This is a genomic window from Bradyrhizobium sp. 187 (assembly GCF_023101005.1).
GTDB classification, from domain to species: domain Bacteria; phylum Pseudomonadota; class Alphaproteobacteria; order Rhizobiales; family Xanthobacteraceae; genus Bradyrhizobium; species Bradyrhizobium canariense_D.
The window spans coordinates 230686-288356 of record NZ_CP064694.1; the positions used below are offsets into that span (position 1 = coordinate 230686).

The window sequence follows — 57671 nt, forward strand, 5'->3', positions numbered from 1 at the left end:
CTGAAGGCTGAACGAACGAAGCAGTCTTCGAGTGCAGAGGCTTCCGATCGCGAGCGGATTGTCCGCGCCGTGCTCGATGAGATTCGGCCAAGCCTCAGGCGTGATCGTGGGGATTGTGAGCTCGTCGAAATCGAAGGCAACAAGATCATGGTCAGGCTCACCGGCGCCGGCATGTTATGCAAGCTTGCGGGAAGGACGCTCGCGGCCATTCAGGCGCGCCTGATCGAGCGGCTCGGCGAGTTCGTCCGCCTGATCCCGCTCCCCGGAGCTGCCAAAGTGGGGCCTTAAGTGCAGAGCGGACAGTCCGTGCGGCCGATCTACCTGGATAACAACGCGACGACCCGTGCACATCCTTTGGTGGTCGCGGCAATGCTGCCGTTCTTCTCTGGGCAATTCGGCAATGCGTCGTCCGGGCATGCATTCGGCATTGAGGTTGCGCCCGCATTGAACCAAGCGCGCCGGAAGCTGCAGGCCCTCGTTGGCGCGGCATTCGATCACGAGATCGTCTTCACCTCGGGGGCGACTGAATCCGACAACACCGCGATCCTGTCCGCGCTCGCCGTGCAGGAGGGACGAGACGAGATCGTCACTACGGCCGTTGAGCATCCAGCCGTGCTGTCCCTTGCCGAGGAGCTGGGCGGACGAGGAATCAAGACCCATGTCATTCCGGTCGATGCAAGCGGCCGATTGAACATCGAGGCTTATCGCAACGCATTGTCGAGGCGCACGTCAATCGCCTCGGTCATGTGGGCCAATAATGAGACCGGGACGATCTTTCCGGTGAAATCCCTCGCCAAGATGGCGCGCTCAGTCGGCGCGCTCTTTCACACCGATGCAGTCCAGGCGGTCGGGCGGATTCCGATTGACCTGAAGACTACGGACATCGACATGCTGTCGCTCTCCGGCCATAAGCTTTATGGCCCGAAGGGGATCGGCGCGTTGTATGTGCGCAAGGGCATCAAATTCCGACCGCTGATCTTCGGCGGCGCACAGGAGCGGCATCGCCGCGCTGGCACCCAAAACGTTCCGGGCATTATTGGGCTCGGCAAGGCGGCGGAACTCGCTGCGGCAAGCCTCATAGAAGAGCAGATGCAGATTGGCGTGCTTCGCGACCGGCTGGAGCAGGGCATTCTCGCTCTCGGCTGTTGCATCGTGCTTGGTGATATCAAGAACCGCTTGCCAAATACGTCCAACATCGCATTCGAACATCTCGAAGCAGAGGCCATCGTCGACCACCTGAACCGCAACGGAATTGCCGTCTCGGTCGGTTCAGCCTGCGCGTCCGGCTCGATGGAGCCGTCCCATGTCCTGCGCGCGATGAGAGTACCACCGGCCTTTTTGCGCGGTGCGGTTCGCTTCTCGCTGTCGCGCGAGACGGCGCCGGATGAGATCGATCGTGTCCTGCAAGTCCTGGCGGACATCAATGCCAAACAGAGAGCCTTGTGGCGTGCGTGTCAGGAGCGCGCGGGCGAGAGCTCACAACTTGCGGAGCTCCTATGAAGGTCATGATTCGCCGTTCGCCCGAGACGGGGCTTTCGATTTATGTGCCCAAGAAGGATCTTGAGGAGTCGATTGTCGAATGTGAGCACGAGACGCTGTGGGGTGGTTGGATTAGAATCGCGAACGGGTGGGTGCTCGACCTACCCGCGATGGGGAGTGACACTATCCTTCCAATTACTATCAATGCCAGGAAGCGCGGCGGCGAAGCAACCGAATGATGAATGCTGCGACTCCACAGAACCTCGCCAAACCAGCGGATGCGGAAGCTGTTCTTGGCGCAGCGGTCCGGCCTTTGCGAGGAAGGCCACATCATTCCCTGGCTTTGGCTTGACTTGATCGAAGGTTCAGCTCCGGAAGCGGTCGAAGCGTTCTTGGGAACCAAAATGGCGCCCACGCATGGTGCCAAACGCAATACTCGGCCTAGGCCAGCACTGTTGGGCCAGCGAGATGGCGTTGACGGGGAGGCCTCGCGAGGGCCCATTGTGCTGACATCGCCAGCCCGGTCGTTGCATTCCGCACATCTTCACAGCGTCAGGCGAATTACTGCAACTCCGCAAGAGTCAGTTTCGAGAGGGTTGAATCTCGCGCCGGGCGAAGTCGTAGCTTGCAAATCGTGATGCAACGGTTCGCCATGAAAATCCTTGAAACAGTCAAACTGCGCGAAGACTAAGGTTGTAAATGGCGCATGGTCAGACAAGGAGCGTCGACGACTCGCGAACTGGAAGGCCAACGTCCTCCGCTCCTGACGATGATCCCTATCTGTGGTTGGAACAAATCGAAGGCGCGCGGGCGCTGAACTTCGTCGAGCGGCAGAATAGCAGAACCCTGGAGGTGTTTGGCGGACCCGCAGCCGAACGAGACAGAGATGCGCTGACAGCGATTTACGACCGACCTGACAGTATCCCCTATGTCAGCCGGCGCGGCGAGTATCTCTACAATCTGTGGAGGAACGCCAATAATCCACGCGGCCTCTGGCGGCGGACCACTCTGGAAGAGTATCGCAGGCTGAAGCCGTCGTGGGCCATCCTGCTCGACCTCGATCAACTTGCCGTCAGCGAAGGCAAAGACTGGCTTCTGAACGCCACGGCCGCACCGCCTGGAAATCACTCGCGATGGATCTTGAGTCTATCGCGCGGCGGAAGCGATCCCGTCACTTTGCCTGAATTCGACTCAGACACGAAGCTCTTCATCCACGATGGCTTTGTCTTGCCGGAAGCCAAAGGCAGCGGCGTATGGCTCGATTTCGATACGCTGGTCTTGTTAAGCTCCCATGGCGACGGCATGGCCGCGACCACCGGCTATGCGCGCACGGTGAGGCTGTGGCGGCGTGGTACGCATGTTGACAAAGCGGCAGTGATCTTTGAGACGAAGGCCGCTCATGTGTCAGTCGGTTGCAGTGTTGACGACACTGTCGTGCCGCCCAGGATCTGGTTCCTCGATGCGACAGACGTCTCCAATTGCGTGGTCTGGCTCGGCGATGAAACGGGCGCCAAGACGATACACGATTTGCCAAGTAACATCTGGATACGGTCGCATCGCAACTGGCTTGCCCTGAAGCCGCGCGAATCCTGGTCTGTGGCAGGGCAGACCTATGCCGCGGATACGGTGCTCGTCATCGCGCTGCGGGCATTTCTGGCGGGCAGCCGCCAGTTCGAGATTCTCTTCGAGCCGGGCCCGCGCCGTGCGCTGCAGAGCTTCTTTTGGAGTGCGGGCAAGCTTGTGCTTTGTATTCTCGCCGAACTCCACCCAGTCTTCGAGATCTGCACGCCATCCGATCATCGCTGGAACCGCGAGCAATTGGGCGGGCTTCCTGATCTTGGCGTCGTCGACATCTGGTCCTTCGATCGCGATCCGTCCGAGAGCAATGGCGATTTGCTGGCTCACGTCGAGGATCCGCTCACCCCGCCGTGCCTCATCCTGCGGGAGCGGGGCGTTGGCAGTCCCGCCGTGCTGAAGCAGGCGCCGAAGACGTTTGCCACGGAGCACTGCGGGGTCACGCGGCACGAGGCCATCTCGATGACGGTGAGCGAATTCCCTACCTACAGACCGGCCCGGTCAGACAGACCGGCAACACGCCAGTCCATCTGAGCGGATATGGCGGGTTTGGAATCTCCGTGAAACCGTATTACGATTCCGCGCTGCGTAAGCTTTGGCTTGACTGCGGCGGCACCACGGTTCAGGCAAATTTGCGCGGCGGCGGTGAGTTCGGCACGCGCTGGCACGACGCCGGCCGGCTGGCCGGCAAGAGATTGTCGCATGACGATTTTGCAGCCGTCGCCGCCGATCTCGTTAAGCGCGGCGTGACACAGGCCAAGCGGATCGGGGCCGAGAGTGGATCGAACGGTGGCATCCTCATTACCAACATGCTAGCGCGATATCCTGGGCTCTTTGGCGCATTGTTCTTCACCGTCCCGCTGATCGACATGCGCCGCTACACCAAACTGCTCGCCGGGGCGAACTGGCTCGCCGAATATGGCGATTCCGACAACGCTGAGGATTGGGAGTGGCTGAAGACCTATTCTGCCTATCATCCCGCAAGACCCGGGCAGTCCTATCGACCGATCCTGATGGCGACCAGACGGCGCGACGATCGCGTCCATCCCGGACATGCGCGCAAAATGGCAGCGAAGCTGCAGGCGATGGGCTATGAGGCTTATTTCTACGAGCATGCCGCCGGTGGCAACGGCTATGGCAAGGACAACAGGGAGCACGCCGGCTTGTTGGCGCTGGGCCTGCGTTTCCTGAAGAGCAGGATCGGCTGGCTGGATACCGAGGACGTCAGCGTCGCAGGTAGTTGTTGGACGGCAGTTCGTGCGATGTCGACCGCGACGGCTGCAGCTTTACGAATCTGAGGCGTGCACACCCGTACGACCTATTCGAGATGCCTGCCAACATTTGGACGCACGGTCCAATTCGTCGCCGTCGGGACCCTGGCCACGAGGCGTTTCTCTTCACCTGCCCGACAATGCGTCCAGAGTGTCAGGAAGGGGCCCGCGTGATCTTCACGACATAGGTCGGTAACGGGGGCTGGTTCTTGTCTGCATCTAGCAAGGATCGCCGGTTCAAGTTGTCCTTCAAAGCGTCCGAAACGTCTTTGGCGGATTGTGCTTTGCATACGCGTCACATTTCGGCGACAAGATCAACTTTCAACAAACAGCCGCTATGCTCTTTTCCCAAGGGCATAGATGAACCCGCGTACCCGCCATCATAATAGCGCTGCCGGCGCTCTTGTGATCGCAATTCTGTCAGCTTTCCAACATGAGTTGATAAAACTGACATTCGAGCAGGCGGTACCTAACCGCTTGAAGCGGACTGCAAAAATACGTTTGTTGCAGGTATGGCACGCCAGTTGCTCTTGGCTTTTCAGAAACGACTCTGGGGATGCGTGCTGGAAAGATTCGGCTTGCGAGGAGAATTGGAAGAATGGGTACTTCAGCGCAATACCAGGTATCCTGTGGCGGCGGCGAGATCAGCGAGACCATGCAAGTCATGACTAAGCAGAACAGCTGCGGCACGGTCGGTGGCAGCGGCGAGGGCAGGTGCGGATCTCAGGCCGGCATCGGCAATGTGCGGAAGGAGGTCTGGGAAAAGGTGAAGAACCATCCCTGCTACAGCGAGGAGGCGCACCACCATTATGCCCGGATGCATGTCGCCGTCGCACCGGCCTGCAATATCCAGTGCAATTACTGCAATCGTAAATACGATTGCGCTAACGAATCGCGCCCCGGCGTTGTCAGCGAGAAGTTGACGCCGGAGCAGGCCGCCAAGAAGGTTCTGGCGGTCGCTTCCGCCATCCCTCAGATGAGCGTGGTCGGCGTTGCTGGCCCTGGCGACCCCTTGGCGAATCCGGACAAGACATTCAAGACGTTCGAGCTCGTCAATAAACGTGCGCCAGATATCAAGCTGTGCCTCTCGACGAACGGTTTGGCGCTAGCTGATCATGTCGACACGATTGCAAGACTTAAGGTCGATCACGTGACGATCACGATCAACATGATCGATCCCGATATTGGCGCAAAGATCTATCCCTGGATCTTTTACCGCCACAAGCGCTACACCGGCATTGAAGCTGCAAGCATCCTCAGCAATCGGCAGCTCCAGGGCCTGGAGATGCTCACCGCGCGCGGCGTCCTGTGCAAAGTCAACTCGGTGATGATTCCCGGGATTAACGATCAGCATCTGGTTGAGGTTAACAAAGCCGTGAAGTCCCGCGGCGCCTTCCTGCATAACGTGATGCCGCTGATTTCGTCACCCGAGCACGGCACCGTGTTCGGTCTCAGCGGGCAACGCGCCCCGACGGCACAGGAAGTGACAGCATTACAGGATAGCTGCGAAAGCGAGATGAACATGATGCGTCACTGTCGCCAGTGCCGCGCCGACGCCGTCGGACTGCTCGGGGAGGACCGCGGCGCCGAGTTCACCATTGAAAAGATCATGGCCATGGACATCAAATATGATGAACGGGCCCGAAAGGAGTATCAGGCCAAAGTCGAGAAGGCGCGCATTGCAAAGCTTGCGGCCAAGCAGGAGCAGCTTGTTGGGCTCGCCAGCGCGTCGAGCGAAATCAAGGTGCTGGTGGCGGTTGCAACCAAGGGCTCGGGCTTGATCAACCAGCACTTCGGTCATGCCAAGGAGTTCCAGATCTACGAGCTCTCAACTTCGGGAGCAAAATTCGTCGGCCATCGTCCTATTCATTCCTATTGCCAGGGCGGCCATGGCGAGGACAGCAAGCTCGAACTGGCCATCGATGCCATCAACGACTGCCATGCCGTGTTCGTGTCAAAGATCGGCGGCTGCCCGAAGGCCGAATTGATCAAGGCCGGAATCGAACCGGTCGATCAGTACGCCTGCGAGTTCATTGATGGCTCGGCGATCGCCTGGTTCAAACTCTATCTCGATAAAGTCAACGAGGGGAAGATTAAGCACGTTGAGCGGGTCGATCCGACGGCCCGCCGCAATGCGCTGATTTCTGCCGCCTGAGGATGGGTTCAGACAATGCCGTTCAAGATCATCGCCTCGCAATGCACGGGCTGTTCGGCGTGCGAAACGCAGTGCCCGAGCGTCGCTATTTCCGAGCGAGCCGGCGTTTTCCTGATCGATCCTGAGAAATGCACCGAGTGCGCCGCTTACTTTGATGAGCCGCAATGCGTGGCGATTTGCCCAGTTGACAGTACATGCGTGCTCGATCCGGCGCTGCCGCGTCACCAGGCTGCTTGAGGGCCATGATGGAAGTCACTACGACACTCGTTCAGAAACTCGGGCGGATGATGCTCCGCCTTCACGAGGCGCCGGCCGCGACTTTCCCCTTCTCAGTCGGGGTGGACGGCTCGCCCTGGTCGCAAACCTTTTCGCCAGTTGTCAAGCCATATTCTGGCCACGCGCCCGTCGGCGGGAGCGCGTCCAGCTATTCCTGTCGGCGCGAAGGCCCCTGTCTTGAGCGTCGAGGATCGATTTCGCCGATGGGCCCACGAAGAGCGGACCCGTCTTCCACGATATCAATCCAGTCACCTGCGGCCATCATTGATCAGGCGACATTCTTGCCCGAGGCCTTCTTCAGTTGGCCATCCGAGAGAGGGCGTCCTCACCGAACCGTGTCTTGGTCGCACGGTGTCGAGCCGGCTAAGCATCATCACAGGGCGACAGGGCTATGCGATCACCTCGAACAAGGTGCAGAAATGCACCTGCGCCACGGCGAGGCGTTCGGACCCGATCACGTGATGCGGAAACGAATTTCCTGCCACCGGTGCGGTGGGCGCCACCGAGCCGGAATTCGGCTGCTATGAGAGCACCTCGTGTGGGTCTTCCTGTTCTCGCTCAGCGCTTATTGCCGACTTGCAGGTGCGTCTCGGGCAACCTGGGGAAGGACGGCAGCTGTCGGAGGCTGCTGGGGCTTTGTCCCGCGGACGATGCTGGCGCCAAGGTGTTGTTGGGCACGCTTGAGCGTATGGGCGGGACCGTGAGTGATGACGTCCACAATGCCCTCGGTTGCCGGGGTAATCAGGTCGACTCTGTAAGCTGTGCGCATCCCGCGCTGAAGCACGCGGATTGCGGCCGGCTCAAGCACGCCCGGCTTGATGACAAACGCGCGTGCCGCGTCGATGGCTTCTTCAACATCAACCATAGGCTCACGGATAGTTATCTCGAGCATCTGGATTTTAGGTTTCCGGCATTGATGTTGCCGGACCGAGATCCCGACAGGCTCATGCAGTCGGTAACCGCAAGCGCCGCCGTGCGGGAATGGAGGGGGGCCATCGAGAATCGTGATAGGGCGGTTCGTAAGCCCGGGCGCCCGCGAGGCGCGGTACAGTTGAACCATGGAACGGGGACGGCAGCATGAGCAACATCGCCCGTGATAGTGACATCGTCGAGCTGACGGACGCCCCCTTCTTTGATTATGGTGACAACGTTCGGGCCAACCGCACCATCCGCAACGACGGCACCTATGTGGGCAAGGAGATCGGTGAGGTTCTGGTCAAGAAAGGCGAGCTTGGCTATGTCGTCTCGATCGGCACGTTCCTGCAACAATTTTATATTTATGGAGTCGAGTTCCTCAGCTCCGGAAATCGTGTCGGCATGAAATGCAAGGAGCTCGATCTAGTCACGCCAAGCCACGAAGGCGAGGAGCCGTTCTCGCCAGGAGCGGCACCCCGATGATCGAACCAAGATCGCCAAAATACCGGTCAGGCCAACGTGTCAAGGCGGCAATCGATCTGCTCAACGACGGTTCCTTTCCGGGCGCGTCGGCGGAAGAGTGTCTGGTCAGCGTCGGATATATTGGCCAGATCGTCCAGGTCGGTCGCCATACGGAAGCGAACCTACCGATTTATATGGTCGACTTCGGCAAGCAGTTGGTGGTTGGCTGTCTCGAGGCAGAAATCTCTGCAGTCTAGGATATCGCGCAATGAACCCCGCAATCATCAGACGACATCATTCCGGATTACCTGCGCATCCATATCAATGCGGAGGTCGACGTCGCGCTGCTGCACCAGGATAGGACTGGAGCGCCATGGCAGCTGCTCCGCAAAGATCACCTCAAGGGTGTTTGGAAGTGGCATTCGACCCATCAACGGCTTGGCTTGGGGACAGCGGTTCTGAACAGGGTGCACGGTAGCGCAGCGGCAAATTGAGAGGTGGACACATGTCATTTGCCTATAAGCTGAATGAACACGTTCGCCATCAGCCTCAAGGTCCACAAGGCGTACCGCAAATGATCCACCATCGCGCCCCTTAGGCATTCCGGCTTGCTCCCACAGGTGATATGCGCGGCGCTCGACGTCCTTCTGAGTCAGAGGAGCTACCATTTGCGTGACTCCTAAGGAGACCCAAGGGCGGCTTAGGCTGGCCGCGTCCGAGCGTGTCAGTAGCACAGTTTAAGATGGTTTCTCTGAGTTTACCTTTGACAGGAGATTCACTTGGCTACGGATTCTTCACCTGAGATTTTGGATCAGCTGCTTGGTGGGGGCACTCGCAATGGGAACTTCGCGGGTCGATGCCGATCGCTTTGATTATGATGACGTGGCGCTCGGGGCGGGCTACACTGTCACAGTTCATAAGAAAGCTGCCATCCAACTCATTTTCAAAGGGAGCTTGAATCGTACGTAGCGTCATATTGTACGCTACCGATCGCGCAGAGTTGCGCTTCGGTTGCGGCATTTGGGACGACATTTATCGCGGACGTGTCGAGTTATGAACAGTACCGCCAATGGCATGAGTGATGCTTGTTGGAATGAACGAGACGTTAGACCAATCCCATCGACACATGTGCATTCGGCAGCCGTCCAATCCTGCTGGATTGGGGCGCTAAGGGGAGAGAGCCGTCGCATCTGTCGCGACCGTGCTTGCGACGGTGCCGTGTCGCGTTGATGGACGAAGAATCGAGAATGATGCATGAGCGAAACCGGCATGAGATGCAAATCAACGGTCCCCTCAAGATCTCTTTGTTCCAAACGCGGAGCGCGGAAGTGGACAATATAGAATCGATGACTCTACAGGAGCTGCGCTCCGCAATCGGTGGCGGCAGGGTCTTGGAGATAACTACGACAACGGGCTGTATCGTCCGATGTTCTTATTGCCCGCAGGACAAGTTTGCCGAACGGCAAAGAGCGATATCCGACGTGAAGCATCTTTCTCTCCAAGATTTCAAGCGATGTCTGGCGCGCGTACCAGCAGCTGTCGACATCAGCTTTTCCGGGTATTCGGAGCCTTGGCTCAATCCGGCTTGCACAGAAATGGTTGAGCATGCCTATGCGTGTGGCCATGGAATCCGGATTTCCACAAGCCTCGTAGGAATGAACGGGCGGGATCTAAGACGCTTGCGTGCGCTGCAGTTCCGCGTTTTCCTGGTGCATGTTTTTGATGACGGCACGCACATGGATAGTGGTCTCGTCAGGCGCAACTATGTCGATTTGGTGCGCCAACTTGTCGACGCCGACGTTTCATCGTTGCTCTTCATAGTCATGGGCGAGGTGCATCCCGAACTTATCGGCATAATTCCTGACGAAGCGCTGGTTCGCTCGCGTCCGCCGCGCAGCAGGGCTGGCAACGGCGAGAAGATGGTTGGAGCGCGGCAGCCAATCGTTGGAGCACTGACATGTCCTGACGAACGGCAGTATCGTAATGTTCTTCTCCCAAACGGCGACGTTACTTTCTGCTGCATGGATTTTGAGCGACAACACGTTTTGGGCAACCTCCTCCGCGACAGGTACAAGGATCTCTTCCAAGGGGCAGCCTTTTGCAATATTGCCGATCGCATAAACGGAACGGACGGCTTTCTGCTTTGTCGATCGTGTGAATTCGCCGAACCAATGAAGTCGGAATGTTGATCTTTGAGAGAAGTTGACCCTGCTCGAAGCGAATCGCGAGGCCTGGCAAGGACGGCCTCCCAGCTTATCACCACATCATCCGCGGGCACGACCCTGCCATGAACGGAGGGCCGCCATGGCCTGGAGCATTTTGTTGGTTGCCGGCCTGCTGGAGGTCGCCTGGGCAATCGGTCTCAAATACACCGAGGGTTTTACCAAGCCCGTTCCATCCGTGCTCACGCTCGCGGCCATGGCCGGCAGCGTGATCCTGCTCGGCCTTGCTCTAAAGACGCTGCCCATTGGAACTGCCTATGCGGTCTGGACCGGCATCGGTGCGGTCGGCACCGCAGCGCTTGGCATCATCCTGTTCGGAGAACCGGCCGCCGCGTTTCGCTTTGCGAGCATCGGACTGATCGTCGCCGGCATTGTCGGGCTGAAGCTCGTGTCCTGACGAAAACATCGAAAGCAGTGACCCCCACCAGGTCAGCGCCGTAAGGATCGCCGAGGCCGGCACGTGAGTCTCCAGGCATAGACGATTGAGCTGGCCACGTCCCAGCGCCCCGGCGACGGCGCGGCGCCGATAATGGCGAGGAAGTCGCCAAAAAGCGAAATGCCGATGCAAGCCCTCTGGGCCGAGACCGTCTGGCCGCGACCTCTGTGTCGTGAAGCGAAAGCCCTGGTGCGGACGATACGCCAGCCGCTCATCAGCGTCCCATCGCCATCGCGACTGGCACAATAGCACCACCGAAAACCGCACGAACAATTCGCTGCCGAGATCGCGGTACCAATAGAACAGCAATGAAACCCAGCTATGCGGCTGATGTCCGGGCGACCGCCAAGAAAGGTCCCTTGCCGGAGTTATACGATGCCTGATCTCCGGGGCAGCAGGGGAGACGATGCAGACCGGCAGATCGTGTTCGTTCGCTCCGAACTGCTTCCGGCCATCCGGCGTCGGCACCATCAGGGACTGCCGACCAGTTCAACCCTCAGGTCGCGGCCAGGTGAGCTTGCGAGCTCTGACTGAGCTCAGCTCCGCGCCTCGAATTACCGGCGCGACTTCATTGTGTGGTTGCAAAGAAGCTCGATCACCTAGGGTCTGTACCTGATTAGCGAGTTCTGATTCCCTCGTGCCAAGTTGATTCGGCACGGGGGACTTCGATGCGCAAAGGACTGTTCTGGCTCAACGACAAGCAGTGGGCTCAGATAGAGCCGCATCTGCCAACGAACCAGACCGGCCCGGCGCGCGAAGACGATCGACGCATTATCAGCGGTATCATTCACATGCTCCAGTGCGGCGCACGCTGGCGCGATTGCCCGTCCGACTATGGCCCTTACACGACGATCTACAATCGGTTCAATCGCTGGGCTAAGCGCGGACATTGGCAGGCGATCTTTGAAGCGCTCGCCCGCTGCGGCAAGGACCGAGTGGCTTTGTCGATCGACTCCACCTCGATCAAAGCGCATCGCTCGGCGAGCGGCGGAAAAGGGGGGAGTGTGAACAGGCGATCGGCCGCTCGCGCGGTGGGCGGACCACGAAAATCCACGCGCTGAGCGACCCTGATTGCAAACCTTGCGCATTTCATCTCACTCCGGGACAAGCCGCAGACATTGCCGCAGGGCCGGCCCTTTTGAAGCTCGCGCCGCCCATGTCTTCCCTCATTGGGGACAAAGGCTACGATGGCGACGGCTTTCGCGCCGAAATCGTCAATCGCGGCGCGAAACCCGTCATTCCAAACAAATCCAACCGGGTGACCCTCCACAGCTTCAGCAAGCGCCTCTATAAAGGGCGCAATGTTATCGAGCGCTGTTTCTGCCGGCTCAAGGATTTCAGGCGTGTTGCTACTCGCTACGACAAACTTGCCAGAAACTTCTTGGCCGCCGTCCACCTCGCCGCTCTCGTCGCTTATTGGATCAATTGAGTCTGAACCCTAATCTCTTTCGCAGGAGCGATCACTGAAATCATCGAACTGGCGGTGCCGGCGCGCGGCATTCGTTTCGTGTTCGACCTCAGACCCGCGGCTTGTTTGAACAATGGCCGCTATTGTGAAGGATTTTGGATGCCGGCCCCATGACGGTAGGGCGGCGTGCACGGGGCCGCCGTCCGAAAGCCTCCAGGGGAGATGCTATGGGGCGGCGACGAGGATATTGCATCCATTGTTGCTGATGAACCGATGGAGCGCCCCATGCAGAAGTTGAACGATCTGAGCCGATCCTCGAGCCCCCTCGACCCGAATGGCACGCTGATCGCAGTTATCGAACTGAGCCTGTTGAGCTGGCTCGTCGCCGGCATCGTGCCTGGCGTCGAGCGCCAGCCATTGAAGAAGCTCGCGGTCGACGAGAGCGCATTGCTGAAGTTGCTGCATCGATGGCGAGAGGAAGCAACGAAGGCCGGGCATCGGATCAAACGCATCGCCGTCGTTTTCGAGGCCGGCCGTGACGGCTTCTGGCTGGCGCGCTGGCTCAGGGCACGCGACATTGAGGCTCACGTCATTCACGCATCGAGTGTGGCGGTGTCGCGCGAGCACCGGCGCGCCAAGACCGATCGGCTCGACACCGAGCTGCTCAAACGCTGTTTTCTCGGCTGGCTGCGCGGCGAGCGTGATCACTGCAAGATGGTGGCGATCCCGACAATCCAGGACGAAGATGCCAAGCGGCCCAACCGCGAACACGAGAGCCTCGTCGGAGAACAAAGTCGGATCGTCAACCGAATGAAAGCAGCGTTGATCCGGCTCGGCATCCGCGGCTTCAATCCCAAGCTGAAGAAAGCTGCCGAACGCCTTGACGGCTTGCGCTCCCCCGAGGGCGAGCCGATCCCGCCCAACACCCTGGCTGAGCTGCGTCGCGACATGGCGCGCCGGCGGCTCGTCAGCGATCAGATACGGCAGATCGAGGACGCTCGCCTGGAGCGTCTCAAGCAAGCGCCCAATGATGGACCACATGCAATGGTGCACCTGCTGGCGCGCGTGATCGGGGTTGGTGTTGAGACGGCCGACATGCTGGTGCAGGAGGTACTGTCGCGAAGCATGCGCGACCGACGGGCCGTAGCGCGTTATGCCGGCCTCACGGGCTCGCCCGACGAGAGCGGCAGAAAACGCCGGGAGAAAGGGCTGACCCGTTCCGGCAACGCTCGGGTTCGACGAGGCATGATCCAATTGGCGTGGCGATTTCTCATGTTCCAGAAGGACGTTGCGCAGCCGATCGCATGTTGCGGTGAGAGAGGCGGCGTAGGCCGCCGGGGTGAGATAGCCCAGCGCCGAACGTGGGCGCTGGCGGTTATAATCGTCGGCCCATTCGGCAATGCGGCTGCGGGCGTGATCAAGGCTGAGAAACAGGGTTTCATTGAGAAGCTCGTCGCGCATTCGGCCATTAAAGCTTTCGCAGAACCCGTTCCGCATCGGCTTGCCCGGCGCAATGAAGTGCCAATCGATGATGTGCTGCTCGGCCCACGCCAACATGGCGTTCGAGGTAAACTCGGTGCCATTGTCGGAAACGATCATGCCGGGCTTGCCGCGCTGTTCGATCAGCGCGGTCAGTTCGCGCGCCACTCGGCGTCCCGAGATCGAGCTATCGGGGATCGCCGCCAGGCATTCCCGGGTGACGTCGTCGACGACGTTCAGGATCCGGAAACGCCGACCGCACGCGAACTGGTCATGGACAAAGTCCAGCGACCAGCGGGCATTCGGCCTGGCCTCGACCAGGATTGGAGCCCGTACGCCCACAGCGCGGCGGCGGGCGCGCCGCTTGCGTACGGTCAGGCCCTCCTCGCGATACAGCCGGTAGATCCGGTTGATCCCGGACGGCTCGCCGCGCTGCCGCAGCAGCACGAACAGCCGCCGCTAGCCGAACCGCCTGCGCGCATGGGCGAGCTCACGCAACTCGATGCGCAGTTCGGTATCCGGCCGCCGACACGAGCGGTATCGGATCATCTTGCGGTCGGCGCTGACGATCGAGCAGGCCCGCCGTTCCGACAGGCCGAGTTCGGCCTGCAGATGCGCGACAGCCTCGCGCTTGGCGACGGGCCCTACCATTAATGGGATGACCCGCCCCGTCCTCTCAGTCAGACTGAGTTGGCTTTTGAAAGGAGGAAGCAATGAGGACACGGAACAAGCCCAGGCCGGCAACGGTGTTTGGGATCGACATTGGCAAGAACCTTTTCCACGTGGTTGGGCTCGACGTCACCGGAATGCCGATCCAGAAGGCGACCTTTCGGCGCGATACGCTCTTGCAGTTCTTCGAACGTGCAGGGCCGGCTTTGGTGGGGATGGAGGCCTGCTCCGGCTCGCAATGGTTGGCCCGCAAGATCGCCGCCATGGGGCACACCGTTCGCATCATCCCAGCTCAATTCGTGAAGCCATATGTGAAGTCCAACAAAAATGACATCATCGATGCCGCGGCGATCGCCGAAGCCGTGACGAGACCAACGATGCGCTTCGTCGAGCTAAGGTCGCCTGAGCACATTGACCTGCAAGCGCTGCATCGTGTTCGCGATCGGATGATGTCGCAACGGACGTGCCTCATCAATCAGATGCGCGCTTTTTGCCTGGAATATGGGATCGCTATTCACCAGGGCGCCGGCAAGTTCAAGGCTGATCTGCCGAGGGTTTTGGCCGATCAGTCGAATGATCTAACCTCGGCGATGCGTCGCATTCTTGCATCTACATTTGACGAGCTGCGGCAGCTGGAGCTGCGGATTGCCGAGGTCAACCGCGAGATTGAGGCAATTGCCTCTCAAAGCGATACCGCACGTCGATTGATGACCATCCCGGGCATTGGTCCGCTGGCCGCGACGGCGCTTTTGGCAGCAGCTGGATCTGCCCGCCAGTTCAAAAAGGCCCGCGATATGGCAGCTTGGCTAGGTCTTGTCCCGAGAGAATATTCTACGGGAGGCAAAACGAAGCTGCTGGGGATAAGCAAGCGCGGCAATCGATATCTGCGCCGGATGATCATCCATGGCGCCCGTTCCTGCGTGACTCATCTTGATCGCTCGCGATACCGCCTTGGCGCGTGGCTTGATGGACTTCAGGCACGCATGCACACTAACAAGGTCACCGTCGCCTTGGCGGCCAAGATTGCGCGGATCGCATGGGTGGTGATGACCAAGCCCGGCGCAAGCTATGAACGGCGGGATCCGGCCTTTAGCTGATCCCGTTTGTTCCAGACTGCGAGGTTCGTGAAGGTGATGACGAAACAGTCGATCGGCGCGCCGTAAACCCTGTGCAAAAAAGCGGGCTTCGAGCCCGAACCATTTATCTGGGAACGGCACGCGCGGATCTCATCATGGCCTGGCCGCAACAGCGGCCCACTTGCAAGAGGCCGGATACATTTGTGCAGACTGCATCGTCCTCATCAAACGACCTTGCACGGGCGGGGCGGGTCATACATTTTTTGAAAGCAACTCGCGAAGTGCTGCAGCATCCAGCATCTGTTCGGCCAGGAGCTTCTTCAGCTTGGCATTCTCCTCCTCAAGCTGCTTCAGCCGCTTGGCCTCGGAAACGTCCATGCCGCCATACTTGGCCTTCCAATTATACAGCGTGGCTTCCGAGACGCCGTGCTTGCGCGCGAGATCGGCGGTCTTCGCACCAACCTCATGTTCCCGCAGCACGCCGATAATCTGTTCCTCAGTAAACCTGGCTCGCTTCATCTGTCCGTCCGAAGGCCGGACTCTAACTCCGCGTGGAGGAAATTTGCAGGGGCAGGTCAGCGACGATAGCAGAACATTTGGATGCACTCCGCCGTGGACGTTCGATGAGCGGCGGGCAAGATGATCGGTTTTGCAGAACCGCCGTTGTGTGGTCATGAGGTGTCAATCCTGATGGCGCGGGTTGGAGCGCCTGGCGACTGGCGCGGTGTCTCGCCGCGCACGAAGACCTCGATGAGGATCATACGGCCGCCGCAGCATGGACACCGCGGCTTGTCGGCGTCGGCGATGGCCTCGGGCGCATCCTCACGTTTTTTGATGGCGAGCAGCTCGCGGGCGCGTGCGATGTTGCCGGCGCAAGCGCCCGCGCCAGCAGGCCGTAATGGCCGATGCGGTTGAAGCCCTTTGGCAGCACGTGGAGGAGGAAGCGGCGGATGAACTCGTCGGTCGCCAGGATCATGATCTTCTGTCGTTCGCGGCCCTCGACGCGGTAATCCTTCCATCTGAAGGTGACACCGTGCTGGTCGAGGGCGATCAGGCGGCTGTTGGCGATGGCGACGCGGTGTGTATAGCGCGACAGATAGGCCAACACGGCCTCGGGACCGCCGAACGGACGCTTGGCATAGACCACCCATTCGGCGTTGCGCAGCGGTGCGAGGTGAGCCGCGAAGGCTTGCGCATCGGCAAGTGGCGTTTGATTGCCGAAGAAGTACAGGCGGCCGGCCTTGTGGGTCGCGATGAGCTTCTCCAGGAGCAGCCTGCGGTACAGGCGCGAGAGCACGCACCGGCAGGAAGAAGCCGGGACGGCACGATACCCAGCGCGCGCCGTCGGGCGAGATGCCACCGCCCGGCACGATCATGTGCACGTGCGGGTGATGGGTGAGCGCCGAACCCCAGGTGTGCAGCACGGAGGTGATGCCGATGCGTGCGGCCGAGGCTTTGAACAAGAGGTTGTAGATCACGGTCTTGTTCTGGTCGGCGATGGCTACAGGCAGCGAGAACACCACGTGATAGTACGGCACCGGCAACAGCTCGGCCTCGCGGTCGGCAAGCCAATCCTTTGCAGCGGCGCCCTGGCACTTCGGGAAGTGCCGGTTGCGGCAGGAGTTGTAGGCAATCGTGGTATAGGCGCAGCCCTCGCAGCCCGCAACATGGCCGCCGACGGCTGCCGTGCGGCAGTTCTCGATCGCCGACATCACCTTTAACTGGTCGAGGCTGACATGACCGGCATGGGCCTGTCGCCATGCCGGTCCACGGTCGCGGAAGATATCCACGACCTCCAAAGCCGAGCGCGACACAAGCGCCTCAGCGTCAGCCGGGCGGCCGGATCACCTTGAGCTTGATCGCGATGTGTTCCAGCGGGCTCATGACCTGGCTGATCGTCGTGGTGGCGACACGGGTGTAAAGCGCCGTCGTGTCGAGCTTGGCGTGACCGAGCAGCACCTGGATGACGCGCACGTCGATCTTTTGCTCGAGCAGGTGGGTGGCAAAGCTGTGCCGCAAGGTGTGCAGGGAAAGCGCTTGTTGATCTCCGCCATCTGGGCCGCAGCGTGGCAGGCGCGACTGAGCTGGCGCGTGGTCGTCGGCTGGGCCGGATCGCGGCCGGGGAACAGCCAGCCCTGCGGCCGCGCCGCCTTCCACCAGGTCCGCAGCAGATCGAGCAAGTAGTGGGAGAGCATGACGTTGCGGTCCTTGCCGCCTTCGCCTTGCTCGACGCGGAAGATCATGCGCTGGCTGTCGATGTCGGAGATCTTGAGCGAGACCACTTCGGTGGCGCGCAGGCCGGGGCCATAGGCCACGCTCAGCGCCACCTTGTACTTGAGTCCAGGCGCAGCATCGAGCAGCCGCGCCACTTCTTCGGGGCTGAGCACCACCGGCAGCTTGCGCGGCTCGTGAATGACGTGCGTATGCTCGACGATGTGGTGGCGCTTCAGCGTGACCCGAAAGAAGAACCGCAGCGTCGAGACGGTGTGGCTGATGGTCGGAACTCCAACGCCGCTCGCGGTCAGATGCAGCTGATAGCGGCGCACGTCCTCGAAGGTCGCCGTATCCGGTGAACGCCCGAGGAACGCAGCGAAGTTCTTGACCCTTTGTACGTAGTCATGTTGGGTCTTCGGCTCATGTCTTCGATCATGCGCCGCCCAACGGGTTGCTTGCCTCGTCGGTCATGGGGATGCTCCTGTTTTGAGTGAAGGTTGCGACCCCCTCATCTCAAGACAGGACGCCCCGTCGCGCTATCCTCTCAGCCGCGCTGCCAACGTAGTGCCCTACCGCGCGAGCGGTTTAGTCCTCTGTCGCGTAGACGACATCGCGATCGAAAAACGCCGGGAGCTTGCATCGTGCCCGTTGGCACAGAGTCTGCCCACCACCAGGGCATGGGAGCGACGCTGCGAGTTCAATGGCTCACGGTTCGTTCTGGAAGGCGGGCACTTCGAGGTGACATGCGATCTGACATTCTTGTTCGACTGCCGCAGCAGTCGCGCTCGTCGCATGCGGTGTTGCTCATTCAGCGGATCTCCAGCCAGTGGTCAGCGAGCCATGCTGTTTCCAACCGCACGAACAGCTTCATTGCCTTGTGTGGCATTGTTGTGATTGGCGCCTGCAAGGCAGATCCACACGTCTTTGTCACCGAAACCGCACGTGTGGTATTAGGCTTCTTACTCGCCCGGAAAAATGCTGCCTATGTTGGAGCAGCCCTGGCTTGAAACGGCAATCGCGGCCGATATCGCCAACAGCAGCGAAGTCCGGGAAGGGACCTATGCGGCGTTCCCGCGGCAAAGGGTGCAATTCGACTACCGTCGTTTCGATGGGCTCCTCGGAGCCGGCGTTGCGGGCAAGCGCTCACACCTGCTGCTTGGTCCCTCAGATTTGAGTGCGAGTGTATGAGTTTTGGCATGACAGCATCTGGCGACCTCTGGAAATCAAGCTGTGAGCTCTGGGCATGTCCAAACCTGAAAGTTAGAGTCGAATGGAGTGCAGGTAGGCTGCATCCCGAGCCACATTCGTGTTGCCTACCTTGCCCAGGGGTGCCTTGAAGGCCGCCAGCCTTCTTTCTTCCGCCTCGACCTGTACCCGGCGGAATCTGATTGTTGTTCCTCTGGAGAGCCCGCCATTCTTCTGGCGTAAGTGCGGCGCTCTCTCGAACTCAAGAGGCGCGGATTGCGAGTCCATGGTTCCCAAGAACTACGCCGAGAACGATGGCGTTCCTGCGGAGCTCGCGATTTGCGGTCTTGCGACTTTTCCGCTTACGAGAGATTCAGACCGTCTTACTCGTCTGAGCATGGTTGGGCGGCCGTGGTAAGCTTGCTCACTCCCGGTCGACGCATTTATTCTGGTGTGGGGAATGCCGCTCAAGCAAATGTGCATTCGTGTCGTCAGAACAGCTGGCTGGTCGACCACCTAAGCAAATGCACTTTCGATATAACCAAGGTACGGCAAAGCTGCCCGCCCACACGCCCAGTCCGGCACGTTCGGCTGCGCCTTGCGCATGGTCGTATCGTCTCCTGGGGTATCGCTCGAGCGCGAGACCGTTACGCACCAACCATTCTCCGAGATCGATGCCATCAACTGAACAGGTCGCCATCGTCCCCTCCTCCAGAACTGACAGGCAACTGACTTCGCGCTCTGCAATGAAGCTTTGAAGATCGCTCGCGGCCCGGAGGCCACATTGATATGGATCGCCGTTGAAATATCGGCACGTTTGAGTCTCGTCCGGCGCGTCGATGCCCCAGAGCTGAACGCTCGTCCCGCGAATTTCAAGGGTGTCGGTGCTGATGACCTTTGCCGGCCCCGTCAATTCGCGGGCAAACACGATGCTGCACGGTGCGAGCATGGTCAACACCACGATCAATCCATACATGGCGATCTTCTTTGCCGAACTGCGAACATTCCGGCCGAGTGCAGCAGAGCATGGGGGGACCGCCGAACGGCGCTCCATCGCGCTAATGTTGCATGGGTAAGCTCGTTCGACGGATGACTCCCGGTGTATCGGCAGCGCAAGACGCCCCTCGTGTCCAACCTCGCCCCCGATGCTCTGCGACCAGGCTGCAGCGCTGGCCGTATCCCGCCATTCCTCCACGCCCTTGCGGCAGTTCGCCTTGGCCGCATCACGCACCCGCAGGTCGAACTCGGTACTGCGCGTCCGCTCACAAGCGAACTGGCCGGAGCAGACGGGCGGCCACAACTGGCGAGATACGATTTCCTGGTCGCCGTGTGCGGAATGAGCATAAGCTCGGCCCCCTCGCTGCCACGGATAGTTCGCCCGGGATCGCTGCAGCCGGCTGTTATCGGGGAAAGCGTACGCATCGGTTGAGCAAAAACGGGCGACATGACGGCCATCGTTGCTATCGAAAGCAACATGCCTTCTCGGAGCGAGGGCGACAGATCCCCTCGCACTCACGCCGCCCATTTGCTTCGCGAGCGCCAGCACAGCCAGATCAGCCAGCGGCCCGGCCAAGGCCACAACTGCATAGGAAACCGCGAACGATGCGACGTTACTGAGGTTGGCGGCGCCGAAGCCCGCGCCATAGAGCTCCCAAAACGCGCCCCAGACAACGATACCGGATTGATACGCAGTCGAGAGCGCAAGCGCCTTATGTATTGCAGACCGCGATTGGCGGCGTTGGATGGAATGAGCCGGTTGGCGAGCGCCTGGATCGCAAACAGCGTCACTAGAAGCGTCGTGACATTCATACCATATTGCGGCAGGTCGGTCGGAACAAAGAGGACGCCTGGCAGCAAGAGGCCGAACGCAAGACCAAAGGCAGCCGGCGCCGCGCCGGACAACAGGAACAGCGTCAAGCCCTGGACGAAGTGCAGTTCGGACACTCCAACCGCAAAGTGCGGCAGGATTTCGAGAAACGTGAACACAAGGGCCGTCGCGGCGATGGCTTGCATAGCAAACGACAGAGCGCCCCGCTCGCGTATGGCCTCGACCAGAAGCTTGGCGACGACGCAGCCCATCGCAATGCCTGTCGCGCAGCTCAATACGAGCTTGGCGCCTGTTACTTTTCCCCGTTCGATATGCACGGTCTCAACTCCTTTCTGCCGTTGTACTCGGGCGTTGGCTCAAGAATTTGCCGGGACGATCGTTTGGCTGTCGGTTGGAAACGGCACTTCACCTTCGCCACCCTGAGTCCACTGGTAACGTCCTGTTTTCGCCAGATCGGACCTGGTGTGCACTCCGCCTTCGCTCGGTCAATAGAATATTTCACAGCAATAGCTATGCCAGCCCCGCTGACGCGGCTAAGGCTCTGATTGCGGCTTGAAAATTCTGCCGCGCGCGAGAGTCACCGTGTTCTGTAGCCGACATGCTCTGGAGGAAGTTGAACACACACACTGCGGCCAGTTTTTTGGTCACCTGTGCCGTTTCAAACAATCATTTTTTCTCGCCCATTGAAGCGGAAATCCTGAGGCCGCTGGCGCGAAGATACCGGTTCGGCATCAATCTTGCTCGACGTTGTTCGAGGGACGGCGTCTAGGGCGCAGCCAAATGTTTGGCGGCCGGGGTCGTCGAATTCCTCGAAGAGCTTGCTGGGTCGTTCGATTGACCTTGCGGCGAAGCATGCACGAACATGGAAGTGGCGACCACCGATCCAAACTGTGGAGCCCGCATTTGCTGGATCTCAGCATCGTCTCTCAGCGACGCTCCCGGCAAATTCCGCTGCATCATCTACGCCGAAGTTCTGGACGTATTTCCAGGGGAGCGCTATCGCGTCGCAGTGGCACCAAACCGAATGCAAAATGTGAACATGGATCAACTTACGCCCGGTAGGCCTGCCGTCTCCGGACAGACGGCGGCCGCGTCGATGCTGCGCATTCGGGCAGTCATGCTGGGGGATCGTATCAACCTGTCGGCTCTGGAAATCGGAACGCTGGTGTCCTCGACGCCGGTCGCTTTCCGCATTCATGCGGGCCTTGTCGTGATCTTCCGCTATGGCGTTGTAGTGCTCATCGGGTTGTCGCCCTCGGAAGAAAGCGCGCTGATCGAAACGCTGATAGCGCGGGTCATCGGTGAACTCAGCTCCTATGAGGAGGAGAGCGCGCAGGCGCAGCTCTGCGACGACCAGAGCGCCGAGGTCATCCTGCCGGGCGGACGGATTTGTCTCAGAGACTTCAGCGACGATCGGCTGCTGCTGATCGCCGATACGCTAGCCAAGAGCACGGCGCTGGAGCGAGATGAGCGCCGTATCGCCGCGGTATTCGACGTGATCGAACCCTTTGCACGCGAACTAGCCGAGCACGGCCGGACGCCGCGGAGCCGCAAGGGCATTCTCGAACTGATCGGCAATGCGCTCCTGGTCCAGCAGCGCGTCGCGGGCCGCGTCGCTATTGCCGAAAAGCCCGACGCACTCTGGGAGAAGCCGGAACTCGAGCGGCTCTATGCGCGTCTGAAAGATGAATACGAATTGAAGGAGCGTCTTGAGATGCTTGAGCGCAAGCTGTCGGCCATCTCCGGAACGGCTAACGCACTGACGGACATCATCGACACACGCCGCTCGCTGCGTCTTGAGTGGGTTATAGTCGTGCTGATCGTGATGGAAGTTGCGATCGGATGCTTTCAGATTATTACAGCAGCTCACTGAGTCCGGCTGGCCGTAGCGCGTGAGGGGCCTTCGTGGGGTTTGAGCGGGCCTACTGACGGACTTGGGCGGCATTGACGTGGGACGCGCCGTTCGGCCGCACTCAGCTGCGGATTCCGGCTATGTCTTCGCCGTGCTCGTGGACGCGAGGTTCGGCGTAATCCCGGTGCGGCTCGCGAAACCGGCGAATAGCCGAGGCGAGTTCGTTTCCCCGGCGATCGAGCAAGGATAGGGCGTGTATGGCAGACGCGCGGCGGAGCGTTCATGTCGACGATCCAGCGCTACCCAAGTAGGCCCTTTTGCCAAATTTGCAGGGGGCCGCCACTCAGCTTGTCTGCTATTCTCGACTTGGTCGCTGCATACTTGCCAGGCCTTCCCCCGCCGCCCCCAGGGCGCAGCCAGCGACTACCGAAAAACAAGGACGGTCAATTTCACCAGGACGCCTCACTGGGTTGAGCGACTGCCTTTCGCCGCTTTGCCACATCGCCGCGGCTCGGTCGACGTGTCCTGCCGTGATTTCCCTTGCGTGGCTGTAGCGAACGGTTCCATGATCCGCCAGCGCGCAAACGCGCGCTGCAACTGAACATGAAAGCTCAGAACTGCGGATCTCGTCCTCGCTAACGCGAAGGCGCCGAGCTGAACGCGGCCGGGGACTGCGACCGGGCGTGCATAGCGGCTCCGCGTCAGCGATAAACACTAGACTGTATGTCCCCTCCATAAAATGAGGCGACTCACCCTCGATGTTGCGACGAGGGTTGCCTGGATGGACCGGGCAGAGCCTCAAACAAGGAGGGCGAGTCGTGGGTCATCATACCGAGGTCTTTGTCGGAATCGATACGTCAAAATCGCGCAATGCAATAGCCATTGCCGATGGCGGCCGTGGCGGCGAGGTACGATATCTCGGGGAGTTTTCTGCCACGGAGGCAGCGATCCGAAAGCTGGTGGCAAAGCTTGCAGCGAAATGCTGTCATCTTACGTTTTGCTACGAAGCAGGGCCGACAGGATATGGCCTCTACAGACTGCTCAAGAGCCTCGGCCATGACTGCCTAGTGGTGGCCCTCTCGCTCGTTCCGAAGAAGGCCGGCGATCGAGTGAAGACGAACCGGCGCGATGCGGTAAGCCTCGCCAAGCTGTTGCGCGCGGGCGAGCTCACCGCGGTGTGGGTACCGGACGAGCGCCATGAGGCCATGCGCGATCTCTCGCGGGCCCGTCAGGCAGTGAAGAAGGACCTCCAGGGCAAGCGTCAACAGATCTCGTCATTGATGCTGCGGCTGGGACGCATCTATCCGGGCAAGACAACGTGGGGGCCAGCCCACATGAGATGGCTGATGTCGCAGAAGCTCGAGCATCGCGAGCAGCGCATCGCATTCGAAGAGCTACTTGAGGGGATACGCCAGGAAAGTGAGCGGATGGAGCGTTTGGAAGATGCCATCGGCGAGGTAGTACCCGAGTGGTCGCTTGCCGAGGTTGTCGCGGCCCTGCAGGCGATGCGGGGGATTGATCTCATTGCGGCTGTGGGGGTGCTGGCCGAGATCGGTGATCTCTCCCGCTTTCAAAATCCGCGCGAGCTGATGGGCTATCAGGGTTTGGTGCCCACGGAAAACTCGACTGGCGACAAAGTCAGGCGAGGCGGCATCACCAAAGCCGGTAATGGGCGGGCGCGACGTATTCTTGTGGAAGCGGCCTGGAGCTATCGATATCCGCCGCGCGTGAGCCGAGACAAGCAGCCAAAGGTGGAGGCGGCACCGAGACGCGCGCGCGAGATTGCGTGGAAAGCGCAAACCAGATTGTGCGGACGCTTCCGCTCACTCGAGCGGAAGGGCAAGCGGCGAACCGTAATCGTCACGGCGATTGCCCGAGAGCTATCCGCCTTCATTTGGGCAATCAATCGCGAGCTCATGCCACCTCGACAGGCGTAGCGTCGTTGCGGGCTGTGGACCGCTCGAGTCGTGAGGTGCGCTCGAACGGCCCACAGCCCCCTTTGTTGCAATCAGGATCAGGGGTCGTCGCAGACATCAATCGTGCAGAGGTGAAGGTGGGACCACGGCAGGGGAAATCCTGAAACCCATTATGTGGCCGATCATCCGATCGACGCCCGACGCTAGACCAGGGACAGCCCCAGACGAAAAAACGGAAATGCGGTATCCAACCCGCGCATCAGAGCCTGTTCACCGACGTCTTTGGGTTCCGCCTTCTCCTCTGCACGATCTATCGGTGCAAGAACTTCACGATAAGCCTCGTGGAGATGGGAAACCGTGCGTTGTGTGCTTGACTGGGGACATCAGAGGGATGACAAAGGAACTACGCCGCGAATTTCGACGCGGCTTTGAGCTCGCAAGCCGGCGCCGAGAGTTTCTAACGTCCCCATCCGCTCTGGACATTCCATCTGCAGGACTGTCCGTCAAAGCGCCGGACACTCGCCCTCGGCAGCTCCTCTCAAATCCGTTTCCGAACCGACCCCGGCATGGCGATCCTTCGCTGACTCGTTCAGGAGCCCGGCGAGCCTGAGGCCTTCAAGGGCTTCTTCGAGCCGCTGCTCGCGAATGATTGCGACCAGGAGCGAAACGGCCTCCTCCGGATCGACGGTGAAGCAGACGTCAGGCCCTCGCGAAACTAACAGGTCCAGCAAGGTCGGAAGGTCAGCAACGTGGTGGCGTAAGGCCGAGACCACATCATTCGCGCGATAGGTCGCCGAATCAGCATTCGGCGGCGGATCAAAGTCCAAGTCGACTTTGGCGCGCTTCTCGATCGCAGGTCGTATCAACTCGCCCTTCCGTCTTGCATCCATCGAGAGCATGAACACCGCATCCGCGAGGTTCTCGCGCGGCAAGCTTCTCAGTTCGGCTATGAGGGCCTGGATGTCGCCGACCGAACTCTCACGGCGTGCCTCTGCTCGCCGCGCGTTAGCGCGGCTGCCCTGCTCTTTTGTAATCGAACCATCGTCATGCTCTCCGGCCGACCATATATCCCGGCGATACAGGCGAATGAAAGTGCAAACTTACGTGCTGCATGCGCGCAGCCCGCCTGACGAACGCGCAGCCGGCGGTCGCGCGAAGGAGTCACAAAGCGCTAATTTCGTGATCCGCTCGTGCTTGTCTGTCTACAAGGCGCTCGATGGCACGATCGTCGGGTCGGCGGCTATGGCGAAGCGAAGTCCTGCTTCCAGCGTTCCGTTTGTAGGTCATAGGCAGCGTCGCGAGGCAGTGGCGGCAGCCGGATCGCCGCGAACTCGAAACCGGCCAGATGTTGGGGGGGAGACGTCAAGCACCAGAAAGCGGCGCTCATCACCGGAAGCAGGAACAACGTGATCATCATTAGAGGCCATAATAAGATGCACGTAATTTGGGCTGCTTTACTCGTCGTCGTGGACGGTGAGTTCGTCTTCGAGGTGTTCAAAGGGGCCGTTGTTAACCATGGCATCAGCCTCGGCCTCGGCGTTGGTCTTCATGTGGAAGGGCACGGCCAGCGGGGGCGAGGGCGCCGCGTCCACAACGGGGTTGTCACTTGACCGTTGCCGTGACGTCCACGTCGGTGTTCAGCTCGATCTCGTCGTCCACCTTGGGCGCGACGTGCGGCGAGCTGTGCAGCTCCATGTCCCCAGGCTCCACAATGTGGTTGACGAGGTTGACAACGAGCGCGTCCACGCTCCGGTCGTCCTCGGCTTGAAGGCCAATGGCGTGCACAAAGCCTTCCTTGCTCAGCAGGCAACGCCCAAGGCGACGGCGCTGTTCGTTGGTTCGTTCCATGATCTCTTGTGTCAGTCTGTTCGGCACAGGGTTCTCCTAGGGTTGTTACACTTGTTCCGTGATGATAGGCACCGGCACAAACACCGCGCACGGCTCGCGGTGTTCAGGAAGGATGTAGTAGGTGTGGCCGCCTTCCACAGGTAAGCGCATCACTGCTGGCCCAGGGAAGACAGGCGCCGCTACGGTGAAGAGAACCAGGATCGATCGACAGATCCGAGATGGACGACCTGATCCAGCCAATGCGTTGCCCCTGTTTCGGATCCGCTCGCTTTGACTACGCGGAACCTGGCAAGGGCCCGCCCGGTAGATGGAAAGGTCCGGACTCGATTGAATCAGGTGAAATCCCAACTTGGCGCGTGATTCGCTGTATCGCGAGAACGCCGCGGCCTGCCCATCAGCCCCTACCCCGAAGCTTTAACCAAATTTGAATAGCACACCGTAACCGCCACGTGGGTAGCTCCACTCGATATCACCACTTTCTTCGCAGATCACCCGGCAGGTGCCGCACTCGACACACCCGTCGACTGCCACCTCAACATGACCTTTATCGCTGAGCTCGTAGCAACGTGCAGGGCAGGCCTTCAGCATCGATAAGAGCCGTGAGGATGGTGTGGTGTGCGGCCGCACCTTGATATGGGCGCGGCCGGAATCAACGAGATAGCGGTTGTAGAATAGTTTGTCCTCGACACGTCGGGATGGCTCGCTCGGCATTGTTTCTGGCTCCGTCGTTCGTCGTTGTCTTTGGTTTGTGATCACCGCCAGGCCCGGGCGATGCGCAGGGCATCGCTGAACACACCACTCCACGACCGCGCCTTGATGAACGAGCTCAGCATCAGCTTCTCTTTCTCAAGCTTTGGTGTGCCGTCGACGCGCAGGTAATCCTGCATCGCCTTGGAGAAGAGCTGCGGATATGTGAGAAAGAAGTTCTGCGAGTGGGTATGCATCAGTGCCGGCATATCCTTGTACTTCTTCAGGTCCTTTATCACGAAGGAATCATTCAGCAGTTTTTTGTAAAGCGAAAGATTTTTGGCCGTCATCGGATCATTTCGCGATTTAATAAGGCAGATTGCTTCCGCGGCGATACGGCCCGACGTCATCGCCAGATTGGACCCCTCGCGATGGATGGCGTTGTTGAGCTGGGCGGCGTCTCCGACAACAACCCAGCCCTCACCACAAAGCTGCGGGATCGCCTTGTATCCACCTTCGGGGATCAAATGCGCGGAGTATTCCTTTACTTCCGAACCCTCGATCAACGGCGCGACGGACGGGTGACGCTTGAAGCCCTCGAGCAGGCCGTAAGGCGTCTCGCCGGTACGCTGGAAGTCGGCAACAAGACAGCCGATACCGAGCGAGATGCATTCCTTGTTGGAGTAGACGAAGCCCATACCGGTCATGCCGCGGGAGATGGTTCCGGCGGCTTCGATGACGAGCCCCTCGTCGCCTTTGAGATTGAAGCGAGCATCGATTGTCTCGCGCGACATGAAATGCATCTCCTTGACCGCGAGTGCGACCTTGTCCGGTTTCGGCCGCCCTCTTAAGCCTGCACCCGTCCCGAGCACTCCGTTCACCCCCTCGGCCAGCACGACGACATCTGCGTGGATTTCACCGCCATCTCGGTCTGTGCGCACCCCGAGGACCCTCCCGTGGGAATCCTGGAGGAGCTCGGTCACCGTGGTCTCGCACAGCACCGTGGCCCCGGCCTCGCGGACCTTCTGGGAGAACCATTTATCGAACTGGGCGCGGATGATGGTGTAGCGGTTCGGCTTCTCCTCGTTGAAATCATCGGAGCGATAGTGAATCCCGGTGTGCGAACGCTCGTCCACGATCCAGAAGCGTTGCTCGACGAGATGCCGTTCAAGCGGTGCATCTTCTCGGAAATTCGGGATCAGCTTCTCCAGCATATCGGCATAGAGGATGGCGCCTTGCACGTTCTTCGAGCCCGAATACTCGCCGCGCTCCAGCTGCAGCACTTTTAGGCCCCGCTCGGCCATGGTCAGCGCTGCCGCATTCCCGCCCATGCCAGCACCGACGATGATCGCGTCGAATCTTTCCTCAATCATAACAAGCTTCCCTAACCAGCGATGCGGTCGTGCGAGTGCGGCGATAGCTGCGCGCGGAATGCAGACGTCAATGCGGGCAACAGTCGAATGGCGTCCGTGACGATGCCGATATGGGCGAAGTCGAAGATCGGAGCGTTCTTGTCGGTGTTGATGGCAACGATGAGGTCGCCCCCCTCCACGCCAACACGATGCTGGATCGCGCCGGAAATACCGGCCGCGATATAGAGCTTTGGCCGAATGGTTTTCCCGGTCTGGCCGATTTGTCGGTCCGAGGTGACCCAGCCCTTCTGGACCAGCGGCCGCGAGCAGCCATACTCGGCGCCAAGAACGTCCGCGAGTTGCTGTACCAGTTGGAAGTTCTCAGGCGACCCCAGACCGAGCCCTCCAGCGACGACCACGTCGGCATAGGCAAGGTTGGACTTTGTCGAATCGCGGTCTGGCAGAAACGACAGCACTTTTGTGACGATATCTTCCTCTACAAGCCCGAGTGGATGCGAGATGACGCGCCAGACCGCACCGGTCACGCGCTCGGGCATCGGCATCACGCGCGGACGGACTGTTGCCATCTGTGGACGATAGTTCAGTGTGTAGATCGTGCACAATAGTGAGCCGCCAAACGTCGGCCGCGTCGCTGCAAGCGAGCCGTCGGCATCGACATCGAGCTCGGTGCAGTCGGCAGTTAGGCCGGTGAGCAGTGTGGTGGCCACTGAGCCAGCGAGATCGCGGCCGAGTGTAGTTGCCCCTAGGAGTAGGATTTCCGGCTTGTACGTATTGACCAGCTCTGACAGGGCCTTGGTGTAGGATTCATTGCGATAATCGGCTAACAGATCATCCGCGACGATATAGGCGAGGTCTGCGCCGTAGCAGAAGGATTCGGCGACCGCCTGCTGCGTTGTCTCCCCGACCGGGCCGATGACAACCGCGGCGAGGTCAACGTTGAGCTTGTCGGCGAGCCGGCGGCCGGCACCCATCAGCTCCCAGGAGACGGGATGCACTATGCCACGTTCCTGCTCGATGAAGACCCAGACGTGCTTATACGCCTTGAATCGTTCGGGCAGCTCCCTCTTGGTCGCCGCGCGACCACCACCCGCGGCCGGAGCTGCGCTTTTGGGTGCGGTGCTCATCATCTGTACTCCCATCCGTGTTCAGTAGCGGCTCGCCAGGAAGCGTGCTCCGCCTCCGGCTTTGAATTCGCGCGTGAAGATTGCTTCAATTAAGAGTTCGGCCGCGTGCCCGCCGCCATCTTTTCAACACCGCCCGGCAGCAGCGCGGGGCCGAGACACCCATTGCTGGACGTTTGTCGACGAGCCCGGAAGCACGCGCTTGGGCGTTCTTCCCCCCTTCGGCAATGGAACTAGTGAGGCACGCAACCGCGCGGTCATGCGAGCCGATCGATTGGTCCCCCTCATCTTCGAGATGCAAGCGAGTTCGAACAGATCGAGGACGTGCCGGCGGCTGGTGCCACTGTCGGCCGCGAGCTTGCCGGTGAAAACGCGATCCATTACTCTGAATGCCCTCGCAATCTTGCCGATTGCAGCGACACGCCCGCAACTCTTGGCGAAGGCACGAGGGCCGGCGATGAAGCCGCCCATCAACGGCGCCGCGCGACCGGCGCTGGAGAGCAAGGGCTCCCCCCGGGGAACCTCGGCCATAGATCGGCCAAGGGGAGTGATTTCGTCAACGAATTGTTGGCGCGGATCAAGCGCAGCTTTCAGCTCAGCCAAGCCGGAATATGCAACCATAGCTTTGGCGTCGCGACGCATCATAATGCCGACAGGCAGCGCGCGCGAAACTGCGCGTGTTCCAAAACAAACTCGATCCTGACCAAGATGTGCATTCGCTTCTCCAGACTAGCTGAGCATATGTCAGCAATTGTCGTACCAATTGCGCAGACGATGAAAACTGACCGCCAATCCAGACTCTTACTGCAGGAAATCGGATTGGCAGCCTCTCGAACGTTCGACAACCGTGCTGGACCCGTGTCCGGAATGCGACAGAAGACATTCATCCGAATCTTGCTGCGCTTTCCTCACCGACATGCGCTCGCCGCTGCCGGCGTTCCCTAGGTGCACCATGAGCACCAGCTTGAAACGAGGGAATATCAGGGCTGAGCGGTGATCACCTTCAGGAGCCGAGTGTCCTAGGTGCGGATCCGCGAGGCCGTAACTGCAAGTTTCATTTAACTTCGACGCCATGGGAGGTTGGCAGGTTCTCCGAACCTTCACACTCCAGAGCACGGGATACAAAGTCAATTCACTCCAAGCAACTGAGCTGCACCAATGCTGGATGCTTGTTCGATTGTGGTGCGGCCGCATCCTTCAGAACCTTGAATACGCGCTGTTCGATCGGGGAGGACGTGACGAAGTCGGCATAGGCGCGCTCAAGCGTGGCCTTGCAACGCGAGGCGATCTCAGGATCGGATGCACCGGTAAACTCCTCGCCCGCGAGATATTGACCCATGCGATGCAGGATGTGAAGCCGCGCCACGTCGATGATTTTCGCATCGTACTCGACGCCGAGCAGTGCAAAAAACTCCTCTGCCGCCGAGGCCTTGCTCAATTGCGAAAGGATCCCGTCCGTCGTCATTCTCAACCTCCATTAGATCCGCGTCCAGAAACCGTCCTGGCCCGAATGTTCCAACCTGATCGCGCGATGCGCATGGCTGACCACCTGATACCCCTCGGTTGACGAGCGATCTCTCGTGAATGTCGCGCCAGATCGCCACCACCGTTTCCTGGGAAACCGGGCCTTTGTGCTCGATGGCATGCTTGCTGACGCGCGCGAGAATGGTTTCGGTTTGCTCGGGGGTGACCGAAAACTGTAGCTCGGACAAGAGCGAAGTGATAGCGGCAAGGCCTGAATGCTTGCCGACCACAATGCGGTGGGTGCGGCCGAGCAACCCCGGGTCCAGCGCTTGGTAGATGGGCCGGTCTTTTAAGAGCCCATCGACGTGGATGCAGAATTCATGGGTAAAGACATGCTCGCCGACAATCGCCTTGCTGGGCGGAATGTTGCGGCACGCTGCGGCTGTAGCGGCGGCCGCGAGTTTTTCCAGTTCGGATAGCAGCACGCCGGTATCACGGCCGTAGAGCTGCCTAAGTGCGACGGCAACTTCCTCCAGCGGCGCATTGCGGGCTCGCTGGCCCAGTCCAATGGCCGTTACAGAGGCGTGCGTCGCACCGGCCTTGATCGGCGCCAGCGTATTAGCCGTCGCCAGCCCAAGATCGTCATGGCCGTGGAACTCGAGCTCGAGATCGGTGCTGGCGCGCAGTGCGGCCAGGAGCGCGAAGGACGCGTCGGGATCGAGCACGCTCAGCGTATCTGCGACACGAAAGCGCCGCGCGCCGGCCGCGTTGGCGATTGCGATCAGGTCGGTCAGGAAGTCGACATCGTCACGCGAGGAGTCTTCGCCACCCACCGCGACATCCAGTCCCTTGTTGCGAGCATAGGCCACGACGCGCTTCACCCGCTAAAGCGCGGCCAAGCGGCTGCCACCGAGTTTCGCCGCAATCTGCACGGACGTGGAATCGATAGGCTGACCATCGAAACACCAGCCTCGATCGCCGCATCGATGTCCGCGGGCTTCATCCGGTACCAGCCGATGATCGTGGCCGCAAGGCCCGCTTCGGCGACCGCTCGGATCGCGGTAATCTCTTCCTGACCCATCGCCGGCGTGCCGGCCTCAATCTCCAAGATCCCGGCCGCGGCCAGCGCACGCGCGATCGAGACGTTTTCCGGTGTCGTGAAGGCCACGCCGGGTGTCTGTTCGCCGTCGCGCAACGTGATGTCATTAAGGACCATGGATCTCGACCGATCTTTGATTGCGGCAGCGAACGCCATCAGCGGCTCCGTATGTTTATTCCGGAAGCTGTTCAGCAACTGCTGTGCCAACCCGCTCGAATTCCCAAGAACCTGTGAATGACGCCGAATTTCAGATCAGTCGGGTGTGTCACAAATCCGACAGGGTGCAAACGGCGGAGCGCCAGGTTCGGTGCGCTTGCGACCGAGCTGAAAGCAGGCGCCGAGCTTGGAAGCTTGCTAGCCAGGCAACGGTTCGGGCCTCACCTCAAGCTGCAGCACTTCGGGGACGGCGCGTGCACTCCGGCGCTTATCGAAGAAGATTTTTGAGCCATCGGGTTCGGTCCAACCACAAGTCAGTGTTCGTAAACGAGTTCAGCGGGGGCGGGATCGAGAGGCGGATGTTGGCGTCGATCGCGCGTCAACATAGAACATGTCGGCGGTAAATGTGACGTCCCCTCTGCCAGTTATCAAGCCGCGATCATCGGACGCCGCGGCGTCCTGCTTAGGCCGCCTGCGCGAAGTTGTTTACCCCGGTATCTTTTCAAACCCTCAGTCTCGTCATGTGACAGCTGGCCGAAAGCTCGTCCGATATACCGGGACTCGCGCCGAGGAGGGGTATCCGTTATGAGCTCAGTCTTGCGAACTTGGGATGGCTTGGACGGAGTCATCGAGACGACGCAGATGATCCCCGCCGGCGTCCGGCCATCCGGCTCTCCCCGCTCTCCTCGCCGAAGCAAAGATCAAAATCATTGCATTCCGTGCAGACCGGCGCGGTACACATCACCAGACCGTCATCTTCGCATAGCGTGCGATAGAAGAAGCGCTTCCAGCGCATGTTCTCGGTGTTGCGAGCCGCCAGCGGCCCGAAATGGCGCATCAGGAGGCGGGATAATTCGTCCCGCTCCCGCAGACCGAGATCTTCCCACAGGTGATTAGGCTCCATGGCGCGCCGCGCGATCATCGTCGCGAGCCACCCGCCGACCTCGCCACGCGTGGAACGTTGCGCAAGCAGGAGGTCGCGCACCATAATCGTCTCGTCAGGAGCCAGTAACGCGGACTGTTCGCGCCAGGTACAACTCCTGACCGGGGTAGATGGGAAGTATTGCACCAAGAGCGCATCGAGGTCCTGGTTAGTCAAGCCAGCCCGCTCGGGAAGTTGGCCACCATCCATAGCGGATGCGGCGAGAACGCAAGCGAGCACATGGCGATCGAAATTGCCATCGTCGCTGATGTCGACTTCGGTTGGATGGCGCCCGGTCAGATGCCCGTAGAGCTCACTTGCATCGCGCTGCTCGGCGATGTGAGCTGCTGATACAGGAGATGACATAGAATCGGCCAATTTGCTTTGTGTGCCAATCATGAAGGTCCCCCAGCTTCTGAGTGGACGATGTCGGCCCTCCCGGTCGAGAAGGCCGACAACATGAACTATGCCGAAACAGCAGCGAGCTCGGCGGCGGTCTTGCCGACCAGGTTCTCGTCGACAGGCTTGATGATGCCGTGCTCCATGAGCATATCCTCGAGCTCGTCCATGCTGATTGGCGTCGGGATGGCGCCTTGTCCCGCATTATTGTGGATCTTGGTCGCGAGATTTCGATAGTGATCCGCCTGCTTGGACTCTGGCGCGTATTCCAGCACAGTCATGCGGCGCAGCTCCGCGTGCTGCACGACATTGTCGCGCGGCACGAAGTAGATCAGCCGACTGCCGAGCTTCTTGGCAAGAGCATCTGCAAGCTCCAGCTCCTTGTCGGTCTGCCGCTCGTTACAGATCAGGCCGCCGAGGCGCACGCCGCCGGAATTCGCATACTTCAGAATACCCTTGGAGATGTTGTTGGCGGCATACATCGCCATCATCTCGCCGGACATCACGATGTAGATTTCCTGTGCCTTGTTCTCGCGGATAGGCATCGCGAAGCCACCGCAGACGACGTCGCCGAGCACGTCGTAAGAGACGTAGTCGATGTCCTCATAGGCGCCATTCTCCTCCAGAAAGTTGATCGATGTGATCACGCCTCTTCCGGCGCACCCGACCCCCGGCTCGGGACCGCCGGACTCGACGCATCGAATGTCCTTATAGCCGAGCTTGATGACGTCCTCGATTTCGAGGTCCTCAACGCTGCCGGCATTCGCCGCCAGACTCAGAATGGTGTCCTGCGCTTTGGCGTGCAGGATTAGGCGAGTCGAGTCCGCTTTGGGATCACAGCCGACGATGAGAATCCTTTGGCCCAGCTCAGCAAGAGCCGCCAGCGTATTTTGCGACGTTGTCGATTTACCGATGCCACCCTTGCCATAAAACGCGATTTGTCTCAGCGAAGACATGTTGCTCTCCATCAACCGATTGCCAATTTTTCGCGCCGAACGCGCGAGGCTGTTTCTCTCTCAGAAACGTGGACACACGGGTTTCGGGAAGGAGGCCATCGCTCGCCATCAGCGTCGGCGTGCCCTCAGCCCTCACTCCTTGTTGCTGCATCCAGTTAGCAACTAGCGTGCCATTCGTTCGCACGCGCGTTAAGCATCTGACTAGGCTCAACTAATAGCGCAGCGTCCGAGACCGGAAGCTGTGGCGGACCCAACAGCGGCAAGGGCTCTGACAGAAACTCGACAAAGCCCGGCGCGTGGGTTTCACTACGAGCGCCGGGCGAAACAGCGCGGAAATGGGGAATGCCGGGTCCCCGAGTCAATTGAGGAGACCACACGGTGCAGATGGGGTTCGAGGACACCGCTGTCACGCAAGGCGAATTTTCCAGGACCGGCATGATGGGTACTTGCCGGCAGATGGGTGGCACATCGCTTGCTTTGCCAGTCGCGGAACGCTGTTCCGTGTGAAACGATGTTGTGAGGACAATATGCCTGGAATTGGAAGCAAGTTGCCGCCGTTTGACATCACAGGCGTGAAGCCCGGCTTTCACCTGCAAGAGGAGAACGGGCAGAGCGCCTTCGAGACCCTGACTGAGAGGAGTTTCCCCGGAAAATGGAAAGTCATCTTCTTTTACCCGAAGGATTTCACATTCGTCTGCCCAACCGAAATCGCTGAGTTTGCGCGCCTGTCCAAGCATTTTGCCGATCGCGATGCAGTCGTGCTTGGTGGCTCGACCGATAACGAGTTCTGCAAGCTCGCCTGGCGGCGTGAGCACAAGGATCTGCACCGTCTATCGATCTGGCAGTTTGCGGACACCAAGGGCGCACTGGTCGACGGCCTTGGCGTGCGATCGCGTGATGGCATCGCGCATCGCTACACCTTCATCGTCGATCCTGAGAACACGATCCAGCATGTCTATGCGACAGGCCTCAATGTCGGCCGCAGCCCGACGGACACGTTACGCGTTCTAGATGCGGTACAGACTGATGAGCTCTGCCCTTGCAACCGCCAAATCGGCGGCGACACACTTAGAATTGCCTGAGGCAACATGTCGAAAGTGCAGCAAGGAGCAGCTCCCGCATTTGAACGACGTCAGAGTCAATCGTTTGTCGGATACGAGATGAGACGATCTTACCGCAAATGCGGCCTGCTGCTAGCGAGTGCGGCCCGCAATTCAATTCTCATTGCGGCCATGGAGTCTGCCGCGGCCGCCGCGCTGTCCGCGCGCGGCAGTCGCGGCGGCGAAATCGATGGTCTCGATGATAACGATCAACAATGTTCACGACCGCTTTGCTCACCTCACAACAATCCCGCATACAAGAGGATGCGGCGCGTGAACATACAAAATACTTGTACGCTTCTGCGCCTGCTCGACCCACATCTCCTGCCGCAGGTCCTTTATATTGTCGCCGTAGGCCGGACCGCGGCTATTCCCTTCGTTCTGCGGCTTGCCGGCCGGCAGCATCATCAGAGCGATCTGCGTCAGCCGCAGGCCGCTAATGACGATGCCGGCGCCCACGGACTCGGAAAAATGGTGCCAAGCTCCCTCTTTGGGGGAACTAGATTCCAGTCGCCGCGCCTCGAGAAGGGTGGAGGCAGAGGGAGATGGCTCAGCGCCGAATGACGTCTACCGGCCGAGATGATGATCCGCCGGCACGCTCGCGGACCGTATTTCCGGGCTCGGTAAATCTATATTCACGATGTATGCCGCACAGTGAGACGAACGAGTCGGCTTTATCAGTCCCTGAATTGAAACCATGCCAATCGACAAGGTTTAGGCCAATTGACTGGTCTATCGGGAAACCGATCAGCTCTATAGGGAAACCGGTTACCTCGTTCATCGCGCGAGTTGCCCCTCGGGCGCAGGGACCTGAAACGATCAGATGGCCGGCTGTCGTGAGCCGCCTGGCCGTCCGATCATCACGCCGCTCAATTTCCGAACATTGACGCGAATCTCAACGCTGTTAATGGGAAGCAGTTGCGTCTTCGCCAAAAACAAGACGCTACAGGGAGATGTGCAAAGCGAAATCGGAGAACACGTGGCAAAAAGCACCAAGCGCAAAGAGTATAGTAAGGATGACGTCAAGGTGCTCAAAGTGCACTCAAAGGCCCGCACCCCTGTAGCTAGGATTTCAAAGCTTATGAAGCGATCCGAGGGCTCTCTAAGACAGAAAGCACGTACCTTGGGGATTGGCTTGGGCCACCTACCATATCAATGGTCATCGACAACTATTCAATCGGATTTTTCTCGGGCGAAATTGCCTGGGTATCTCAACGTGGCTTATTAAACCAAGGATACTGCGGTAGATCAAATTTGGATGGCGAGCCGTGCTCGATCAGCTGACGAGCAGTAACGCTTAGGTGTTGCAAGATCTGCCTTTGTGAGTACTCGCCCTTAAGTCCGCAGGACTTCAGAAAATAGGAGAAGACGTTTGCTCTTCGCGCGGTAACGCCGTGCACTCGCCGTGAAGGCCGGTTGATGGCTGGAAGTATCATACTACGAAATTGGTGAGTGAAGTCGGCGCATTCAAGCAAGAAGCGCGTTTTGAATTGTTTTTCGAAGACGCATCGAGCGTCCCTTCTGTATGGCTTGCTTCCATGCGCCAATACTATTGATGGAGTAGCGCGGATCGGCCGGGACAGTCGCACTGCCTCACTTGCGCGCGCAGCAGCTATCAATAGCGGCGAGCGTCTGTTCGATCTCCGTCAAGTCGCCTTCCATCTCCACAATCCTTATTGCCAGAACAAGCGTTCAGGGTCGCGCTGTGATGCAATGCATCCTATTGCTCGCCAGCTTGGGCTCGCGAAATTGAGCAAGTCAGCTCGCGTCCCTGGTTGCGCCCGCCCACCCGCTCAGGCGCTCTGTGTTGCCTAGCGTAAAATTGCGTAGAGAGCATCAAAATCGGCCGTTTGCAAACATTCGTCTCGCTTTTACGGAATTAGGTACCAATTATCGTTCATTCCATGGCGTTCATCAGGCTGGCGCTGTTGATCGTCGCGAAGTTGCAGAATGTATCCGCGACCGCGTAGGGGAAAATGATCTTATCGTGATGTCGCAATGCGCCGCAGGTGTACACGACGTTTGGGACATACCCGTTTGGTCCGGATTGACGGCAAGCTAGATTTCTTAGCCTTCGCGGCAGCCGCGCAGTCCACGATCGCGGCGCATGAGCCTCTCCGCTCCATTTGCAGCAGGCCGCGGCGAAGAAGCCAGCGGCCAAACCGCAGCGGAAGTGTAGCGTATCCTTGCCATGGGTTCACGGAAAGCGCGCTCCGACAAGCCGCATGCGTTGGAATAGCTTCCGGGCCGGCCGCTCTGTTCGCCTCGCTTTGGAAATTCTCTGCTCGCGAGGTAACAGCAGAGCTGATCGCATGGCAGCGGTCACTGGGCGGCGAAGCGTCTCATGGCCAGAAAACTGAAGACCTACCAGACTTCGGTGGGCTTCTTCGATCTGGCAATCGCCGCCCCCTCCATGAAAGCGGCTCTGGAAGCGTGGGACGCCGACAGCAATCTCTTCCATCAGGGCGCGGCGAAGGAAAGTGATGACCCTGACGTCACCGCCGCGACCATGGCAAAGCCCGGCGTCGTTCTCAGGCGCTCGGTTGGAACCGATCGCCCTTTCAGCGAACATGCCGAGCTGAACACCGATCTCGGCGGCGGCGGACCAACGAAAGTTTCCCGCAAGCCGAAAGGCTCAAAGCGAAGCGGCGTTCCGCTCGCTCCGTCGACAAGGCTACCGAGCGGAAGGCCGCTCGCCTACGAACGGGAGCAGAGGCGCCGCGAGCTTGAACGGGAAGGAAGAGGCCGCCAGGCAGAAGGAGCGTGAACGCCGTCAGCAGGCGGTCAACAACGCACGGCTGCGTTGGACAAAGCCAAGCGGGAGCACGCGAACCGGGCCGCCGCCATCCAGACCGAAATTGAGGCTCTTGAGAAGAGGTCGCAAACCGAACAAGACCGCTGGCACAACGAGAAGGAGCGCTTGGAGGCGGCGCTGCGGCGCGCGCGCGGCTAGTTTCTGTGCCGCACACACGCGTGAAGGCCAGCGACCCTTCGAGCGTTCATCGTTCGGGATCTGATAGCGTGCTGCGGCCTGGTTCACGGCGGGGGGGGGTCCCGCCGGTCCTCAGCAGCGAGCTCCAGGACGGCTTGGTGTAGTTCGGCTGGAATGGTCAGTTGGCTTTCCGGCCGCTGGTTACGCACTTGTAGTCGACGGCCGGTTCAAAGCCGAATTTACAACCAGAGACGGCGCCAAGGCGGGTGGCGAAGAACTAAAGAAGCGTTTTCTGATGCTTCAGATCAGGATCTACGACGCGCAGACGCATGCGCGAGGAAATCTAGATCCCCGACTTAAGCCTTAGTGTCTTCTGCTTGCGCGCGTGCGGCTCCGCCGCAGCGGGCTCTCGTGTTGGGTGGACGGCCCCCTTCCGCCGGTCTGCGTGGCAGGATGGGGTCGTCGATGACCTCAAAGAAGGAGCCGCCCGTGGAAACAATTGTTCACATCGGTTTGGACACTTCAAAGTGCGTATTTCAATTGCATGGCGTTGACCGGATGGAGCAGCCGGTCTTGCGACGTAAGCTGAAACGCAGTCAGGTTCTGGCGTTCTTCGGTCGTTTGCCGCCTGCGTTTGTCGCGATGGAGGCTTGCGGAGCATCGCACTATTGGGCGCGGGAGCTGCGATCGCTGGGGCATGAGGTGGCGATGATCCCGCCGCAATATGTCAAACCGTACGTACAGCGCGGGAAGTCCGACGCTGCGGACGCCGAGGCGATTTGCGAGGCGGCGAGTCGACCCAAATTGCGCAAGAACTTTGTGCCGATCAAAAGTCCCGAGCAACAGGGCGCACAGATGCTGACGCGCGTGCGTACCCAGTTCATCGGTAGGCGCACCCAGCTCGCCACTTCGATCCGCGGTTACGCCGCAGAGTTCGGCTTTACCGCGCCCAAGGGGCTTTCGCGGCTTCAGCAATTGCTGATCGATATTCGGGCTGACGCGACAGTCCCCGAATTGGCAATGGAGTTGGTGGAGGCGTTGGCGACCGAACTGGCACGTGTTGATGATCAGATCGCCACGCTCGACAAAAAGCTCATGCAACTCCATCGGGCTAACGAGATGAGCCGACGACTGGCGGCTATTCCAGGAGTTGGTCCGATCGGCGCGACTTTGCTATCAATAAAGGTCGTAGACGCGCGCGGCTTCAAGTCGGCAAGAAACGTTGCGGCCTGGCTCGGCTTGACGCCAAAAAACCACTCGACGGCAGGCAAAAACCGGCTCGGTGTTATCACGCGCGCCGGTGATGAGATGCTAAGAAGCGTCTTAGTCGCAGGCGCTACCGCGGTCATCGGCGACCTACGCCGGGGCGGCAGTAGGATGTGGCCTTGGTTAAAAGCTTTAATCGCGCGGAAGCCACCAAAACTCGTCGCGGTAGCATTGGCCAACAAGATGGCTCGGATCGCTCGGAAATTGATGATCAGCGGGGAGCGCTATCGACCCATTGGCAAGGCAGTTCCAATGGCAACACCGATATAGGCATGAACGAAATGCAAAGTTTGGCGTCAGCACCGCAGGTCTGACGCTAAGGCTGGAACTTGCAGGATAGGAAGGGGTGGTGTGATCGGCGCAAGCCGAACAGGGAGAGTTTCCGCTCGGTTCACCGGCAGCAAATGCCGTTCTCGTGTTTGGATCTCACTGATCGCGAAGCCCATCTTGGCCAGTGGTCGCAGACCCAATCGTAGGCCGGACATATGAGCGCAAGCGATCCGAGCATGCTGCCCAAGCCAATCCTTGCAAGTCGGGGGCCGTCCACATATTGAACCGAGCCGCTTTGCGTCTCGGCCGTCCGGCTTCGATCCCTCGCGCAAGAGCTGCGGAGCTCCTCGCCGGGGGCACTCGGGAAAGGGGCCCGCCTGCGGCGAGATCGCTATCACTGCCCCGTTCCCGGGTGCCACTATTGAACCGGTCTCGTCGCTGCACTCGGACCCGCGTGCCCCTTTGGGTCGCTATGCTCACGCTCTCCGGGTGCCATTTCCCGTCGAGGCGATGCGCTCTCGGCGCACGCCCGGTCGGGCCTGCGGCCCTGATCTCGATGCCAAACCCCAAGACGAATCGGGACCGAAGCCGGGCCGCCCCCTAGATTTCGCACTCTCTCGCGGAGAGGCTGTGAGTAAGAGTTTCGCGCGGTTTTGCCGTGACGGGTTACAGGCTGCGAGAGAGGCTCGCGGCGCCCGTCGCGGAGATCCGCGATCTCCAGACATTATCCTCGGGCACGATCCGGTGAGGACCGGGCGAACCTTTATGACGACATGACCAACAAGATCAACGCCGAGCTTGAGGCCGGCCGCGCGCCGTGGGTGCCGCCATGGGGCACGGCGGCGGCGAAGACGCCTCTGGCCGTGCCAAAAAGTGCCGCGATCGGCCGCCAATATAGCGGAATTAACATCCTAATTCTCTGGGGAGCCGCCACTGAGCGCGCATTCGCAGGTCAGAGCTGGCTGACATTCCGCCAGGCGCTGTCGCTCGGCGGTCACGTCCGCAAGGGCGAGCGCGGCACGACCGTTGTCTATGCCGACCGCTTTGTGCCGGCCGACGAAAAGCGGCGGGCGAGCGAAACGGGTGACGAAGCGCAGGCCATCGCATTCCTGAAGCGGTTCACGGTGTCGGACGCCGATCTCGCGGTCATGCGGCGTCTCGATCGGCTGCATCTGGAGTTTCCTTTCGCCGGTTCGCGGATGTTGAGAGGCCTGCTGGCTGCCGAGGGGTGCAAGATCGGCCCCGGCATGTCAAAACGCTGATGCGGCGGATGGGGATAGAAGCGCTCTATCGCCGCCCCCGAACCACGAAGCCGGAGCCGGGCCACAAGATTTATCCGTATCTACTGCGCGGCATGGAGATCACGCGTCCGAACCAGGTCTGGGCGATGGACATCACTTACATCCCGATGGCGCGCGGCTTCGTGTATCTCGCTGTCGTGCTCGATTGGGCTACCCGACGAGTATTGTCATGGCGATTATCGATCGCGATGGAAGCGGCCTTCTGCGTCGAGACCCTGGAGGATGCCTTGGCGCTGCACGGCCGGCCTGACGCCTTCAACACCGACCAGGGTTCACAGTTCACCGGTGCGGACTTCACCGCCGTGCTCGCCGGCAACCGCATCGCCATCAGCATGGACGGCAAAGGGGCTTGGCGGGACAACGTGTTCGTCGAGCGGTTGTGGCCCAGCGTCAAGTACGAGGAGGTTCATCTGCGGGCCTACGAGACCGTCAGCGAGGCGCGCGACTCGATCGGCAGATATCTCGACTTCTACAATCGCCGCCGTGCCCACTCGAGCCTTGACGGCAGCACACCTGATCAAGCCTACTTCACCCCGCTGCCAATCCGCTTGGCAGCCTAACCCCGGCAGAGGCTCCACTTATCAACGCGGAGATTCTGTTCAGACAACCGGGACCAGCTCATAACGTGGCTAACATCGGTTCGTTCAAGAAGGTCAGTAACGAGTTTCACGGCGAGATCGTCACCCTGCGCCTTCAGACCAAGGGCGTCCGCATCATCGCCGAAACCAACCGCTCCAGCCACAACGCGCCCAACCACCGCATCTACGTGGGCCGGCCGGAGATCGGGGCAGCCTGGTCGAAGCGCTCCGAGGAGGGCCGCGACTACCTCTCGCTCAAGCTCGACGATCCCTCATTCAACGGACCGATCTACGCGAACCTTTTCGATGACGAAGGCGGCGAGGGGTACACCCTGCTCTGGTCGCGGCCGCGCAAGAACGGCGAGTGAGACTCGCTCTAAAGCCCCGCCCGAGTTGATCGGGCGGGTTCCTTTTGGAGCCTAAAGGCAAAAACATCAACGCTGCCGCTGCATCGGCGCAGTCGATTTTCCGACTCGCGTTCTGCTATCGGCTGGCTATCACACACGACCTGAATGGCGAAGGACGATCGAATTTCGCACTCGTCCCGATGGACCCGCCCACGCAACGATTGCGAAAGCGTGGCCTTGTCAGCCCTGCGGGGGACTAGGGTCTGTACCTAATTAGCGAGTTCTGATTCCCTGGTGCCAAGTTGATTCGGCACGGGGGACTTCGATGCGCAAAGGACTGTTCTGGCTCAACGACAAGCAGTGGGCTCAGATAGAGCCGCATCTGCCAACAAACCAGACCGGCCCGGCGCGCGAAGACGATCGACGCATTATCAGCGGTATCATTCACATGCTCCAGTGCGGCGCACGCTGGCGCGATTGCCCGTCCGACTATGGCCCTTACACGACGATCTACAATCGGTTCAATCGCTGGGCTAAGCGCGGACATTGGCAGGCGATCTTTGAAGCGCTCGCCCGCTGCGGCAAGGACCGAGTGGCTTTGTCGATCGGCTCCACCTCGATCAAAGCGCATCGCTCGGCGAGCGGCGGAAAAGGGGGGAGTGTGAACAGGCGATCGGCCGCTCGCGCGGTGGGCGGACCACGAAAATCCACGCGCTGAGCGACCCTGATTGCAAACCTTGCGCATTTCATCTCACTCCGGGACAAGCCGCAGACATTGCCGCAGGGCCGGCCCTTTTGAAGCTCGCGCCGCCCATGTCTTCCCTCATTGGGGACAAAGGCTACGATGGCGACGGCTTTCGCGCCGAAATCGTCAATCGCGGCGCGAAACCCGTCATTCCAAACAAATCCAACCGGGTAACCCTCCACAGCTTCAGCAAGCGCCTCTATAAAGGGCGCAATGTTATCGAGCGCTGTTTCTGCCGGCTCAAGGATTTCAGGCGTGTTGCTACTCGCTACGACAAACTTGCCAGAAACTTCTTGGCCGCCGTCCACCTCGCCGCTCTCGTCGCTTATTGGATCAATTGAGTCTGAACCCTAGCTGTGAATTCGCTCGTGTTACCAGGAGCTGGAAGACTCGTGCCATCGCGGACCCGATCCGCAGGCTATCGAGGACCTAAATCACACCTGAAGCACTGCAACGCCAATTTTTCCAGCTCTCTTAACTTTACTAACGTACTGACACTAACGTCTTGTTGTGAATCAGTGCGTTGTGAACAAAGTCGGTCGTGCATGCAGCGAGGATACCTCATGCGCGTACTCTGTCACGCGCAACACGTTCTTGCAATGCGATTCCTTTCTCCGCGAGAACGCAATCGCGCGCAAGGCCACGCGATCATCAACTTCAGCGTCACCGCATCACGATCGTTGCTTCGGTTTGCGGCAGCTCGCTCGTCGAGGAGGACTCACTAACGTCCGTAGTTGGCACCAAAGCCACCACATGCCGGAATGTGGAGAATGGGCGGTCAGGCTAACCAGGGCGCTGCATGATGGCGTCAAAGCTCTGCATCATCCGGCGCAGTGCGCTGTCGCTGCGCGCAGCTGCCAGCGGCAGGCGGTGCAGTTTTGCCAACTGCAGCCGTATGGCGTTGCGGGCGTCGAACAGCCGTGCGACGATCGCTTCCAATGCGCTCTTTCCGGCCATGATCTCGCGCACCCGCGCATCAAAACGGCCGACCGAGATCTTGCCGAGCTGGAGGCCGAACGGGCTCAACAGGCCGCGGATCATGTTCTCCACGCCCAGCATCTTGCAGCGCATCGCCTTGCGCCCGACCAGCGGCGCGCGCAGCGGCTGTGCGCTCTCCGACTTGACATGAACCGTACGGAACCAACCGGTCCGCATCATCTGCACAATGCCCGGCGTTGCGGTCGGTCTTGTTTGCCATCGCGTTCAGCGCCGCCTTGGCGTGCCGGCTCTCGATGCAGATCACGGCGAGGCCTTTTTCGGAAATCGCCGTGAACAGCCAGGCGCTGTACGAGAACGCTTCCAGGCCGACGCGCTTGAGGTGGATTCCCGGTTCCGCCAGGAACAGCTCGATCGCGTCCGGGTCGGTCTCGAGTGTCGTTTCCTGAACGACGTTGCCGTGGCCGTCCACCACACAAACATTCGTTGCATGCAGCGACACGTCGAGCCCTGCATAAAATTCCGTCGTTCGTCTCTAGCATTCTCCGCCGGAACGCGCGCTCCGTTCCCTTCCCGGATTCTTAGCCAAGCAACATCTGCGCAATCTGGCCGGCGAGGGGACACAAGCCACCACTCCCTCGGAAAACCTGCAGTTCTTTCGATTCCTTCTAACGAATTGGAGCCTCGCCGATGTGGTCCCTTGCAGCAGGATTGCAACAAGTCTTCGGCGACCACGATCCATCGCAGCGTCATTACAGCCGTCCTGCCGACGCAAAAGGCGTCTCGCACGATGTGCCGGTGATAGCCATTCTCGGGAGGTCCAAAATCCGTCTCGACAATATGGAGCAGTCAGGTGAGCGACCTCACAACTGTTGAGCTCTTGTGGCTCGAGAAGCGCATCGAAAATCGGATCCGGTTCGGTCAACCTGCATCAGTGGAGATCATTGACCATCGCCGGCGCATTCTCTCGTTTTGCCCGGCAGCATCTTCGCGTTCGTGCGCTGGAGTCCAACGACTTCGGAACCATCCTGTCTCGGATCGACATTTTGCGCGCCGTCGCGCCAGGGCAGCGATACTCAACCGTGCCTTGGGTCAGCCCCGGCGGCGAAAGCCTGCTGCGATTAGCTGGTTGGCCAAAGGTCGAACGCGTTCTCCAGTTGATCGGCCGTAGAGTCACTGGGCATCGATCCCGCCGATGCAGCCCCCGAGTATTGGCATCACGCCCACAACCGTCTTTCCGTCAACGAAAAGCCACGGGCTTATACCCGTGGACGCCATCAGGCGTGGCTCCATCGGCGCAGGATCGCACTCTGATGGGACGGATGGGGAACATTCTTGCGATGTGTGGGGCGACAATGCTCGCGCTCTGGCCAGTCAACAACACCTCACGATTGTACATCTGGAATGCCTCGGAGGGCGTGCCGATCGGCGTCTATCACTTGCAAGAGGCCGGACCATGTACGTCACTGAGCTCGTGGCGGTTCGAACGCCAGACCCGCTCGCGACTTTTCTCGATCTCAACGGCTATTTGCCAAGCGGCCTTCCAATGCTCAAGCGTGTGCTGGCGCTGCCCGGCCAAACCCTCTGCAGAACGGGCCTCGCAATCATCGTCGACAGCATACACGTGGGTGAGGCAAGCCAGCGCGATCGCCGCGGCCGGCCGTTGCCGGTCTGGCAGGGCTGCCGGGTCATTGCTGAGGATGAACTGTTTCTCATGAACTGGCAGTCGGCGGACTCGCTAGACGGCCGATATTTCGGGCTCCTGCCGAGATCGGCCGTCATTGGCCGAGCGCTTCCGGTGTGGACCAGAGAGAAGTGACAATGCCGGATCTCCCCTATTGGCTCCTCATTTCTCCATATGGCCGGTCGCAACATCGTTCCTCCGTCTCGGTCAGCTTCTTGACAATCGGCGCGCATTTCCCCGTGATCAGGCGACCTCAAGGCGGGCTGGGAGAAACGTTATACTTGGCGGCTGTCCGCCAAATGCGATGTGGGGCCACTGTTTGCTTTTTGAGGATTCTGCTGACGTTAGGACCGCCCTCGACAGCCAGAGCGGAGGTCGCATCGCGGGCACCAGCTGCGCACTCCACAACCCTGCTTCGTAGCGTTTCATACGCCCCGTTCGTGACCGAAGCCTCCCACCGGTTCGGGATCCCGGAGCGTTGGATCGATGCCGTGATGCAGGTCGAAAGTGGCGGTGATGCGCATGCCATGTCGCCTCGAGGAGCGCTCGGGCTGATGCAAATCATGCCCGCGACATTGGTCGAACTGAGGGCTCGTTACGGTCTCGGTATCGATCCGTTTGATCCGCACGACAATATTATAGCTGGCTCAGCGTACATTCGGGAGATGCTCGACCGGTTCGCATCGAGAGGGTTTCTTGCGGCCTACAATGCGGGACCGAAGCGATATGACGAGCATTTGGCGACAAGTCGATCACTTCCAGAAGAAACGCAAACCTATGTAGCCAGACTCGCAGCATTGACCGGAGTTGAGCAAAGCAGCAGCCGTGATTCGGCCGCCAGACATGTCGTCCTGTGGCAGCAAGCTCCTGTTTTGTTGAGCGATACGGCAGCTCGTCCGCTACCGACAGCTTTGCCTCAAGAGTGCGCACAATGAATTCGTCGAAGGCAGCGCCTAACGCCGTTACCAGTGCACTCGTACCTCGCGCGACAGGGCTGTTTGTGCATCGATCAGTCAACGTGCACTCTCCATGATCGCAATCGGCTGGTCGCATGGCCTCGAAGGTTCTCGCATGTTTGAGAATGGCCGGGAGGGAGCAGGGGGGAGCCGCCCGCCGATGGCAGGATAAAAGCCGCAAGGTGCGGCCGGTCGGTTGTGCGAGAAAGTATATCGATTTCAATGATCGACTAAACATTGCGGCGACTCGGAGCAAAGTTCAGCTTTCCCCAAGGCGCTGTTCTTACAAGGGTTTCGATGCCTTGCGGCGGCCGGAATGACGCGCGACGATGATCTTCAGATCCGTCCCGGCCGTATCCGTTCCACGCGCGCGCGCCGGACAAAGCCGTTTCTCGCGAGCGACATGCGGTCTCGGCCCTTTTTGTCATGCGTCATCGCAGGGCGATTCATCCGTTTCGACCGAACATCCAGACCACGCGCGTGCAAGCGCGGGCGGTGTGCGGTCGCAAAGAGAAGGAAGCTGGAGTATGCAGATTAGCGGCGGGCGCCGGGAAGAACGGAGCTCAAGTCGGAATGAAGCTGAGGTGGACGCGCAGCCGAGTCCAAGCGAAGCTCAGCAGACCAAAAAGATAACAATTCAAGTTTCTGAGTGCATTTTCCAGCGACTCCAAGCCGCGGCTGACCGCCGTGGTATGGGCAAGAGCGTCGTCGTCGAGGCGGCTCTTGAGCGCCTCCTGGATCCGGCGCCGCCTACAGAGGGTCTTGTTTACGAAGCGATCGAGCGAACGAATGAGCAGGTGCTCAGTCTGCGGACGGACATTGCGACGATCGCGGAAATAGTGGCTCTCCATGTGCGATACCACCTCACGCTGACGCCGCCAATGCCGCCATCCAAGCAGGACGAGGCGTGCGTACTCGGGCTCGAGCGCTTCAAGGCTTTTGCCGAGCAGGTTGATCGCCGCGTACGGTTTGGCCGGCCCTTGCTGCAGGAGGCAATTGATAGCTCGGGAAATTCCAGCGGATCCGGGCCTGAAATGGGCGGCGGAGCGTCACGCGCCGTTCCACGAGCGCCAGTTGAAGAAGAACCCCACTGTGTGGCGGTCGTACGTGAAACCTCAGACGCGGGTGCTGTCGCCGAGGAGGGCGGCAGCAATATCCACTTTCGACAGCTGCCAAACGCCTTGTGTTAAAGCCAGTGGCCGCGCTTCGAGCAACACGCGCAGCGATGCCGCTGGGCTGATATCACGCGAGAAGCCGGTCAACCGGCGTTGGAGCTGGCGGATCATCTCTTGCGTGTTCCTTCCCTTTGCCGCGGGGTATTATCTTTCCTACCTGTTTCGGATGATCAACACGCTCATTTCTGGCCGCCTCGCCTCTGATTTGGAGCTTGGCATGGCCGATTTGGGGCTGTTGGGCTCGATCTACTTTCTGGTTGTTACCGGCAGCCAGATTCCGATGGGCATGCTCTTGGATCGCTTCGGTCCGCGCCGAGTCCAGGGTGCGCTCTTGCTGCTGGCTGCCGCAGGCGCTGCGCTTTTCGGATTGTCGAGTGGATTTCTGTCGCTTCTGGTTGCTCGCGCGATGATTGCATTCGGCACCGCAGCTTCCCTCATGTCTGGCCTGAAAACAGTCGTGCTCTGGTTTCCGAGAGAGCGCGTGGCGCTCATCAACGGCTGTATGATCATGCTGGGTGCGCTGGGCGCAGTAACGGCAACCGCACCAGCCGAGGCATTGCTTAACTGGATAGGGTGGCGCGGTCTATTTGAGCTGCTTGCCGCATCCAGTGCCTCCGCGGCCGCTTCGATTTATCTTTTGGTTCCAGAGCATGAGGTAACTGCGAAGGGCCCTCCAGGGACAGTCAGCCTGAAGACCGTCTATACAGATGGGCGGTTCTGGAGAATTGCGCCGATCTCTTCAACATGTATCGGGTCGGCGTGGGCCCTGCAGTCCTCGTGGGCAGCGTCCTGGCTGAGCGATGTGGAAGGCTTGGATCGAACAAGCCTTGTCACACAATTGCTCGTCATGGCGATAGCCCTAAGCATTGGCGCGTTGCTGCTCGGCGTGGTCGCCGATTCGCTGCGGCGGCATGGCAAGAACATTGAAAGGTTGCTCGCAATCATAGCTGCTGTGTTCATTGCAGGCGAACTCGCGCTGATATTGCATCCGCCATTCCCGTCGCTACCGTCGTGGATCGTTGTGGCGGTGGTCGGATCGGCAATCGTCCTCAGCTACGCCATCATCGGAGATTACTTTCCGGCCCAACTGATCGCGCGCGCAAACGGCGTGCTCAACGTTCTGCATTTCGGGTGGGCTTTCCTCGTCCAGTACGGGACGGGGGTAATTCTCGAGCAGTGGCCGGCAAAGGACGGACACTACCCCCCAATCGCGTATCAGACGGCGTTCAGTATCAATGTTGTGCTGCAGCTGGTCGCCCTGGTCTGGTTCATCGCCCCTTCCCTCAAAGAGTTGAATTGGAAATCTGAGGTCGCCGTCAAGCGCAAGTCGACAGGCCAAAGCAGGTCAGTTCACGTCGTAATCCCGAGCGCTCAAATGGTTATCCCGGAAACCGACCAAAACGTGGAGTGGTGAACTCGGCCTTCTGTATGACTTCCCCTCGTCGGTCTACAGGCGCGTCAAGATCGTCCGGTCGCCGGCCTACTGATTGCCTGAGAAGCTCCAAACAGCTGGTCGGATATGCGACATGCGTCGCAAGGTCGACAGGAATGATACGTAGAATGCGTAATATCAATGAGTGCTGGCTGGCACGCGGCTTGCTCTTGTTCTCCGTAGGGTCAGGTAAAGGTGATTGAGCAATGAGCAGTGTGACTGAGAGCGCGACTCAACTCGGTGCGGAGAATGTGCTGAGAGTCGGTTCGCCGGCTCCCTCCATCAAAGTTGAGGACTGGCTACGTGGCCAACCCGTTACGAAGTTCGAACCTGGGAAAGTATACATCATCGACTTTTGGGCGACGTGGTGCGGAGCATGTATCGCCTCGATGCCGAAGTTGGTGAGTCTGCAACGCAAATACAGGAGCAACGGAGTTGAGGTGGTGGGCATCGCGGCTAACGAAAAAGCTTCGGCGGCAGATGAGGCGCGAGCCAGCTTGGACGCTTGGCTGACGAAGAGCTTGCCAAATCTGAACTTCCCGATCGCATTCGACTACGCCGGCGAAATGAGCAAGCTTTGGATGGATCCCAGCTTTTCTGTCGAAATTCCGTCGTCGTTCGTGGTCGATCGTGATGGTCGCTTGGCCTTTATCGGCGATCCGACGAAACTCGACAACGTGTTGCCGAAAGTTCTGAACGGCTCCTGGGCAGGGAGCGACGAAGCCGAAGCCCTAGATGCGGAAAGGATAAACAAGGGTCAGCGCGTAAAGCGCGAAGAAGCGCTGGTGAAGCCGATCTTTGCCAGACTTAGAGCCGCTATGAATAGCAAGGATTGGGCGGCAGCCGTTTCAGCTGTTGAGGAGGCACTCGCAGCGAGACCGGACGAAGTCGAGCTCCGTGGGCTTCATGCGGAATTGTTGCTTTACAAGATACGGGACGTGCCGGCCGGCCTGGCGGTATTGCGCGAATTGGTTCGCGATGCAATCGGCAAGAAACGCGTGGTTTGGATGTACGTGGCCATCCGCGAACTCTTCGACCCCGCCAAAGACTACTCCGGTTTTCCACATGCCGAGCGCTTTGCCATGGGCAAGGACCTCTGCGAAAAGATCCTGGCGGCGAATCCGCCCCAAGACAGCGAGTTAGCGAAGTTCCTCTCGTACGGGCCGGTCGCTCAGTACTATTACGAGACTGGTGAAAAGGATCGCGCGATCGAATTGGTCGAGGTGATGCTGAAATGGCTGGATGCAGCGCCCATCCCGGATAAAGCGAAACGGGATCAGGTGCAGCGCTCCCTCCAGGCGTTAGCGAGCTACAGGGGCGAGAAGCTCTCTTAGGAGGAGTGTTGTTTGAGACCGCAAAACAAAGCTTCCGAAAAGCCGGAACCGGGATCGCGAAGGGAGGCAGCGTGAGCAATGCTGCTTGCCATGTCTTCTCGGCCCTTGTGGTTTTGCGATCGAAGTCGATGCCTTTGGGAACGCCGGGGCATTCACCTAAAGTGAAGATAGCACGAGCGAGCGGGTGAACGCAGGCGAGCCGCACCACCACAAGTGTTCTGCGGTGAATGTTTCTTCAAGGTACGTCGCGCTCTGGCGTGATAGCGGCGAGAATGCCTGTCCAGATGAAGAGTGGTCGCCGTCTGCTAGAGTTGGTCTCTTATAAGATGCTGGTGGCATCTTCGAACAACAAGAAAGATAGAATTGGGTGGTGACGCTGATGCATTCCAACTCTCAAGGAAGCTTTCTCAAGTTTTTACCGCTGATTTCACAAGGGATTCAGAACTTTGTTTCGCGTTGGCCGCAAGCCGATTCGGGAGAGGCGGCAAACCGTGGCAACGGTCGGGGCCGTTTAAAGGGGTCAGCGATCTGTGCGGGCCGCGCTATGGGAACACTCAGCGAAGCCGTGCCTTCATTGTCATCCCTCTTTGGTACCACGGCGCTGGGTCGAGCGTGATGCACAATAACCGCCAGCCCCGCTCTGTCAAAACTGGCCCCTGGTACAAGGTTCTTTATATCCAGGTACTCATCGCGATCCTTATTGGCGTTCTCGTTGGCTGGTTGTGGCCTGCTGTCGGGACGAGCAGCTGGGTCAAAGCGCTTGGTGACGGATTCATCAAGCTGATCAAAATGGTGATCGCCCCGATCATCTTCTGCACTGTTGTGTCCGGAATTGCGCATGTTCAGGATGCACGAAAGGTCGGCCGAGTCGGCGTCAAGGCGCTGCTTTACTTCGAGATCGTGTCAACCTTCGCGCTGATCCTGGGTCTCGTGATGGGTAATCTCGTTCAGGCCGGCCATGGGCTCGCTCCCAGGGCTGATGCCGCGGCAGTAGCCAACTACGTCAAAAAAGCGGAAGGGCAGAAGGCGGTCGATTTCCTCCTCAATATCATTCCGGATAGCGTAGTTGGCGCTCTGGCCCGAGGCGACGTGCTACAGGTGCTGCTATTTGCCATCCTGTTCGGGTTCTCGCTAATGGCGCTTGGCCAGCGGGGTGAGCGGATGCGCAGTCTGGTCGACGATGCTGCACACGCGGTATTTGGTGTCATTAGGATCATAATGAAGGCAGCGCCAGTCGGGGCGTTCGGCGCCATGGCCTACACTATCGGCGAATTCGGACCGTCCGCGCTCGGTAAACTCATCGGATTGGTTGCGCTGTTCTATGTGACAGCCGGGCTCTTCGTAATCATTGTGCTTGGCCTGGTCGCGCGCTTGGTCGGTTTTTCTGTTTTAAAGTTCATCGTCTACATCAAGGATGAGCTGTTGATCGTGCTCGGAACGTCGTCATCCGAAAGCGCGCTGCCGCAGCTGATGGAAAAACTCGAACGGCTGGGCTGTTCCAAGCCGGTCGTCGGTCTGGTGGTGCCGACAGGATACTCTTTCAATTTGGATGGGACCAACATTTACATGACGCTGGCGACCTTGTTCATCGCGCAGGCGCTCGGGGTCGATCTCGACTTCAGCCAGCAGCTCACGATACTCGTTGTGGCGATGCTCACCTCGAAGGGCGCAAGTGGTGTTACCGGTGCCGGGTTCGTCACCCTGGCCGCAACCTTGACGGTGGTCAGTCCTGACCTCGTCCCGGGCATTGCGATCGTATTCTCGATCGACAAGTTCATGAGCGAGGTGCGCGCGCTTACCAACATCATCGGGAACGGTATTGCCGCGGTGTTTGTGTCGTGGTGGGAAGGTGAACTCGACCATGTCTCGCTACACGCGCAGCTCAAGTAGATCGGAGATCTCAGCTCGGCCATTGCGGACTAGAAGTCACTCTTTGAATGCCTGCATTCTGCGTTGGCAAGGCTCGTGCAGTAAGGGCCAGCGCCAGGGGAATGGTGCAGGGTCGCCGCGCCAACATTTGCGATCGGAAAGCCGGCGGTCGCCGTGTTCAGCCTCGAGGATTACGTCGCACTCGGCATCATGACGCCGGATCAGGCCGGTGCATTGAGGGATGCAGTTTGCGCGCGCAAGAACATTCTAGTCGCCGGCGGCACCTCGACCGGCAAGACGACACTGACCAATGCCCTTCTCGGCGAGGTGGCTAAACGACTGAGCGTGGCGTTGTCATTGAAGATACGCGCGAGCTTCAGTGCTTGGCGCCAAACGTCGTGGCGCTCCGCACGAAGTACGGCTTGATCTCGCTCTCCGACCTGGTCCGTTCGTCGCTTCGTCTGCGCCCCCGATCGAATTCCCATTGGTGAGGTGCGCGGAGCCGAGGCGCTCGATTTGCTCAAGCCTGGAGCCCGGGCGGAATCGGCACGATCCATGCCGGAACGGCGCTCGGGGCGCTACGCCGGCTCGAGCAGCTGGTCCAGGAAGCTGTCGTCACAGTCCCTAGGCCGCTTATCGCCGAAAAAATCAACGTGGTCGCGGTGCTCAGCGGCCGTGGCGCCGAACGCTGCTTGAGCGAGCTCGCCCGCGTCACCGGCTTCTGAGCATCAGGTGATTACTGCCTTTCTGCAATTGGAGACTGGTCATGACGCCTTCATCTCTCCGCCGCGCCAGCATTCCGGCCACGGCAATTGTGACGCTTTGGCTGAGCTGGGTCTTGCCAGCCTGGACAGGGCCCGGCTGAGGCGCGCTGAAGCAAGGGACCTCTCTCCAATTAGGTCCATGAGCTTGGCTTGTGCTGGGGAGTTAAGCCACTGCGCCAAGTCGGCACGACAAACCGGCTGAGCTCCTCCGCGCAAGCGCGGAGTAACTGCTGGCTAACGAGGCCGGCGCAGCCAACCTCGACTGTCACGATCTCCGCCGGCGGATGGCCCGTCGGATCTGATTGACCAGATAAGTGCTTCAAACGATCATCATGTCGCTGACACATTCCGTGCGCTTCCTGCCAAGGAACGTTGACGGGCGGCATGGCCGCAGTCGGGCGCAACACGAAACTTTCTTGGTGCTGCCCGCGCGCCGCCAAGATGATTGCAAAAACAACGAGGAAAATCAGAGACCCAAGCATGACAAAAACCACTTCAGAACCCATATCGCGCTTATGAAACCCCTCACATCGGAACCAAACGACGCGCGTCGCGGACGGGATGTCGCGCTCTTCAGGTGCCGTTTGCTGAGCCAAAAGCAATAGCGATCACCGTGTCGCAACACGGCCGAGTAGCCTTGTGCGGCGCTCAAAAAAATGCAACTTCAGGGCGCAGCAGCCGGCATTGTGTGCAAGATCAGGATAAGAACTGACCGCGCGGCGCAGGAAAAGGGCCATGTTGCAATTCGGGAACGCAACTTGGGGCGCTCATGCGCAAACATGATTCTGCTTCCGGCGCCCCGCTGGGCCTGATCGCAGCGGGACTTGCCGATCACAACAAATGCCAGGAAGCGTGAGGAAGACAGGGACGACCGATGAAGGTGCTCCCGCGGATTGAGTTTATCAACGCAGCCGACGCGAAGGCGATTCCTAGCATTACAGTTGTCTTTTTGATTTGACATGAGCGCGTTGAGCGGCAGCCTGATGAGCTCTGCGCCAGAAAGACCATGCGATGATGCGTGCGGGTTGAATACGCTTTTTCGAGCAAGTCTGATGGCAATGCGGCGGATTTCCTGGATTGACCAACGGATCAGCGGCGGCGTGGTTATGCTTTGGCTTTTGCCGGGTGGCGAGGTTTCGTTTTTTGGGGCGGTGGCGGATTAGCGCGATGTCGGATCGCGGCCATCATGGCGAAGGCGAGCATCACCAAGGACACATGACGGTGCCAGCCACGCCAGGATATGCTCTCGTTGTGATCCAGCCCGAACTCGTTTTTCGCGATTTGAAAGCTGTCCTCGATCCCCATCGATGGCCTTCGACCGCGACCAGCGTTTCAATTGATGTTCCCGCTGGGCACCAGGTGGTGAAGAAGGCGAGGTCATCATCGGCGATGCGACGACGGATCAGTAGACCACGCGTCCATAAACCATCATTTGCGCTGTTGAACTGCTCGGCCTCGAGGTCGGCCAATTCGAGATAACACCAGTCGTGCAGCCGCGGTCCCTTGGTTCCGGCTCCCACCGACAGGCGCTTCCAGTCGGACGGGCGCCGCGTCCGGGCGAGGTCCGCGGCCGTACCGGCGGTCGCTTGCCCCAGGATCGAAACACATGAGCGCTGCTGACCCAAGCACGTAGCCTTTGCCTGCCCGACGTAGCTGCTGTTCGATGTCGCCAACACTGTAGACCGTATCACCAGCACCGCATCGTCATCCGCCAAGTGCTCGATGACATAGTCCCGGACCATATCGCGCAGGGCATCAGCGTCCCAATCCCCGCGACCCAGGATCGCCTGCTGCCGCCATGGGCCGGGATCGCCAGCCGCCTCCGCGCGCATCCAACCGGTCTTGCGCTGCTCATCTCCGAGCAGACCTTCCAGGAACAGGCCTGCATTCGTCGCCACACGCTCTTGCGTGAACAACGGACGTATCCGCTGCTTGACCTCTCGAAGCGACGCCGCCCACAACGCAAGCGTCTCCTCAACCGACGCGGCCCGCGTCCACGACATTCGAATCATGGTTGCCCATGGATTCAGAAGCCCACAAACAAAGCAACTGTAATGCTAGTAGGAAGAGGTCGCATCCGCAAAGGACCGGTGCGGGTTGGGAGGATGCCACGCGAGCTCAATGAGAACGCAACGATCGTCTCCGTCACAATTGCGACGCCTGTCGCATTTGCGACGAGTGAACTGTCGCTGACGCGTGCCAGAAATGTGCAGATCACTTCCAGCTGACCCATTCACGTGGCGGGAATGCCATCGCCTCCGAGATGGCACGCGAGTTGCTGACTCTCATTCTGGGGCCGCTCATGCTGGTCGCCACCAGAAGAATTGAATGTGAACGCTGTTGCCGGACGCGGAAAACATGTCAAAGATGCCGAGGATAGCGGCGAGATGCGGGTCATCACCGAATATAAGGATTGCCGGAGCTCTTCGAACAATGGCAAAGGACGCTGTGGGTCACAGGCTGCCTCGGGCGATCTGCCGTCCGAAATCTGCGACCAAGTTAAGAGTCATCCCTGGTATAGCGAAGAAGCTCATCATCATTACGCTCGCATGCATGTCGCGGTGGCGCCGGATTGCAACATCCAATGCAACTACTGCAATCGCAAGTACGACTGCGCCAATGAATCGCATCCGGGTGTTGTTGGTGAGAAGCTCACTCCTGAGCATGCGGCGAGAAAGCTGGTCGCGGTCGCCACGACAATTCCACAGCTGACTGTGCTCGGTATCGCCGGCCCCGGCGAGGCTTTGGCCAGTCCGAAAACGACATTAAGACTTTTGAACTCGTTGCCAGGGCGGCGCCGGACATCAAGTTGTGTCTACCAACGAACGGGCTGGACCTGCTTGATCATGTCGACGCGATATCCCGCTGCAAATCGACCACGTCACCATCACCATGATCTATCCCGAAAATCTATGCCAGGATATATCCTTGGAGTTTCTTCAACTACAAACGCCACACCGGAATCGAAGCTGCGAAACGAATCTCCACTCGCCAATTGCGAGGTCTCGAGATGTTCACGGAAGGGGGCATCCTGTGCAAGATCAATTCAGCGATGATTCCCGGCACTAGCGAGCAGCACCGCATCGAGGTCAATAGGGCGGTGAAGTCGCGCGGCGCCTTCTTGCATAGTACGCCACTGACCTCCGCGCCCGAGCACGGCACAGGATTTGGGCTCAAAGGCCAGCGAGGCCCGACAGCGAAGGAATTGGCGGCGCTGCAGGATCCTTGTGAAGATCAGATAAAGATGATGCGGCATTGCCAGTGCCGCGCTGACGCCCTCGGCCTGCTCGGAGATGATCGCAGCAGCGAGTTCACGACAGAGAAGGTCATGGCCATGGACGTTCAATATGACCTCGAGACGCGCAAGGCTTATCGGGCCAAGATTGACGATGAGCCTGCGGCGAGGATCACGACCAGGCAGAAAGAGTTAGGGGAACTCGCTGGCGAAATGAGCGAGGTCAAGCTTCTGGCCGCGGTCGCACCAAAGGCTCGGGCCTCACTAATGAGCGTTTTGGACGTGCTAGGGAGTTCCAAGTATACGAACTCTCGACATCCGGCGTCAAACTCGTCGGGCACCGTCGTGTCGACGTTTACTGCCAGGGCGGATATGGCGAGGAGGATCGGCTTGCGGGCATCATCCGCGCCATCAACGACTGCCATGCTGTATTTGTGGCCAAGATTGGTGGCTGCCCAAGAGACATTCCGATCAATGCTGGGATCGAGCCGGTCGATCAATACGCGCACGATACCATCGAGAAATCGGCGATCGGCTGGTTCAGGGGCTATCACCATAAAATCAAAAGCGGTGAGATCCGGCACGTCAAGCGCGGCGACGCCTCGATGCGGCAAGAACCGCTGACCTCGGTCGCGTAAGAGGTTGTATCGATGCCATTCAAGATCATCGCCTCGCAATGTGCGAGTTGCTTGGCTTGTGAACCCTTATGTCCAATGTTGCAATCTCGGAGAAGGCTGCAAACTTCGTAATTGAACCAAAGAACCGAATGCATCGTCTGTTTTGACGGGCCCCAGTGTGTGGCTGTCGGTCCAGTCGAAAACACCTGCATCATCCACACATCAGTGATGCGTTACCAAGCGCTTGCCTAAAGGGGTGTGCTCGTGAACTTCATGCTGACAATGAGAGGGTTGAGAAAGGTACCGGTCGAGCGGATCTGGCATCCGAACGAGCTAGATCGCAAGCGGATCGAACGTGCTTTGATCTCGCGCAAGCACTATCGCTATGTCTCGCCGAGTGTGACGCTGGTAAAAGTTGGCTATCTCATTGAGAGTTCCTACCGCTCACGCACAATCGACTACGACGGCGGTCAGATCGATGTCGCGATATTTCATTACGATGTCGTGAGCGGGGTCTGGAAGGTATTTTTCAAGGATCATGCGCGAGGAAGCTGGAAAATTTACGGAATTTTCCACCGGCTGGCCTCGGCGATCGACGAACTGAACACGGATCCCGAGCGGCTGTTCTGGCAGTGAGCTCATTTGACAGCAGTCATATAGGAGCCACAATGGCGCTCGCCACAGAAC

44 protein-coding genes and 15 pseudogenes (2 of these 59 only partly in view) are annotated in these 57671 nt (G+C 59.5%); 36 read left to right on the forward strand and 23 right to left on the reverse strand.

Features of this window, described 5'->3' with window-relative positions; translation table 11 throughout:
• The 9 genes and pseudogenes from IVB19_RS38195 to IVB19_RS38230 form a co-directional block, all read left to right on the forward strand.
• A protein-coding gene (locus IVB19_RS38195) for a NifU family protein (protein ID WP_247822247.1) crosses the window boundary here: on the forward strand, nt 1-288 show its 3' portion. 6 nt of this gene lie to the left of the window's left edge; the window shows 288 of its 294 coding nt (coding positions 7-294); its start codon lies off the left edge, out of view; it ends in the stop codon at nt 286-288.
• An 18-nt stretch (nt 289-306) separates the two neighbouring features.
• Entirely contained in the window at nt 307-1500 is a 1194-nt protein-coding gene (nifS, locus tag IVB19_RS38200; protein WP_247822248.1) for a cysteine desulfurase NifS, read from the forward strand.
• Nucleotides 1497-1718, forward strand: coding sequence for a putative nitrogen fixation protein NifT (nifT, locus tag IVB19_RS38205; protein ID WP_247822249.1), 222 nt, complete (start codon nt 1497-1499; stop codon nt 1716-1718). The genes nifS and nifT overlap by 4 nt, the downstream gene beginning before the upstream one ends.
• A gap of 460 nt (nt 1719-2178) precedes the next feature.
• A pseudogene (locus IVB19_RS38210) lies at nt 2179-4274 on the forward strand (prolyl oligopeptidase family serine peptidase); the annotation flags it as partial.
• 706 nt (nt 4275-4980) lie between these two features.
• A complete protein-coding gene (gene nifB, locus IVB19_RS38215) occupies nt 4981-6480 on the forward strand; it encodes a nitrogenase cofactor biosynthesis protein NifB (protein WP_524536798.1) in 1500 nt (499 codons plus the stop codon).
• A gap of 15 nt (nt 6481-6495) precedes the next feature.
• Complete coding sequence (locus IVB19_RS38220; protein WP_247822251.1) at nt 6496-6717, forward strand: 4Fe-4S binding protein; 222 nt, start codon at nt 6496-6498, stop codon at nt 6715-6717.
• Between the two features lie 727 nt (nt 6718-7444).
• Nucleotides 7445-7837 carry a 4Fe4S-binding leucine-rich repeat protein gene (locus IVB19_RS40930; RefSeq protein ID WP_524536799.1) on the forward strand — a complete coding sequence of 131 codons (393 nt, stop codon included), beginning with the start codon at nt 7445-7447 and terminating at the stop codon, nt 7835-7837.
• Entirely contained in the window at nt 7834-8154 is a 321-nt protein-coding gene (locus IVB19_RS38225; RefSeq protein ID WP_247822252.1) for a nitrogen fixation protein NifZ, read from the forward strand. The genes IVB19_RS40930 and IVB19_RS38225 overlap by 4 nt, the downstream gene beginning before the upstream one ends.
• The gene (locus IVB19_RS38230; protein ID WP_247347531.1) at nt 8151-8390 is read left to right on the forward strand and encodes a nitrogen fixation protein NifZ; all 240 of its coding nucleotides are present in this window, start codon (nt 8151-8153) and stop codon (nt 8388-8390) included. Before IVB19_RS38225 ends, IVB19_RS38230 begins: the two co-directional genes overlap by 4 nt.
• Before the next feature lie 27 nt (nt 8391-8417).
• Here the strand turns inward: IVB19_RS38230 and IVB19_RS40560 are convergent, their stop codons facing one another.
• Complete coding sequence (locus IVB19_RS40560; RefSeq protein WP_346283677.1) at nt 8418-8801, reverse strand: DUF2934 domain-containing protein; 384 nt, start codon at nt 8799-8801, stop codon at nt 8418-8420.
• 561 nt (nt 8802-9362) lie between these two features.
• Between IVB19_RS40560 and IVB19_RS38235 the strand changes: the two genes are divergently transcribed.
• The 4 genes and pseudogenes from IVB19_RS38235 to IVB19_RS40935 all read left to right on the forward strand — a co-directional run.
• Entirely contained in the window at nt 9363-10322 is a 960-nt protein-coding gene (locus tag IVB19_RS38235; protein WP_247822253.1) for a radical SAM/SPASM domain-containing protein, read from the forward strand.
• Nucleotides 10323-10437: 115 nt separating this feature from the next.
• The gene (sugE, locus tag IVB19_RS38240) at nt 10438-10752 is read left to right on the forward strand and encodes a quaternary ammonium compound efflux SMR transporter SugE (protein ID WP_247822254.1); all 315 of its coding nucleotides are present in this window, start codon (nt 10438-10440) and stop codon (nt 10750-10752) included.
• A gap of 707 nt (nt 10753-11459) precedes the next feature.
• A pseudogene (locus IVB19_RS38245) lies at nt 11460-12220 on the forward strand (IS5 family transposase).
• 264 nt (nt 12221-12484) lie between these two features.
• Nucleotides 12485-13486, forward strand: a pseudogene (locus IVB19_RS40935) (transposase); the annotation flags it as partial.
• 18 nt (nt 13487-13504) lie between these two features.
• Here IVB19_RS40935 and IVB19_RS38255 read toward each other — a convergent pair.
• Nucleotides 13505-14329 (reverse strand): annotated as a pseudogene (locus IVB19_RS38255) (IS3 family transposase); the annotation flags it as partial.
• Between the two features lie 62 nt (nt 14330-14391).
• Here IVB19_RS38255 and IVB19_RS38260 point away from each other — a divergent pair.
• Nucleotides 14392-15444 (forward strand): IS110 family RNA-guided transposase, encoded by a 1053-nt coding sequence (locus IVB19_RS38260; protein WP_247822255.1) that lies wholly within the window; start codon nt 14392-14394, stop codon nt 15442-15444.
• Nucleotides 15445-15678: 234 nt separating this feature from the next.
• Here the strand turns inward: IVB19_RS38260 and IVB19_RS38265 are convergent.
• The 3 pseudogenes from IVB19_RS38265 to IVB19_RS40940 form a co-directional block, all read right to left on the reverse strand.
• Nucleotides 15679-15942: pseudogene (locus tag IVB19_RS38265) on the reverse strand (transposase); the annotation flags it as partial.
• Nucleotides 15943-16094: 152 nt separating this feature from the next.
• Nucleotides 16095-17237 (reverse strand): annotated as a pseudogene (locus IVB19_RS38270) (IS91 family transposase).
• Nucleotides 17238-17250: 13 nt separating this feature from the next.
• A pseudogene (locus tag IVB19_RS40940) lies at nt 17251-18068 on the reverse strand (tyrosine-type recombinase/integrase); the annotation flags it as partial.
• Between the two features lie 312 nt (nt 18069-18380).
• Here IVB19_RS40940 and IVB19_RS38280 point away from each other — a divergent pair.
• Nucleotides 18381-18644: a hypothetical protein gene (locus IVB19_RS38280; RefSeq protein ID WP_247822256.1), complete on the forward strand. Its 264-nt coding sequence runs from the start codon at nt 18381-18383 to the stop codon at nt 18642-18644.
• Nucleotides 18645-20296: 1652 nt separating this feature from the next.
• Here IVB19_RS38280 and IVB19_RS38285 read toward each other — a convergent pair.
• A pseudogene (locus tag IVB19_RS38285) lies at nt 20297-20967 on the reverse strand (energy-coupling factor ABC transporter permease); the annotation flags it as partial.
• A gap of 716 nt (nt 20968-21683) precedes the next feature.
• Here IVB19_RS38285 and IVB19_RS38290 point away from each other — a divergent pair.
• Together IVB19_RS38290 and IVB19_RS38295 are read left to right on the forward strand one after the other, a co-directional pair.
• The gene (locus IVB19_RS38290) at nt 21684-22523 is read left to right on the forward strand and encodes an RMD1 family protein (RefSeq protein WP_524536800.1); all 840 of its coding nucleotides are present in this window, start codon (nt 21684-21686) and stop codon (nt 22521-22523) included.
• A gap of 797 nt (nt 22524-23320) precedes the next feature.
• Nucleotides 23321-24439, forward strand: a complete 1119-nt coding sequence (locus tag IVB19_RS38295; RefSeq protein WP_247822257.1) for an IS110 family RNA-guided transposase — start codon at nt 23321-23323, stop codon at nt 24437-24439.
• A 482-nt stretch (nt 24440-24921) separates the two neighbouring features.
• Here the strand turns inward: IVB19_RS38295 and IVB19_RS38300 are convergent, their stop codons facing one another.
• From IVB19_RS38300 to IVB19_RS38320, 5 genes are all read right to left on the reverse strand, one after another.
• The gene (locus IVB19_RS38300; protein WP_247822258.1) at nt 24922-25350 is read right to left on the reverse strand and encodes a hypothetical protein; all 429 of its coding nucleotides are present in this window, start codon (nt 25348-25350) and stop codon (nt 24922-24924) included.
• A 670-nt stretch (nt 25351-26020) separates the two neighbouring features.
• Nucleotides 26021-26293 carry a hypothetical protein gene (locus IVB19_RS38305; protein ID WP_247822259.1) on the reverse strand — a complete coding sequence of 91 codons (273 nt, stop codon included), beginning with the start codon at nt 26291-26293 and terminating at the stop codon, nt 26021-26023.
• 387 nt (nt 26294-26680) lie between these two features.
• Nucleotides 26681-26977 (reverse strand): ferredoxin family protein, encoded by a 297-nt coding sequence (locus tag IVB19_RS38310; RefSeq protein ID WP_247822260.1) that lies wholly within the window; start codon nt 26975-26977, stop codon nt 26681-26683.
• Nucleotides 26978-27018: 41 nt separating this feature from the next.
• Nucleotides 27019-28326 carry an FAD-binding protein gene (locus IVB19_RS38315; RefSeq protein WP_247822261.1) on the reverse strand — a complete coding sequence of 436 codons (1308 nt, stop codon included), beginning with the start codon at nt 28324-28326 and terminating at the stop codon, nt 27019-27021.
• 11 nt (nt 28327-28337) lie between these two features.
• Entirely contained in the window at nt 28338-29453 is a 1116-nt protein-coding gene (locus IVB19_RS38320) for an electron transfer flavoprotein subunit alpha/FixB family protein (RefSeq protein WP_524536793.1), read from the reverse strand.
• Nucleotides 29454-29771: 318 nt separating this feature from the next.
• On the opposite strand from IVB19_RS38320, the gene IVB19_RS38325 reads away from it, so the two are divergent.
• Nucleotides 29772-30392: a hypothetical protein gene (locus IVB19_RS38325; RefSeq protein WP_247822262.1), complete on the forward strand. Its 621-nt coding sequence runs from the start codon at nt 29772-29774 to the stop codon at nt 30390-30392.
• Between the two features lie 187 nt (nt 30393-30579).
• Here the strand turns inward: IVB19_RS38325 and nifW are convergent, their stop codons facing one another.
• From nifW to nifH, 4 genes and pseudogenes are all read right to left on the reverse strand, one after another.
• Nucleotides 30580-30912, reverse strand: coding sequence for a nitrogenase stabilizing/protective protein NifW (gene nifW, locus IVB19_RS38330; RefSeq protein WP_247822263.1), 333 nt, complete (start codon nt 30910-30912; stop codon nt 30580-30582).
• A gap of 118 nt (nt 30913-31030) precedes the next feature.
• Nucleotides 31031-32166 (reverse strand): annotated as a pseudogene (locus IVB19_RS38335) (hydroxymethylglutaryl-CoA lyase-like TIM-barrel protein); the annotation flags it as partial.
• Nucleotides 32167-32791: 625 nt separating this feature from the next.
• The gene (locus IVB19_RS38340; RefSeq protein WP_247822293.1) at nt 32792-33454 is read right to left on the reverse strand and encodes a nitrogen fixation protein NifQ; all 663 of its coding nucleotides are present in this window, start codon (nt 33452-33454) and stop codon (nt 32792-32794) included.
• A gap of 98 nt (nt 33455-33552) precedes the next feature.
• On the reverse strand, nt 33553-34443 hold the full coding sequence (gene nifH / locus IVB19_RS38345) for a nitrogenase iron protein (RefSeq protein ID WP_247822264.1): 891 nt from the start codon (nt 34441-34443) through the stop codon (nt 33553-33555).
• 527 nt (nt 34444-34970) lie between these two features.
• On the opposite strand from nifH, the gene IVB19_RS38350 reads away from it, so the two are divergent.
• Nucleotides 34971-35525 carry a peroxiredoxin gene (locus tag IVB19_RS38350; RefSeq protein ID WP_247822294.1) on the forward strand — a complete coding sequence of 185 codons (555 nt, stop codon included), beginning with the start codon at nt 34971-34973 and terminating at the stop codon, nt 35523-35525.
• A 252-nt stretch (nt 35526-35777) separates the two neighbouring features.
• On the opposite strand, the gene IVB19_RS38355 is transcribed toward IVB19_RS38350, so the two are convergent.
• On the reverse strand, nt 35778-36002 hold the full coding sequence (locus tag IVB19_RS38355; RefSeq protein ID WP_247822265.1) for a hypothetical protein: 225 nt from the start codon (nt 36000-36002) through the stop codon (nt 35778-35780).
• A 448-nt stretch (nt 36003-36450) separates the two neighbouring features.
• On the opposite strand from IVB19_RS38355, the pseudogene IVB19_RS40945 reads away from it, so the two are divergent.
• Nucleotides 36451-36687, forward strand: a pseudogene (locus IVB19_RS40945) (hypothetical protein); the annotation flags it as partial.
• A 753-nt stretch (nt 36688-37440) separates the two neighbouring features.
• Here the strand turns inward: IVB19_RS40945 and IVB19_RS40950 are convergent.
• Nucleotides 37441-37704, reverse strand: coding sequence for a glycoside hydrolase family 130 protein (locus tag IVB19_RS40950; protein WP_524536794.1), 264 nt, complete (start codon nt 37702-37704; stop codon nt 37441-37443).
• Nucleotides 37705-37887: 183 nt separating this feature from the next.
• On the opposite strand from IVB19_RS40950, the gene IVB19_RS38365 reads away from it, so the two are divergent.
• From IVB19_RS38365 to IVB19_RS38385, 6 genes and pseudogenes are all read left to right on the forward strand, one after another.
• Nucleotides 37888-38310 (forward strand): hypothetical protein, encoded by a 423-nt coding sequence (locus tag IVB19_RS38365; RefSeq protein WP_346283679.1) that lies wholly within the window; start codon nt 37888-37890, stop codon nt 38308-38310.
• Nucleotides 38311-38346: 36 nt separating this feature from the next.
• Nucleotides 38347-38496, forward strand: coding sequence for a hypothetical protein (locus IVB19_RS40575; RefSeq protein ID WP_346283680.1), 150 nt, complete (start codon nt 38347-38349; stop codon nt 38494-38496).
• A 468-nt stretch (nt 38497-38964) separates the two neighbouring features.
• Nucleotides 38965-40011: an IS110 family RNA-guided transposase gene (locus tag IVB19_RS38370; protein WP_247822295.1), complete on the forward strand. Its 1047-nt coding sequence runs from the start codon at nt 38965-38967 to the stop codon at nt 40009-40011.
• Between the two features lie 713 nt (nt 40012-40724).
• Nucleotides 40725-41872, forward strand: a protein-coding gene (locus IVB19_RS38375; RefSeq protein ID WP_247822296.1) for an IS3 family transposase whose coding sequence is annotated in 2 segments (ribosomal slippage) — nt 40725-41253 and nt 41253-41872 — 1149 coding nt in all. Because the reading frame shifts where the segments join, the coding sequence is not laid out codon by codon here.
• 65 nt (nt 41873-41937) lie between these two features.
• Entirely contained in the window at nt 41938-42258 is a 321-nt protein-coding gene (locus IVB19_RS38380; protein WP_247822266.1) for a DUF736 domain-containing protein, read from the forward strand.
• A 304-nt stretch (nt 42259-42562) separates the two neighbouring features.
• Nucleotides 42563-43323, forward strand: a pseudogene (locus tag IVB19_RS38385) (IS5 family transposase).
• Between the two features lie 442 nt (nt 43324-43765).
• Here the strand turns inward: IVB19_RS38385 and IVB19_RS38390 are convergent.
• Both IVB19_RS38390 and IVB19_RS38395 read right to left on the reverse strand, forming a co-directional pair.
• Nucleotides 43766-44023 (reverse strand): hypothetical protein, encoded by a 258-nt coding sequence (locus IVB19_RS38390; RefSeq protein ID WP_247822267.1) that lies wholly within the window; start codon nt 44021-44023, stop codon nt 43766-43768.
• Complete coding sequence (locus IVB19_RS38395; RefSeq protein ID WP_247822268.1) at nt 43959-44420, reverse strand: hypothetical protein; 462 nt, start codon at nt 44418-44420, stop codon at nt 43959-43961. The genes IVB19_RS38390 and IVB19_RS38395 overlap by 65 nt, the downstream gene beginning before the upstream one ends.
• Nucleotides 44421-44771: 351 nt before the next feature.
• On the opposite strand from IVB19_RS38395, the pseudogene IVB19_RS38400 reads away from it, so the two are divergent.
• From IVB19_RS38400 to IVB19_RS40580, 3 genes and pseudogenes are all read left to right on the forward strand, one after another.
• A pseudogene (locus IVB19_RS38400) lies at nt 44772-45232 on the forward strand (DUF2840 domain-containing protein).
• Between the two features lie 26 nt (nt 45233-45258).
• A pseudogene (locus tag IVB19_RS38405) lies at nt 45259-45737 on the forward strand (S26 family signal peptidase).
• Between the two features lie 305 nt (nt 45738-46042).
• Nucleotides 46043-46537, forward strand: coding sequence for a lytic transglycosylase domain-containing protein (locus tag IVB19_RS40580; RefSeq protein ID WP_346283681.1), 495 nt, complete (start codon nt 46043-46045; stop codon nt 46535-46537).
• Between the two features lie 584 nt (nt 46538-47121).
• Here IVB19_RS40580 and IVB19_RS38415 read toward each other — a convergent pair.
• A complete protein-coding gene (locus tag IVB19_RS38415; protein WP_247822269.1) occupies nt 47122-47409 on the reverse strand; it encodes a hypothetical protein in 288 nt (95 codons plus the stop codon).
• Between the two features lie 264 nt (nt 47410-47673).
• Entirely contained in the window at nt 47674-47844 is a 171-nt protein-coding gene (locus tag IVB19_RS38420) for a hypothetical protein (protein ID WP_247822270.1), read from the reverse strand.
• Between the two features lie 7 nt (nt 47845-47851).
• Between IVB19_RS38420 and IVB19_RS38425 the strand changes: the two genes are divergently transcribed.
• The 4 genes and pseudogenes from IVB19_RS38425 to IVB19_RS38440 form a co-directional block, all read left to right on the forward strand.
• Complete coding sequence (locus IVB19_RS38425; RefSeq protein WP_524536795.1) at nt 47852-49147, forward strand: MFS transporter; 1296 nt, start codon at nt 47852-47854, stop codon at nt 49145-49147.
• A 224-nt stretch (nt 49148-49371) separates the two neighbouring features.
• A complete protein-coding gene (locus IVB19_RS38430) occupies nt 49372-50499 on the forward strand; it encodes a TlpA family protein disulfide reductase (protein ID WP_247822271.1) in 1128 nt (375 codons plus the stop codon).
• 615 nt (nt 50500-51114) lie between these two features.
• Complete coding sequence (locus IVB19_RS38435) at nt 51115-52389, forward strand: C4-dicarboxylate transporter DctA (RefSeq protein WP_247822272.1); 1275 nt, start codon at nt 51115-51117, stop codon at nt 52387-52389.
• A gap of 111 nt (nt 52390-52500) precedes the next feature.
• Nucleotides 52501-53093, forward strand: a pseudogene (locus IVB19_RS38440) (ATPase, T2SS/T4P/T4SS family); the annotation flags it as partial.
• 170 nt (nt 53094-53263) lie between these two features.
• Here the strand turns inward: IVB19_RS38440 and IVB19_RS38445 are convergent.
• Together IVB19_RS38445 and IVB19_RS38450 are read right to left on the reverse strand one after the other, a co-directional pair.
• The gene (locus IVB19_RS38445; protein ID WP_247822273.1) at nt 53264-53734 is read right to left on the reverse strand and encodes a hypothetical protein; all 471 of its coding nucleotides are present in this window, start codon (nt 53732-53734) and stop codon (nt 53264-53266) included.
• 600 nt (nt 53735-54334) lie between these two features.
• A complete protein-coding gene (locus IVB19_RS38450; RefSeq protein WP_247822274.1) occupies nt 54335-55048 on the reverse strand; it encodes a transposase in 714 nt (237 codons plus the stop codon).
• Between the two features lie 471 nt (nt 55049-55519).
• Between IVB19_RS38450 and nifB (IVB19_RS38455) the strand changes: the two are divergent.
• The 3 genes and pseudogenes from nifB (IVB19_RS38455) to IVB19_RS38470 all read left to right on the forward strand — a co-directional run.
• Nucleotides 55520-57005, forward strand: a pseudogene (nifB, locus tag IVB19_RS38455) (nitrogenase cofactor biosynthesis protein NifB).
• A 252-nt stretch (nt 57006-57257) separates the two neighbouring features.
• Nucleotides 57258-57620 carry a DUF3024 domain-containing protein gene (locus tag IVB19_RS38465; RefSeq protein WP_247822298.1) on the forward strand — a complete coding sequence of 121 codons (363 nt, stop codon included), beginning with the start codon at nt 57258-57260 and terminating at the stop codon, nt 57618-57620.
• Nucleotides 57621-57652: 32 nt separating this feature from the next.
• Nucleotides 57653-57671: the beginning of a DUF6129 family protein gene (locus tag IVB19_RS38470; protein WP_247822275.1), read on the forward strand. The gene runs 251 nt beyond the window's last position; only the first 19 of its 270 coding nucleotides appear in the window; its start codon is at nt 57653-57655; the stop codon falls past the right edge of the window.

Bases quoted from the DNA above. Each gene is read 5' to 3' on its own strand.
- nifT (WP_247822249.1), top strand. From the start codon at position 1,497: ATGAAGGTCATGATTCGCCGTTCGCCCGAGACGGGGCTTTCGATTTAT.
- nifB (WP_524536798.1), top strand. From the start codon at position 4,981: ATGCAAGTCATGACTAAGCAGAACAGCTGCGGCACGGTCGGTGGCAGC.
- IVB19_RS38220 (WP_247822251.1), top strand. From the start codon at position 6,496: ATGCCGTTCAAGATCATCGCCTCGCAATGCACGGGCTGTTCGGCGTGC.
- IVB19_RS40930 (WP_524536799.1), top strand. From the start codon at position 7,445: ATGGGCGGGACCGTGAGTGATGACGTCCACAATGCCCTCGGTTGCCGG.
- IVB19_RS38225 (WP_247822252.1), top strand. From the start codon at position 7,834: ATGAGCAACATCGCCCGTGATAGTGACATCGTCGAGCTGACGGACGCC.
- IVB19_RS38230 (WP_247347531.1), top strand. From the start codon at position 8,151: ATGATCGAACCAAGATCGCCAAAATACCGGTCAGGCCAACGTGTCAAG.
- IVB19_RS40560 (WP_346283677.1), bottom strand. From the start codon at position 8,801: ATGGTAGCTCCTCTGACTCAGAAGGACGTCGAGCGCCGCGCATATCAC.
- IVB19_RS38235 (WP_247822253.1), top strand. From the start codon at position 9,363: ATGGACGAAGAATCGAGAATGATGCATGAGCGAAACCGGCATGAGATG.
- sugE (WP_247822254.1), top strand. From the start codon at position 10,438: ATGGCCTGGAGCATTTTGTTGGTTGCCGGCCTGCTGGAGGTCGCCTGG.
- IVB19_RS38260 (WP_247822255.1), top strand. From the start codon at position 14,392: ATGAGGACACGGAACAAGCCCAGGCCGGCAACGGTGTTTGGGATCGAC.
- IVB19_RS38280 (WP_247822256.1), top strand. From the start codon at position 18,381: ATGCGATCTGACATTCTTGTTCGACTGCCGCAGCAGTCGCGCTCGTCG.
- IVB19_RS38310 (WP_247822260.1), bottom strand. From the start codon at position 26,977: ATGCCGAGCGAGCCATCCCGACGTGTCGAGGACAAACTATTCTACAAC.
- IVB19_RS38315 (WP_247822261.1), bottom strand. From the start codon at position 28,326: ATGATTGAGGAAAGATTCGACGCGATCATCGTCGGTGCTGGCATGGGC.
- IVB19_RS38320 (WP_524536793.1), bottom strand. From the start codon at position 29,453: ATGATGAGCACCGCACCCAAAAGCGCAGCTCCGGCCGCGGGTGGTGGT.
- nifW (WP_247822263.1), bottom strand. From the start codon at position 30,912: ATGACGACGGACGGGATCCTTTCGCAATTGAGCAAGGCCTCGGCGGCA.
- IVB19_RS38340 (WP_247822293.1), bottom strand. From the start codon at position 33,454: ATGTCATCTCCTGTATCAGCAGCTCACATCGCCGAGCAGCGCGATGCA.
- nifH (WP_247822264.1), bottom strand. From the start codon at position 34,443: ATGTCTTCGCTGAGACAAATCGCGTTTTATGGCAAGGGTGGCATCGGT.
- IVB19_RS38350 (WP_247822294.1), top strand. From the start codon at position 34,971: ATGCCTGGAATTGGAAGCAAGTTGCCGCCGTTTGACATCACAGGCGTG.
- IVB19_RS38365 (WP_346283679.1), top strand. From the start codon at position 37,888: ATGGCCAGAAAACTGAAGACCTACCAGACTTCGGTGGGCTTCTTCGAT.
- IVB19_RS38390 (WP_247822267.1), bottom strand. From the start codon at position 44,023: ATGATCCGCGGCCTGTTGAGCCCGTTCGGCCTCCAGCTCGGCAAGATC.
- IVB19_RS38415 (WP_247822269.1), bottom strand. From the start codon at position 47,409: ATGGAGAGCCACTATTTCCGCGATCGTCGCAATGTCCGTCCGCAGACT.
- IVB19_RS38420 (WP_247822270.1), bottom strand. From the start codon at position 47,844: ATGATCCGCCAGCTCCAACGCCGGTTGACCGGCTTCTCGCGTGATATC.
- IVB19_RS38430 (WP_247822271.1), top strand. From the start codon at position 49,372: ATGAGCAGTGTGACTGAGAGCGCGACTCAACTCGGTGCGGAGAATGTG.
- IVB19_RS38435 (WP_247822272.1), top strand. From the start codon at position 51,115: ATGCACAATAACCGCCAGCCCCGCTCTGTCAAAACTGGCCCCTGGTAC.
- IVB19_RS38465 (WP_247822298.1), top strand. From the start codon at position 57,258: ATGCTGACAATGAGAGGGTTGAGAAAGGTACCGGTCGAGCGGATCTGG.